We start from the raw sequence: 56,019 nt of genomic DNA on the forward strand, positions 1-56,019 counted from the left end.
GGCGCCATATAGACCCCATCATTCCAAACTGTCAACGCAGTTTCGTAAAAAAGAAGGAATTTTCTTTCCACAGCCAACGATCAAAAAGCAGACCCATTGCGCTTTAGGCAGAGAGCCATCCCATGCGATCCGCCACATCATTCGCAAGAGCGCGCACACGCTTGCCCATATCTTCTATAATGTCAGGACGAGCCTCAGCCGCCATCATGGACAGAGCGATACCGGCCGTTGGGTGGAAAGGCCGGTCACAGATCGCAGCGCCGATGCAGAACATGCCTTCGCGCAACTGGCCGTTATCCAGTGAATAGCCTCTTGCTTTCGCCTCTGCCATCTCGGCCTCCAGTGCCTTGAGCGAAGGCGCGCTGGCCGGCGTGATCAGCTCGGGCCATTCGGGCGGCAGGTGACGGGCCAACTCCTGCGGCGACATCGCTGCCAGCATGGCCTTGCCAGTCGCGGTAAAGACAGCGGGAACCCGCATACCGATGCGGAATGTGATTCCCAATGGCGCGGTCGAGTTGCGGCACGAAAGATAAATGACATCCGGTCCTTCCAGATGCGAAAGCGTCAATGTATGCGCGCCAAGCCCATCGGCATCCGCAACCGCCTCATGAAATGCATCGACAATGTCGCTGCCAGCCATGAACACATTGGCCCAGCGCACTGATTGCGATCCCATGCTGAAGCTTCCGTCACCGTTGAGCTTCAGCAGCTTGAGATGCACCAGCGTTTGGCAAAGTCCGTGCACACTGCTTTTCGGCAAGCCAGTCCGACGGGCCAGATCGGAAAGCTTGAGCCCGTCCGCAGACCCCTTGCCGCCTTCCTGCGTGGATTTCGCGATCTGATCCAGAATTTGCGCCGCACGCATAACTGCCGGCACCAGTTTCTGGGAACTCTCTTCGTCGCTCACCGTTTTCGTCATAGCTTTGCGTTCACCTGATCGACCGCCTGATTAACCGTTTGACTTTGATTATTACGGGCTGTTTAATTCAAAATATCGTAAGCCGTTCAATATACTGAACGAGCTTTCTCTGCAAGACTGGGATGGAACATCAATATGCTCGCTTTGAAAGACCCCTCGCTGCTCAAATCGCAATGCCTTGTTGACGGGCGCTGGATAGACGCCACGGACGGCACCAAGATCGACGTGACCAATCCGGCAGACGGCTCGGTCATCGGCACAGTTCCCTCTCTTTCTGTCGCGACCATCAAGGAAGCTATCGACGCTTCCGCAAAGGCTTTCCCGGCATGGGCCGCCAAGACCGCCAAGGAGCGCACAGCGATCCTGCGTAAATGGTTCGATCTCATCGTTGCCAATGCCGACGATATCGCTCTTATCATGACGTCGGAACAGGGCAAGCCGCTTGCTGAGGCACGCGGCGAAGTTCTCTATGCGGCATCATTCATCGAATGGTTCGCTGAAGAAGCAAAGCGCGTCTATGGAGACACTATCCCTGCCCCGCAGGCGGGACAGCGCCTGACGGTCATCCGCCAGCCGGTCGGCGTCACCGCTGCAATCACACCATGGAACTTCCCGGCAGCGATGATTACCCGCAAGGCAGCCCCTGCTCTTGCGGCCGGTTGCACCATGATCGTGCGCCCCGCCGACCTCACGCCGCTGACGGCACTGGCGCTTGGCGTTCTTGCCGAAAAGGCAGGCATTCCGGCTGGCGTTCTCCAGATCGTTACCGGCAAGGCGCGTGAAATTGGTGCCGAACTGACAAGCAATGATATTGTGCGCAAGCTCTCCTTCACCGGCTCGACGGAAGTCGGACGCCTGCTGATGGCGCAATGCGCCCCGACCATCAAGCGCATCTCGCTGGAACTTGGCGGCAATGCGCCGTTCATCGTGTTCGACGATGCTGATCTGGACGCCGCCGTCGACGGTGCCATGATTTCCAAATACCGCAATGCGGGCCAGACCTGTGTCTGCGCCAACCGCATCTATGTGCAGCGCAGGATCTACGACAAGTTCGCTGAAAAGCTCGCGGCCAAGGTCAAGGAACTCAAGGTCGGCAATGGCACAGAACCGGGTGTCGTCATCGGCCCAATGATCGAACCGAAGGCCATCACCAAGGTCAAGGCACATATTGACGATGCCGTATCCAAGGGCGCGAAGCTCATCACCGGCGGCAAGGAACTGGGCGGCCTGTTCTTCGAACCAGGCGTGCTGACGGGCGTAACGCCTGACATGATCGTAGCCAAGGAAGAAACTTTCGGCCCGCTGGCCCCACTCTTCGCCTTCGACACGGAAGAAGAAGTCATCGCCATGGCCAATGACACGATCTTCGGTCTGGCGGCTTATTTCTATACGGAGAATTTCAGCCGTGCGATCCGTGTCAGCGAAGGACTGGAATACGGCATGGTCGGCCACAATACCGGGCTCATTTCCAACGAAGTCGCGCCCTTTGGCGGCGTGAAGCAGTCAGGCCTCGGTCGCGAGGGCTCCAAATACGGCATCGAGGAATATCTCGAGACCAAATATATCTGCAGCGCCTACAAGCGTTAAAAACCGCTGTTTTCCATACCGTTCCCTGGAAAGCAGTGTCAAAAAAGATGGCGCGCATTGTTCGCGCCATCTTTTTTATTTATAGACGGTGCAACTACTAATATGGCTTCCGCCAAAGATAATCCGGAAAATATATGCTGCGCCGCCTTTACGACTGGACGATTTCGCTTGCCGCAAGAAAATCCGCCGAATGGTGGCTCGCCATCATCGCCTTTGTAGAAAGCTCGGTCTTTCTTGTCCCCGCCGACGTCCTGTTTCTGCCCATGGCACTTGCCCGCCCCGAACGCGCCTGGCGTTATGCCTTCATCGCAACAGTGGCTTCCGTCCTTGGCGGCATTGCGGGCTGGTATCTCGGCTATCATGCCTACGAGCAGATCGCCAAACCGGTACTCGAGATGTACGACAAGCTCGACACGTTCGAGCAATTGCGCGGTACAACCAGCGCCGACACCATTCTATTGATGCTGATCACCTCCGGCCTTGCACATCTGCCGCCGATCAAGGTGGTGACGATCCTGTCCGGTGCAGCTGGCATCAATATCTGGCTCTTCATCGCATCGGCGATCGTTGCGCGCGGTGCGCGTTTCTATTTCCTCGCCTGGCTGCTGCGCCGTTATGGCGAACCGATCCGCGATTTCATCGAAAAGCGTCTTGGCCTGATCGCAAGTCTCGTAGCTGTCGTCCTGATCGCGCTCTTCTTTGCTGTGAAATATCTTCACGCCTGAGCGGTTCGCCCAAACTCGGTCAAAATAAATTGCTTGGAGACAAGCAAGCAGTTTGCCTTAAGAATAAGAGAGCCTTTTCAGGGAATCCCATATGGCGTTTGCACTCAATAATCCGGTCGGCAAAACACAGGCATGGACCGCAGGCATCATGACCATCGGCCTCGCCGCAACTGTCGGCACGGCACTGGGCTTCGAGCATCTGGCTGGCTTCATGCCCTGCAAGCTCTGTCTCGAACAGCGCACGCCTTACTATATCGGCGTTCCGGTTCTGGCTGCAGCTTGGGTCTCCTACGGCCTGAAATGGCCCCCGATCCTGACGCGCGGTCTTATCCTGATCGGCGCACTCTTGATGACCTTCGGGCTGGCGCTTGCCATCTATCATACCGGCGTTGAACTGAAATACTGGCCGGGACCGGTTGATTGCAGTGCCGCGACAATGAAAGTCACGCTGGATGCAGGCAATCTCCTGAGCGACCTCAATTCGACGCGTCCGCCCGCATGCGACAGCGCGCCGGGCCACTTCCTCGGCCTGTCCTTTGCCGGATGGAACGTCGTCGCAAGCCTGCTCTTTGCAGCTATCGGCTACTACGGCGCTTTTGCGAAAAGTGGGAAGTAAAAGCGGGAAACTATAGGGATCAGGGCTCCAGTTCGACATCCCAGTACAGAAAATCGAGCCAGCTATCGTGCAGATGGTTGGGTGGGAAAAGGCGGCCGTTATTGTGCAGGTCCTGCACAGTCGGCATGGCTGGCTTCTGGCGCGGCCACATATGCGCGACGGCAGGCATCATGCCGCCCTTGCGCAGATTGCATGGTGAACAGGCGGCGACCACATTTTCCCACGTCGTCTCGCCGCCATGGCAACGCGGGGTAACGTGATCGAAAGTCAGGTCATGCGGCGAGCCGCAATACTGGCACTCGAAACGATCACGCAAAAAGACGTTGAAGCGCGTGAACGCAGGATAGCGCGGCGGCTTCACATAATCCTTCAGGCAAATCACGCTCGGAACGCGCATGGAGAACGATGGTGAGGAAACGATGTGATCGTATTCCGCCACAATGTTCACGCGTTCGAGAAACACCGCCTTGATCGCATCCTGCCAGGACCAGAGCGACAGGGGATAATAGCTGAGCGGACGGTAATCAGCGTTCAGAACCAGCGCGGGCAAGCCACTGGTCGAGACGGTTCTGGGCGAGACGGCAACAGTCAAGGGCGCACCTCCTTCAGAGCAACTCCGAAAAAGGGCGAAATGGCTCTCCATGCGGAATTGCGCTTTCATCGAAGCGCCGCGCGTCCATTTGGGCGCAACAACGACGCTCCAACCTTCCACGCATCGGTCCAAAAATCGAAATCGATTTTTGAAAAGCCCGATGCGTATTCTCAAATAATTAGAGCACCTTTGTGCGCCCCATAGGGCGCACGGCGCTCTAAGGACGGGACTGCAATCAGCAGAAAATCAAGCTTCCGCGAATCGAAATTCCGTCATCAGCCGATGCGGATAATGTAAGCCCGACGTGACAGGATTGTGAAGCGGAAACGCATTTATGCTTCGGGAAACACGCAAGTTTTACAGCAGCATCTATAAAAGTGGCGCCGCTTCACGCCCCTTGATCGCCGCATAATAAGCCCAGAACAATCGCGCCGCCACGCCGCGCCATGGCGCCCAGTCTTCCGCCAGCTTGCGAAGGGCAACAGCATCAGGCCGGATCTCATGTGCAAAGGCGTGGCCAACAGCCGTCTGCAAGGCCACATCGCCAGCCGGAAACACGTCCGGATGACCGGCAGCAAACAGAAGATAGACCTCCGCCGTCCATGGGCCGATGCCTTTGATGGCCGTCAGTGCCGCGATCGCTTCTTCGGCAGGCAGATCGCAAAGCCCATGCAGGTCGATTGCCCCTTCTGCCAAAGCTTCACTCAAGGCAAACAGCGTTCTCTGCTTGGGACGCGAGAGACCAGCAAAACGCCAAGCCTCCTCCCCGCCCGCAATATAGGTTTCGGGCGTCAGCGGATCGATGGCCTGTTTCAGCCGGGCCCAGATCGCGGTGGCACTGGCCGTCGAAACCTGTTGTGCGACAATGATGGATGCCAGACTTTCAAATCCGGGTTCGGACCGGCGTAGCGGCACCGCATGGGACCGGCTCCGAATATCGGCCAGCCGAATATCGGCGAGAACCAGAGCCTCCAGCCCCGCCTCAATATCGCTCAATGTATCGATCCGCCGCATCGCACAGCCTTTCATTCTCTCGGTGCACAACGTACCAATGGAATCAGATGACATTCAACTGACACCGGCAACTGACATTGAAAACACCATGACCGCACCTGTGTTCCGCTTTGCTCCGAGTCCCAATGGCCAGCTTCACCTTGGCCATGCCTATTCCGCTCTTCTGAACGCAGATATGGCCAAAAAGAGCAACGGGCGCTTCCTGCTGCGCATGGAAGATATCGACACAGCACGCTGTACGCCTGCGCTGGAACAAGGCATTTACGACGATCTCCGCTGGCTTGGCCTGACATGGGAAACCCCTGTGCGCCGCCAGTCGGAACATTTCGGCGAATATCGCAACGCCCTGACCAAACTTGCCGACAAGGGCCTCGTCTATCCGGCATTTCTCAGCCGGGGCGAAGTTCGCGAGCGGATCGGCGAAGCTTTCGCCAAGGGCAAGGACTGGCCTTCCGACCCGGATGGAACACCGCTCTATCCGCAAAGCGAGCGCGATCTGACCGAAAAGGAACAGATGGAGCGTATCGCCTCAGGCATGTCCTATGCCTGGCGGCTCAATATGGAGAAAGCACTCGACATGGCTGGCGAAGCGCTCTTCTGGAACGAAAGCGGCGCGGGGCCGGATGGCGAGACCGGACGCGTGAACGCCGATCCAGCGCAATGGGGCGACGTGGTGATTGCCCGCAAGGACACACCAACCAGCTATCACCTCTCCGTTGTCGTGGACGATGCCTTGCAGGGCATCACCCATGTCGTGCGCGGGCACGATCTGTTTCACGCGACATCCGTGCACCGGCTGCTGCAGAAGCTGCTCGGCCTGCCCGAGCCGCTTTATCACCATCACGATCTGGTGCTGGGCGACGACGGGATGAAACTATCGAAAAGCCGGCAGGATACAGCGCTCGCATCATTGCGCGAACAAGGCTTTACGCCCGACGATATTCGCGCCAAGCTGTCCCTATAAAAGCTATTTTCGCCGCAGCGTCACAGATGATGTGCCCACGCACCGATTGACGAAAGCACACCAAAGCGGTTCAAAGGCAACATGATAGCTAGCACTGAAGAGTGCCGGCGGTAGATTTGTTTATTTTGAAGGAGGCAGAGCCATGGTTTCTCAGAAAGCCGGTAATTACGTTGAGATAGAAGGCTTGCGCGTTGCCCCTGAACTGGTGGAATTTCTGGCCAAGGAAGCTGCTCCCGGAACCGGTGTGGAGCCGGAAAAGTTTTGGAAGGGCTTTGCCGCCATCATCCGCGATCTCGCACCGAAGAACCGCGCCCTCCTTGCCAAGCGTGACGACCTGCAGGCCAAGATCGATGCCTGGTACAAGCAGAACCGCGACAAGGGCTACAGCCAGGCGGATTACCAGCAGTTCCTGAAGGACATCGGCTATCTCCTGCCGGAAGGCGGTGAGTTCTCGGTTTCGACCACCAATGTCGATCCGGAAATCACCCATATCGCTGGCCCGCAGCTTGTCGTTCCGGTGATGAATGCCCGCTACGCGCTCAACGCCGCTAATGCGCGCTGGGGTTCGCTCTATGATGCGCTCTACGGCACCGACGCGATTTCCGATGCCGACGGTGCGGAAAAGGGCAAGGGCTACAATCCGAAGCGTGGCGAAAAGGTCATCGCCTGGGCGAAAAATTTCCTCGATGAAAGCGCACCGCTTACCACCGGCAACTGGGCCAATGTCGCCGGTCTCGCCGTCAAGGACGGTAAACTTGAAATCAAGCTGACCGACGGTTCGGCAGCGGCGCTGAAGGATGCCAACCAGTTCAAGGGTTATAATGGCGACGCAGCCGCCCCGACCAATGTACTGCTGGCGAAGAACAACATGCATGTCGATATCGTCGTCAATGCGGACCATCCGATCGGCAAGACCGATCCGGCCCATATTGCCGATGTGGTTCTGGAATCTGCCGTCAGCACGATTCAAGATTGCGAAGATTCGATTGCTGCCGTCGATGCCGAAGACAAGGTTGCGGTTTATCGCAACTGGCTCGGCCTGATGAACGGCAAGCTGGAAGACACGTTCGAGAAGAACGGCAAGCAGATGACCCGCCGCCTCAATGGCGACCGCAGCTACAAGGCTGCGGACGGTTCCACGCTGTCGCTCAAGGGCCGCTCCCTGATGCTGGTGCGCAATGTCGGCCACCTCATGACCAATCCGGCAATCATTGATGCCGACGGCCATGAAGTGCCGGAAGGTATCATGGATGCAGCCTTCACCAGCCTGATCGCGCTGCACGATATCGGCCCCAATGGTCGCCACATGAATTCGCGCGAAGGCTCGGTCTATATCGTAAAGCCGAAGATGCACGGCCCGGAAGAAGTGGCTTTCGCCAACGAAATCTTCACCCGTACCGAAGAAATGCTCGGCATGAAGCCGAACACGCTTAAAATCGGCATCATGGACGAGGAACGCCGCACCACGGTTAACCTCAAGGAAGCGATCCGCGCCGCCAAGGAACGTGTCGTCTTCATCAATACCGGCTTCCTTGACCGCACCGGCGACGAGATCCATACCTCGATGGAAGCAGGCCCGATGATCCGCAAGGGCGATATGAAGCAGGCCGCTTGGATCGGTGCTTACGAACAGTGGAATGTCGATATCGGTCTCGAATGCGGCCTTTCCGGCCATGCGCAGATTGGCAAGGGCATGTGGGCCATGCCGGACCTGATGGCAGCCATGCTGGAACAGAAAATCGCCCATCCGAAGGCCGGAGCGAATACCGCATGGGTGCCGTCGCCGACCGCTGCCACCCTTCACGCGACCCACTATCATCAGGTGGATGTTGCTGCCGTTCAGGCAAAGCTGAAGAGCCGTCCGCGCGCCAAGCTCGACGACATTCTGTCGGTGCCGGTCGCAACCCGCCCGAACTGGACGCCGGAAGATATCCAGCACGAAATCGACAATAACGCGCAAGGCATTCTGGGCTACGTCGTGCGCTGGGTCGATCAGGGCGTTGGCTGCTCGAAGGTTCCGGACATCAACAATGTCGGCCTGATGGAAGACCGCGCAACGCTGCGCATCTCCGCACAGCACATCGCCAACTGGCTCTATCATGGCGTCGTTTCGGAAGCCCAAGTGATGGAAACCATGAAGCGCATGGCAGCCGTCGTCGACAAGCAGAACGAAGGCGATGCCCTCTACCGCCCGATGGCCGCTGACTTCGACAAGTCGATTGCCTTCCAGGCCGCATGCGATCTGGTCTTCAAGGGCCGCGAGCAGCCGAACGGCTACACCGAGCCAGTCCTGCATCGCCGCCGTTTGGAACTGAAAGCTCAAGGGTGATTCTTTTCACTTGCAAATGATCGGATACGGCGGGAGAAATCCCGCCGTTTTCTTGTTCAATAAGGTTCTGAAATGACCCTCCTCATCCGCCACGCGACGGAAACCGATCTCCCTGCCCTGCTCGCCATCTATAATGATGCAGTTCAGAACACGCTCGCCATCTGGAATGAAACGCTCGTCGATCTGGAAAACCGTCGCGAATGGCTCAAGGGCCGCAATCGCGATGGCTTTCCGGTTCTGGTGGCCGAACGCGAAGGGCAGGTCGTTGGCTATGCGAGCTATGGCCCGTTCCGTCCGTTCGAGGGTTTTCGCCACTCATCCGAACTTTCGATCTATGTGGCGAGTGACGCCCGCGGCGGCGGCATCGGACGCGCGCTCCTGACCGAGCTTGTGGACGAAGCGCGCGAGCGCAAGGTGCATGTGCTGATTGCCGGTATCGAAGCGGGCAATGCCGCTTCCATCGCGCTGCATAAATCGCAGGGCTTTGAGGATTGCGGCACACTGAAACAGGTCGGCCAGAAATTCGGGCGCTGGCTCGATCTTACCTTCATGCAGAAAATTCTCTGATTGAAAAAGGGCCGCTTTCGCGGCCCTTTTTATTAGTTCGGCTGTGGAACCGCAGTCCCGGTCGAAAGCTCCGTCAGACCGATCTCACCTTCAACCTGATCGCTGCGAGCCATCAGGTAAAGACCAAGGCCACAGGTCAGGGCAGCGATGAACACCAGATACCAGGCATGTGCCATCGGATTGACCGCCAGAAGCGACGTCACGATCACCGGCGTCAGACCACCAAAGACCGCATAGGAAACATTGTAGGAAAACGACAGACCCGAGAAGCGAACCGGTGCCGGGAATGCGCGTACCATCACATAAGGCACTGCACCAACCATGCCGACCGAAAGCCCCATCACAGCGTAAAGTGCAAACAGGACCGGCAGGGAAACCGCCGCATAGGTGTAGAACACGAAAGTCGCAACACCGAAGAAAATGCCTGCAACAGCGAAGAAACGTCCGCTGCCAATGCGGTCGACAATCGCGCCTGCGCTCACAGTTCCGAACATCAGGAACAGCGTGCCGAAGCTTGTGGCGGCAAGCGACTGCAAAGGCGTGTAGCCATAAAGTTTCTGCAGGAAAGTTGCGGTCATCAGCGTGGTGACCACGATGCCTGCCGACAAGATCCATGTCAGCAGCACGGAAATGATAACGCCATGCATGTGGTTGCGCAGAACAGTGCCGAGCGGCAGCTTATCCTTGAGCAGATGGCTGTTCTTCATCTCGGTGAAGATCGGCGTTTCAGCCAGCCAGCGGCGCAGATAAACGGCAAACAGGCCGAAGATACCGCCGATGAAGAATGGAATACGCCATGCATAAGCAGCCAGTTCTTCCGGGGTGAAAATCCAGTTGATAGCCGTCGCAATAAGCGAGCCGATCATGATGCCAAGCGTGAGGCCAGAGCACAGGAAACCGCACGCCATGCCGACACGATTGGCAGGCACATGTTCCGCCACGAAGGTCCATGCGCCCGGAACTTCACCGCCAATGGCAGCACCCTGCAACATGCGGAAGACGATCAGCAGGATCGGCGCGCCAACGCCCAGCGTCGCATAGGTTGGCAGGCAGGCCATGGCCAATGTCGAGATCGACATTAGAAACACCGAGAAGGCGAAGACGCGCTTGCGGCCGAACTTGTCACCGAAATGCGCCAGTACAATGCCACCGATGGGCCGCACCAGATAGCTGGCTGCGAAAATACCGAACGTCTGGATCAGCACCAGCCAGTCGGGCATGTCAGGCGGAAAAAACAGATGACCTATGACACTCGCAAAGAACACGAAGATGATGAAATCATAAAACTCCAGCGCACCACCAAGAGCCGAAAGGCCGAGCGTGCGGAAATCCTGCCGGTTAAGCGGACGGGGACTGTTGCTTGCGTGGAGATTCGTCGATGCCATCGATTCGATTCTTTTCTGGTGGTTTACGCAGTGGGGCCGATCTTTTCGGGTGGGTTTTAATGCGCCAATTGTGCATGCACTGCAAGGCTTGACTTCCAGATGTCGAAGCATATTTTAGAACTATTCTAAACTTTGGATTCCTGAAATGCTCAGCCGATTCTTCCGCAACGACCGTCGCCCTTTCGATTCGCTTTCCGAACAGGAAATTCTGGCGCTTGCCATATCCTCCGAAGAAGACGACGCACGCATCTATCTCGCCTATGCCGACGGCTTGCGTGACGAGTTTCCGCAATCGGCGAAAATCTTCGAACAGATGGCGGCAGAAGAACACGGACATCGCGATGCGCTGATCGAACGCCACAAAGCCCGCTTTGGCGACCGGATTCCGCTGATCCGCCGCGAGCATGTCAGCGGCTATTACGATCGCAAGCCGGACTGGCTGGTGCGTCCGCTTGGCATCGACAAGGTGCGTGAAGCTGCATCGGAAATGGAGGAACAGGCCTACCGCTTCTATGTCGAGGCGGCCAAACGCGTCAGCGATGCAGACACCCGCAAATTGCTGGGCGACCTTGCCCAGCAGGAAAAGCAGCATGAAGCCAAGGCCGAGTCGCTGGAACACACACTGACGCCGGACGATGTGCAGGATGAGGAGCGCGCCGCCGAGCGCAAGCAGTTCATCCTCACCTATGTCCAACCCGGGCTTGCTGGCCTGATGGACGGATCAGTTTCAACGCTTGCCCCGATCTTCGCCGCCGCCTTTGCGACCCAGGATACCTGGCAGACCTTTCTGGTCGGCCTGTCCGCCTCGGTCGGCGCCGGTATTTCGATGGGGTTCACCGAAGCCATCCACGATGACGGCAAGCTCTCGGGCCGAGGCTCGCCGATCAAGCGCGGCCTGTCCTGCGGTATCATGACGACGCTGGGCGGCCTTGGTCATACCCTGCCCTACCTGATCAAGGATTTCTGGACCGCCACAAGCATCGCAGCGATTCTGGTCTTCTTCGAACTCTGGGCCATCGCATTCATCCAGAACCGCTATATGGAAACACCGTTCCTCCGCTCTGTGCTTCAGGTGGTTCTGGGCGGTGGCCTCGTGCTGGCGGCAGGTATATTGATCGGGAACGCCTAAACCGTCACAGCATCCTGCGGTCGGGAAATCGGTTCTTCGAAAGTCTCGATCGCAATGCGGCCTTGCCGGGAAACGGTGACAAAACTGTTTGCCGGCACCGCCATCCAGTTGGCGGCTTCACCGTCCAGTGGCTCTGACACCACGCATATGCCGGACGATCCACCAAGTGTCGCGGTATAAAGCGTCGGCGCGAAAGCATCGGTGGCATAGCGGATCGCGTAAAGCTGATTCCCGTCGGAAAACGCCGCGGTCAGCCGCAGAAATGGCGGCACACCGCCGCGAACTGCTTCCTCGACAACCGTTGCCACCATGCGCTTCATGGCCAGCACTGGATCAGTGTCGAGGCCGAATTCCAGCATCAGCAGGAAGATCAGTTCCGAATCGGTTGCGCCATGCTTCTGGCCATAGACGTCGTCGCTCAAATGGCTTTCCAGCCTGCGACGCAGCCGGTCGAAATGACCGATCTGGCCGTTATGCATGAAGCTCCAGCGTCCGGAAACGAAGGGATGGCAGTTGGAACGGCTGGTCAGCCCGCCGGTCGAGGCCCGCACATGCGCAAGGAAAAGGCGCGACTGAATTTGCCGCGCAAGGCTGCGAAGATTCTGGTCGGACCATGCGGGCAGAATATCCCGATAAAGGCCCGGTTCATCGCGATTGCCATACCAGGCAACGCCGAAGCCGTCGCCATTGGTACGTGTTTTGGCTTCATGCGCATCGTGGCTTTGCGCCACGAGCGAATGGCAGGGAGACGATATGATGTCTTCCAGATAGGTTTCAGGTCCGAGATAGGCGGCCCAACGACACATTTGCGATCCGGTGTTTACCGGCCCCGGTTATGCGTCCGCTCATAAAGCTGGCGAACGATTGTGCTCGCCGTCTTCTCGAACAAAAATGGCAAAATTGCATGGATCAGTGCCGCAAAGGCCGCACAAAAAAGCTTGAACGAAAAACGTCCGGCAAAGGCCATATGTTCGAAATAGGTCTCGTCAACCGACTGAGGGTGTTCGGTGAAGAGGCGCGTGATGCGAGTGGTCATTGGAAATACTCCCGTCAATGAGTAAGTTGTTCCCGTTATACGGCGCATATCGCGCCTTTCTGGAAAATCATTCTAGCAAATGCATCTGAGATGAAATCTCAAAATATCCTTGATAATTACTATTTATTGGGACAATTATCCCACTATGAAACCAGTTCTCGACGAAATTGATCGAAAAATCCTGGATCAGCTGCAAATCGATGGGACCCTGTCCGTTGATTCTCTCTCTGAGCGGGTGCACTTATCGCGCAATGCCTGCTGGCGCCGGGTCAAGCGCATGGAGGATGAGGGGATCATCAAGGCGCGCGTCGCTTTGGTCGATGCCGAGATGGCCGGTTGCGGCCTGTCCGTCTTCATTCTCGTACGCACGTCGAGCCACGATCCCGACTGGCTGACGAAATTTCGCGGTGCCATGGGGCGCTTTCCGGAGATCGTCGGAGTTTATCGCATGACCGGCGATCTGGACTACGTGCTGAAGGCGCGTGTTTCCGACGTCAAAGCCTATGACCGGCTTTATCAGCGACTGATTGCCAGCGTTCCCCTGTCAGATGTTTCGGCTTCATTCGTCATGGAAGAGATCAAGGAAACGACCGCCGTGCCGTTGGAGCGGGATTAAATCCCTCGCGGAGGGCAACTCATCGTGTAAAAGCATGATCCTGTGCCGCACTATCATTGCAAAACAGCAAATAGACGGTACACCTTTCATTGGTTTTCACGTATGAGCGTCGCCAATTTAGAGCGCATCCTGAAAAGTGAGAAACGGTTTCAGACAAGATGCGCGATGAAACAATGTTCCGCAAGAAAGGCCCCCTCATGACCGTAGCATCCGCACAAGCGCCAACGCTCGGCATCATCCGCCTCGAACATGCGAAAGGCCTCGAACTCCCGGCCTATGAGACAACGGGTTCGGCTGGCATGGACCTGCGGGCAGCCGTTGCCGAAGATCGCCAGATCGTTCTCCTGCCGGGACGTCGCACGCTGGTGCCGACAGGGCTGATCTTCGAAATTCCCGAAGGTTTTGAAGTGCAGATTCGTCCGCGCTCGGGCCTTGCCTTCAAGAACGGCATCACCTGCCTCAATACGCCCGGCACCATCGATTCCGATTATCGTGGCGAGGTGAAGGTTCTTCTCATCAATCTGGGCGATGACGATTTCCGCATCGAACGCGGTATGCGTATTGCACAGGCTGTTTTCGCACCAGTCGTCCAGCCGAAGATTGAAGAGCGCGCCCAAGTAACCGAGACGGCGCGCGGCGCTGGCGGCTTCGGTTCGACCGGCACGGCATAAGCGAACAAATCGCACGAAAAAGCCCGGCTCAGCCGGGCTTTTTTATTGCCGATTTCTTATTGCGTCAGAGCCGCGCGCTGGCAAAGTACGCCAGTGACCTGAACGTCGGCTTGTCCAATCTTGACCCCGAGCATATCCAGCACCCCGAAAAGCAGGCCATCCACCACCGGGCCCAAAGGCGTTAGCAAGGTGCCTAGGAGCTGGGTAAGCCCACTCAAGGGCAGAGGCAAAGGCAGCAATCCTATCAAAACGACCTCGAGATCAAGCCCCTTTACCAGCCCGACAAAAAGCGACCCCACGAGCTGGTTGGTCCCCACGGTTTTGATCCGTTTGGCGGCAATATCGGCAGGAGTAAAGGTCACAATTTCCTGCTTAGGATTGCCAAGCGGCAATTCAACACGTCCGCGAAGCTCGGCTATGTCCAGAGGTCCCAATTTCACTACGGCGATCGCCGTCTTCTTGACGGTCGGCGTTTTGCTGAAATTCTTCATCAAATCGATATCGGTATCGCCAAGATAGACACCGGCCACGCCCGGTTTAACACCAAGTTTTACCGTGGCACTTCCGGGTCCCTGCGGGCAGCTTATACTTTTGAGTTCGGCTTCACCGCTCGCCACGTCAATAAAGATCGGCACGTGAACATTGGCCAGATAGGAAACAATACCGTTATTGCCGACCTCAAGTTCCAGAAGCAGGCGTATCTGTGCAGTGCGGACCAAAGCACCTACCCCTCCAACAGTGAAGAACGGGGTCTTTTGTGCTGGCTCTCCAACGGCAATGTCCAGTTTAAGCGTAAGTACACCAGGCAAGCTTAGCCCAGGACCAAGCTTGATTTGATTGTTTCCCCCCAACATTGCCGCTGCGGTTATCATCTGCAGCACGTTAGCGGTGATATTGTAGTTATTAGATGATCCGAGCGATGCGTCGGCTATTGATCCAAGGCCTAGCAATTTTCCAACCGGTAGCTTCGTGTTAAGCGCACCGGCGTTCTTCCCGAGAAGGGTCAGAGCAGCCTTTGCTGCTGGATTACTCGTTGTGACCTCCGCCATAACGCTTGCCAGCATCCCGACTGAAACATCCGTGTTTAGCAGCTGGTTATAGGTCCCGGCCGTCAATCCCACCTTTGGAGCCAGCTTGTCCAGAAAGCCGAGCAGATTGATATCGGTTGCCGCGAGTGCATTGTAATCAACAAGCTTCAGATTGAGGGTGGTCCCCAACAAGCCACCGAGAAGTCCGTTCAACACACTCTGATCGGTATTCAGGCTCAATAATCGCGAACCGATCCAAAACGCGGCTTCCGCCTTCGTGGCCGCCATGCCGGTAGCGCCGAGCGCGGGGCGATTGATGAATGCCTGACCAAAATAGAGATTGCCCGGACGTGCCAGCCGGACGCGAACCGCATCGGGACTGGTACCACCGGCGACAAAACGCTTCTCAACCGCACGACTTTTATCGGGGAAATAATTGCCCTTCTCCACCCAGACACGCGTCTTGTTGTCGGTCTTTCCGTTGACGACGGACGGATCGTAAGCGCCGGTCATCAGCACCGGATCAAGACCGTTCGCCCGTAATTGCCGCAGTACCGCATCATTGGCCTGCGAAAGGGAAGCCGCACCGGCAACGGCGGCAAAATCCGCCATGCTCTGCAGCTGGCGCCGCTCCAGAAACAGCGAACTTGTGTCCACGCTGAAAGCCGCCACCGCCAGAAATATGGGGGATACCAGCGCCGCCATTGTCGCCAGATTGCCGCCCCGCGCACGCAGGAAACGCGATACCAGACCCCGCATATCGAATACCCCCACCCTGTGTCAGATTCCGCCAAGCCTTATCGTCGATGCCCTTGTAATGGTCGTGTCTGGAAGCGGCAGCCCCGTCATCAGGTTCCAGATCGGCAGGTTTTGCGCATTGTAGCGGATCGTTACCGTGAACTGGTTCGGATCGGACTGGGCATTGTCGACACTCACCTGCATCTTGGCTGGATCGATCAGTGAATATTTTGCCGCGTTTTTCTGGATGTAGGTTGTCGCCAGCGTCAACCGCTCTGGGGGATCGATACCCGCCAGCGCCGTCCGCGTGGCATCTGCCGCAAGCTGCTGGACGGCATTCGCCACGCCCAGATAAAGACCGAAGGCGATCATACCCATCAGGATCAGAAGAAAAACCGGCGCCAATATTGCAAATTCGACTGCTGCCGTGCCGCTTTTATTTCGCTTGAAAAATAACAATGAAGGTATTCTTCGATGCAGGTTTGAAAACCTGTCCGATATGAATGAAAACCTTTTTCGCCCCATAATAAGGTAAGCCATTTGCCCTCCCGTCAAAGAGCATTGAAACCTTATTCCCACGTCAATTCGAAGCAACATGCATCATGCATGCGCCGACCATCCGCCTTTGCGGACAGGTCACGTTCTAAATTCTTCCATCTACTTTCAGATGTGATTTCCCGATCTTATTTAATCAGGAGATAATTTAAGAACACTTAATTACTTTAAGAATCCTGTTTTATTTTGCGACTTCCAAAAGAATAACTGCAAGTTGTATATTGGTGCCAACTTGGTTCTCTTCATCGCTTGCTTTCGCACCATGACCGGAAGGAACCAGAAGCATCCATCCCTTTGTGTCACCGACAATTATTGCATGACAAATAATTAAGATGAAATCCTGAGCGGAGAAGCATAGATATCCCGTTAGCAATCCATAGTGGGCAAGTATTGTCTCGCTTTGGTTGTATGCGACAGAGAATTGGCGGGACATATTGATAAATCTCCGGAGATCGGAGGTTCTGAAAGTTAGAGGGTTTGACGGTGCTTACATCTTCCGATTCTTCCAAAACCGGGCAGCGAACAGCACCTTCGCAGAAGCGCGCGCGCAGCAAAGCGCGCCGCTGGTGGCTCTGGCTTCCCATCGCGGCAATCGTGGCCAGCGCGGGCTGGTATTTTTACGGCTCCGGTGAAGCTGGGGGCCAGAAGACCAGCTATCTCGCCGAAACGGTCACGCGCGGCGATATCGAAAACGCGATTACCGCCGTCGGCACACTCAGCGCGCTGCGCAGCATCAATGTCGGCGCGCAGGTCTCGGGCCAGCTTAAAAGCGTGAAAGTCGAAGTGGGTGATCAGGTCAAGCAGGGCGAGCTTATCGCCGAAATCGATCCATCGCCCTTTGAGAAGAAGGTGGAAATATCAAGCGCTCAACTCGACAATCTCAAGGCACAGCTTCTCAGCAAGCAAGCTCAGCTTACCCTGAAAAAGGCCAATGCGGCACGCCAACGCTCGCTTCTGGCCACACGCGGCGTATCGCAATCCACCGTTGATCAGGCCGATGCCGATCTCGCCATGGCCGATGCGGATGTGAAGGCGCTCGGCGCGCAAATCCGCCAGCAGGAAGCCCAGCTTGCCAGCGACAAGGTCGATCTCGGCTACACCAAGATTTACAGCCCCATGGAAGGCACAGTCGTCGATCAGGCCGCCAAGGAAGGCGAAACGCTGAATGCCGTGCAAAGCGCGCCGACCATTGTTACCGTGGCCGATCTTAAGGTCATGACGGTGGAAGCGCAGGTTTCGGAAGCCGATATCGGCAGGCTGAAGCCCGGAATGCCGGTCTATTTCACCCTGCTTGGCCAGCCGGAGAAGCGTTTTACCGGCACGCTGCGCCAGATCAAGCCGACGCCTGCGACCGAGAACAATGTCGTGCTCTATTATGCACTGTTCGACGTCCCGAACCCGACCGGCGAGCTGATGATCAACATGAGCACACAGGTCTATTTCATTCTCGATGAGGCGAAGGACGTGTTGATCGTCCCCTCCTCCGCGCTGAACTACAAGCGCGAAGGCCCCCAGAACCAGAGAGGCAAGCCGCAGATTTCGGTCAAGGTCGTGAGCGACAACGGCTCGATCACCGAACGTCAGGTTCAGATCGGCGTGCGCAATCGCGTGCAGACAGAGATCAAGAGCGGCCTTGAGGAAGGCGACAAGGTCGTCGTCACCAGCGCGTCCAGCGGAGCTGAAGCCGCCGCAGGACAGCGTGGCCGCAGGCCCGGCATGCGCCTGTTCTGATGAGCCGTCTCATGACCGAAAATCCCGTAACTGACACGCCCCTCATCAGACTGGATGATATCCGCAAGACCTATCACAATGGCGACCTTGCTGTTGAGGTGTTGCACGGCATCACGCTCGATATTCAGGCTGGAGAGTTCGTCGCGATCATGGGCGCGTCGGGCTCCGGCAAATCGACGCTGATGAACATTCTGGGCTGTCTCGACAGCCCGAGCGGCGGACAATATCTGCTCGACGGCGAGGACGTCTCGACACTGGATGCCGATGCGCTGGCAGCATTGCGTCGCCGAACCTTTGGCTTCGTCTTCCAGAGCTACAACCTCATCTCGACCTCGACCGCGCAGGAAAACGTCGAAGTGCCCGCGATCTATGCAGGCCTGCCCGCATCGGAGCGCCATGCGCGTGCCGCCGAATTGCTCAACTCGCTGAAACTCGGTGACCGCCTCGATCATCGCCCGAACCAGCTTTCAGGCGGCCAGCAGCAGCGCGTTTCCATCGCCCGTGCACTCATGAATGGCGGGCGCATCATTCTTGCCGACGAGCCGACAGGCGCACTCGACAGCCAGAGCGGCGAAGATGTGATGGAACTGCTGCGCTCCATGCACGCGCAGGGTCATACCGTCATCGTCATCACACATGCCCGCGAAGTGGCCGAACGCGCCGACCGGCTGATCGAAATCCGCGACGGCCAGATCCTTTCGGATACGGTAAAACGAGCTATTCCCGATACGCAGGCGCCGTTCCGGTTGCGGGAGAGCCTTGAAGGCAGTTCCGCCCGCATCGCCGATATTTCGGAAGCGGTGAAGATGGCGATGCGCGCCTTGCGGGCCAACATCTTCCGAACGATCCTTACTCTCCTCGGCATCATCATCGGCGTCAGTTCCGTTGTGACGATGCTCGCCATCGGCACCGGTGCGCAGAACTCGATTCTCGACCGCATCAATGCGATGGGCACCGATCTCATTCTGGTACGTCCGTCCATGGCGGGCTTCCGGGGAACAGGCTCGATAGCGACACTGGTCCCCGAAGATGCCACTGCCATTCTGGAACTGCCGAACATCAAAACCGCCGTCCCCGAAGTCACCGGCACCGTGACGCTGCGGCGTGGCAATGTCGATTACCAGTCGCAGGCAAACGGGACTGTCCCTGCCTTTTCCGAAGCCAAATCGTGGAAGGTTGCCACCGGCGACTTCATCAGCCAGAGCGATCTGGACAACTATGCGCCGGTCGCAGTTCTGGGCAAAACGGTCGTCAACACGCTGTTCCCCGATGGCAGCAATCCTATCGGGCAGTATATCCTGATCCAGAAGATTCCGTTTCAGGTCATCGGAACATTGGAACCGAAGGGCGCAGGCTTTGGCGGCTCGGATCAGGACGACGTGGTGATCGTACCGCTCTCCACCGGCAATCTGCGGCTGTTCGGCCAGAAATACGTGCGCACCATCACGGTGCAGGTGAAGGATTCCGACCTCATCAACACGACGCAGGAACAGATTCAGGACCTGCTCGACCAGCGCCACAAGAAGCAGGACACGATGATAACCAACATGTCCTCCATCCGCGAGGATGCGACGGCGATGGGCAATACGATGACGTTGTTTCTGGGTTCCGTCGCTGCAATCTCGCTTCTGGTCGGCGGCATCGGGGTCATGAACATCATGCTGGTGAGCGTGACGGAGCGCACCCGCGAAATCGGCGTGCGGATGGCAACCGGCGCAAGGCGGCGCGATATTCTGCTGCAATTCATCACCGAGGCATTGACCGTATCGGCCATTGGCGGGGCGTTCGGCGTCGTGATCGGACTGGGCGCTGCTGCCGTCGCAGGCTGGGCCGGGCTTTCAGTCGGCTACAGCTTGGGACCCGTCCTGCTGGCCTTCGCCTGTGCTTTCGCCACTGGCCTGATCTTCGGTTTCCTGCCTGCGCGCAAGGCTTCTCGCCTGCTCCCGGCTGTGGCACTGTCTTCTGAATAGAAAAACACTGATTGGAAGGCAGTGCAGCGATGATTCTCCTGAAGCGAGGCCTCTCCGTCGCAGCCATAGCGCTCGCTGCTATAGCTGCGCTGACGCAGCCCGGCCGCACGGAGACCTGCAACCGCCAAACCTTTGAAAGTACAAACTACATCATCTGCGATGCAAAGGCGGACGGCACAAGCTTGCATCTGTTCTGGAAAAATGGCGACGACGAGCCCTATCGCAATTTTTCGAAAATAGCCGACGCTGCCGCAAGCCGCGGTGAGACACTCGTTTTCGCGCTCAATGCCGGAATGTATCAGCCTGATTTTTCGCCGATGGGTCTCTACGTCGAAAATGGCCGTGAGCTTCGCCCGGCAAGCAAGACGACACCTGTTCGTGGGTCCGGGCCCGTACCGAACTTTTACAAGAAGCCGAACGGCATCTTCTACCTCGGCGACAAGGGTGCCGAAATCCTGCCGACAGGCCGTTTTCTGAAACAAAAGATCAAGCCGCAACTGGCCACCCAGTCCGGGCCGATGCTGGTTATCCGCAACCGGATCAATCCGATTTTCATCGTCGGCTCAACCGACAAGACCCGGCGCAGCGGTGTCGGCATTTGCAGTGGCGGCGCGATCCGATTCGCAGTCAGCGAAGACGCGGTCAATTTCCACGATTTCGCAAAATTGTTTCGAGACCATCTCCAATGCCCCAACGCCCTGTTTCTGGATGGCGGTGGCGGCGCTGGCATTTACGTTCCAGCGCTGGGACGGAATGATGTCTCGTGGCACGGCGGTTACGGCCCGATCTTCGGGTTTGTGGAGTAATGTTGAATCGGCAGAAAATGAAAAGGCCGGTCTGATCTCCAGACCGGCCTTTCAGATAATGCATTCTGCATTGCTTACTTGAACAGCAGCGGCAAGGTGATTGGCATACGCGCCTTGGCAATGGCTGCCGGCGGGGCAGGCACAGGCGAAGCTCGACGCGCTGCTTCCAGTGCAAGCTGATCGACCTCCGAATTACCGGACGAACCGGCCAGCTTGACCGAAAGCACGTTGCCAGACGGATCAATCACAAAGTTGATGACCACGCGTCCTTTGGCGTTGCGTGCCTTGCGCTGCATGAAACGCGTGTTACGCGCCATATGCGCATTCATCTTCGCCTGCCATTTGTTGGAGGCGACGCCCGCCGACGCAGAATTCTCGCCACGACGGTTCGCAGCAGCCTTCTCGCCCGCATCTGCATCCATGCGCGGCGCAGCAGCCTGACGGGTTTCTGGCGCCTTCTCGGCCTTCTTGGGCTTGGGCTTCTCGACCTTAGGTTGCTTCGGCTTTTCCGGTTTCGGCTTCTCAACCTTTTTCGGTTCTGGCTTCGGCTCCGGCTTGGGTTCCGGTTTCACTTCCGGCTTTTCGACCGGCAACGGAACAGCCACTTCGGGCTTTTCTGCCTCGACCACATCCGGAATGACTTCTTCCGGTTCCTGAACGGCTTGTGGTTCCGGCTCAGGCTCGGGCGGTTTCACCTCTTCCGGTTCAGGTGGTGTCGGTTCTTCCTGCACCGGTTCTGGCTGCGGGGCCGGTTCCGGCTCTGCCTGTTCCTGCGGTGCTTCAGCCGTTTCCGGCTGGGCTTCTTCCGCAACCTGTTCTTCCATCGGCGCTTCCGGCTCCAGCGCAAGTTCCACCACCATGGCGGCAACCTGCGAACCGTCAGGCTGATCCTGCTCCTGCGCCATATGGATGGCATAGGCACCGGCAGCATGAACGGTCAGGACAAGAATACCCGCACCGAGCCAGCGCCCCGCATCATGCCAGAAGGAATGATGATGAGTGTCAGCCGAAGCCACCTTTACAGGAGGATGGTCGGGCGGAAGTGCGTTCATTGCGCGGCTCCCTGCGCTGCGGGAGTTTGCGAGGCGGGGGCCGGTTGCGCAGGCACACCGGTGGGTGCGGCTCCGCTCTGATCCGCACCGACGGTTTCAAGACCGACCAGCGCAATCTTCAGATAACCGGCTTCACGCAGAAGATTCATCACACGCATCAATTCGCCATAGCCGACATTCTTGTCGGCACGCAGGAAGATACGCGCTTCCTTGTTTTTCTCCGACAGGCTGTCCAGCGCCACACCGAGGCGCTCGCGGGCAACGGTGTCATTGCCGACACTGATGCTGAGATCGTCCTTCAGGGTCACATAAAGCGGCTTGTCGGGACGGGGTGCAGGCGCTGCCGTCGAGGCAGGCAGATCCACCTTCACATCCACAGTCGCCAGAGGCGCTGCCACCATGAAAATGATGAGCAGAACCAACATGACGTCGATGAATGGCGTCACATTGATCTCGTGGTTCAGCTCGAGATCGTCACCGCCGCCTTCGCGAACTTTACCAGCCATGGTGCCTACTCCGCTGCGTGCAGCGTGCCTTCACGCACACCGGCCGTTCTGAAATCCAGATCGCGGCTGACAAGGCGCTCGACCCCTGCCGAAGCATCGGCCAGCAGCGACCGGTAGCCGGTGATGGAACGGGCGAACACATTGTAGATAACCACAGCAGGGATAGCTGCGACGAGACCGATGGCAGTTGCAAGCAAGGCTTCGGCAATACCCGGCGCAACGACGGCGAGGTTCGTCGTCTGCGCCTGGCTGATATTGATGAACGAATTCATGATGCCCCAGACCGTGCCGAACAGACCGACAAACGGCGCAACCGAACCGATGGTCGCAAGAATGCCAGTGCCCTTGGAAAGACGGCGTCCGGCCTTGGCCTCGATACGCGACAGGCGCGAGGAAACACGCTCCTTGAGGCCTTCGCCACCGGCGCGCGCCAGCGCAGGACCCGACAAGCGCACCTCATCTTCTGCAGCACGGACCAGAACTGCACCCGGTCCCTTTGCACCGTCCAACGCATGGACTGCTTCGGCAAGCGTTGCCGAATGACCGATAACTTTCAATGCCTTGGTAGCACGGCGACGCGCACCGGCCAGTTCAAGCGTCTTGGCGACCCAGACCGTCCATGTGGCGAGCGAAGCGATCGCGAGACCAATCATCACGGCCTTCACGACCCAATCCGCAGCCATGAACATGCCCCATGGCGACAGGTCGTGCGGAAGGATCAAACCGTTCTCACTTTCGACAGGTGCAGCAGCAGGCGCAGCTGTCTGGGACTGGATCAGTTCAGGCGAAGGTGCCGTAGCCGGTGTGGTTGCGGCCGGGGCAGACGCTCCCGGTTCGTTCGCAGGCGCCGGAGCAGCGACAGGCGCTGTATTGGCTGGTGCAGAACTGGAAGGCGCCTCTGCGGCGGGGGCGGCCGGGGCATTCGTCGATGGGGTTACGTCCTGGGCCAATGCAGAAGCCGCACCCAGCAAGCCGATGCCCATCGCCGCAGCCATGAAGCCTTTTCGCCAGAAACCAGTCATTTTGATCGCCTTTTGATTGTTCAAATCCGCGAGCACATGACTAAACCCTCATGCAGGCCGTCGCGCCGCTTGTTGGGCCTCTTCTTAACTCCCAATAACATGATGGCGCAAGTCATGTTTTCATTTTAAGGGCATTTTCGTCTTGCAATCCAAGGATTAGCGAACATTTTTCGCCTCTCGGCTTTTTGCCAGTTGCACATTCGTGCCAAATCAGACCTGATATGGTTAACCGCAGCGCTTGAGGATTGGATTTAAGAACAAATTCCGGGTGCTCGGGAGGAAATGCAGTTCCGGCCAAGCCGGAATCCGGAGGACATGCCTATGATGCTCAAGGATATCCAGACACTTGAACATGCGGCCCGTACTGCCATGGCAGGAAATGATGATCCGCTGCCGGTACAACAGCGTTCGCTGAAGCCATCACATGTGGGACTGGCCTTTATCATGCTGGCCGGTGCGGCTTACCTGATACTGGCCTGATGCTTGCTTGAGCCAGAAACTTTCAACTCAAAAGCGTTGTTTGCCCCATTTTTGCCATTGAAAAGACGCGGGTTTCACAATTTTGACGTTTGAATAACACAGATTTTGAGCGGAACGGAAACCGTTTCCCCTCGTTTTTTCTCCTGTAGACGGTGAGATTGCCTCTCGCCTTCGGTTTGCCTTAATTACCGACAGGAGTTTCCATGAAAAGACTTCTCGCCTCCACGGCTCTTGCCGCGCTGATTGCCTTGCCCGCCTTCGCGCAGGGTGGTTCACCGATCTTCTCCGACGAGAAACAGGAAAAGCCGATTGCCAGCGAGAACGGGTATTTCGTGGCGTCCCCCGGCCAGCTTCTGGTGTCAGGCTTCATCGGACAGGCGGTTTATAACGGCCCATCCAACGATGCCGCGAATATCGGGACGGTCAATGACATGATCCTCGGTGCCGATGGCAGTCCGCAGGCGGTGGTGATCGGGGTCGGCGGCTTTCTCGGTGTCGGGGAAAAGAACGTCGCAATCGGCTTCGATCACGTGTCGTGGGTGGTTCGTGAAGACGGTAAGCGCTGGCTGATCGTGGACGCCACCAAGGAACAGCTCGAAAAGGCGCCGGCATTCGACCGCAGCGCAGCTTTCGAAGCAGATGGCGTACCGCGCGCCGAACCGCCAGCCGCCGAAAAGACCATTACCACGCAGAAGGCGGACAGAATCATGCCTGATGGCATGAAGCCGGTTCCCTCCGAGGGACTAAGTGCGGACAAGCTCATCGGAGCCACGGTTTTCGGTGCGGATGAAACGAAGATCGGAACGGTCGGCGATGTCCTGATGACCGCCGACGGGCAGACAGAGGCATTCGTTGTCGACGTGGGCGGTTTCCTTGGCATCAATTCCAAGCCGGTGGCCGTTTCCATCGCCAATCTCGACGTTGCTACCGGCAAGGACGACAAGCTGAACGTCTTCACGCAGTTCACCAAAGAACAGCTGCAGGCACAGTCCGCCTATTCGGACGAAGCCTACAAGAAGGACCCGGAAGGCACGATCCTTCATGGCGAAGCGGAGTAAGGCTTCACGATATTTGCGGAGGCATTATCTGTAGTGCTTCCGCACTTTCCCGCCATTTACCCTGCCATTTACCATGACTTGCAACAACCGGCTGGTCTTGTTGCCGCTGATGGCTTGGCATGCAACCATTAAGCCAGCCGCACGTTATCCAAACGATAACCAGAGACTGAACAGGAGAGCTGATATGGCGCGTGCATCCGCGAAAACGAGCAAGATCGAAGAAAAGATCGAGGAAGCGCTGACCGATGCCAGCACGGAAGACCTGCAGGCCCAGGTCGAGCAGCTGAAGGAAGATATCGCTGCCATTGCGGCAACACTTGCCAATCTCGGTTCGCAGACCGTCCGCGACGCAAAACGCAGTGCGAAGGAAACCTACAAGAGCGCTTATATTCAGGGCGAGGACGCCATCGATGATCTGCGCAACAAGGCACAGGATGTTGAAGCCCAGCTGACGGCAACGGTGCGCGAACGCCCGATTGCCGCACTCGCCACTGCACTCGGCGTCGGCTATCTGCTGGCCCTGCTCTCGCGCCGCTGAGGCGGATCATGCTGAAAGCTCTCATGCCCCTATTGTCTGCGATGGCAGGCGAAGAACTGAAATTCGTCGCGGGTCAAACGAAACGTGCAGCGATTTTCGGTGCGGCCATCGCCGTCTTCGCAATCATCGCGATCACCTTTTTCTGCGTCGCCGCCTTTCTGGCACTGGCGCAGAACTATGGCGGGCCGCTGGCGGCTCTCATTCTCGCTGCATTGTCGCTGATCGCGGCGCTTCTCATTCTCGCAGTCCTGAAAATTCAGGCTGCGTCCGAGGCCAAAAAGCGCAAGCAGAAAATGGAGGCGGACAAATCGGCGATGGTAGCAGCGGCAGCAATCGCGACCGTGCCTGCCATCCTCAAACGGCCCATACTCGCCGCCGCCCTGCCGCTTGCAGGCATTGCTCTGGTCTCGCTGCTTTCTGACAAGAAAAAGCGCCCGCCGCAGAGCTGATAGCTTCAAGCAAACGCAAAAACGTCGGCTTCAAGCCGGCGTTTTGTTTTCCGCCTTCACCGCCAGCTTTATTTGCCAACCGGCATTTCGCCTTCTTCGGCTAGTGGTCTCATGAATCTACTGGATTTTTCGAATTTGACGTTTGAAACGAGATTTGTATCGGACGGATATCAAACGTCAAATTCAATCCACCAGCGACGACAAGCGGACAATCACTCTGGTTCCGACACCATCATCGGTCTTGCAGTAGACGGGCTTTTCGCCGAACTGCATGCAAAGCTGTTCGATCACCAGCGTACCGAGACCGTTCTTCTCGCCGGATTTCTGCTTGTCCTTGTCGAAGCCCACACCGTCATCTTCCACGACCAGCACCGGGATTGCATCTTCACCCGGCTTCAGGCTGATCCGGATATGCCCTTCCGGACGTCCCTTGAAAGCATGCTTGATCGCGTTGGTGACAAGCTCGCCCAGAATGATGCCAATTGTCGTCACATCGCGCGCCTTCAGATCAAGCGGCGCGAAATCGGTCGAAAATTCGATCTTGCGATCCTGACCGATAGCGGTTCGGATATCGTTGATGACGGTTCCGAGAAAATCGTCGACGCGGGCCGATTCCATATCCTCGCCCAGACGCAAGCGCCGATGCGCTGTCGATACCGTCTGGACGCGATCGCGAGCGGCTGCGAGAGCCGCGCGAGCATCCTCGCTGCGCGTCTGCCGCATCTGAAGGCCAAGCAGGGATGAAACGGTGGCCAATGAATTGCCGATGCGATGATTGGTGTCCTGCAGCAGAAGCTCGACCCGCTGGCGCTCCCGCTCGGCGATGCGGCGCTCGTGCTCAAGCTCGGCGGTCCGTTCCTGCACACGCTGTTCCAGCAATTGCTTTTCCGAACGCAGCGCCGTTTGCCCCTCGAACATGGACCGCGCATAACGCTGAACCCGGCTGAACAGCAGAAGCGCCAGCATGGCAGCTGAAGCCAGCGCCACGATAGACGTCGCCGTCATCCAGTAGCGCATGCGGTTGATCCGCTTGTTGCGTTCAAGAAGCTGTTGTTCTTCCGCATCGATGAATTGCGTGACTGTATTGGCAAGCTGATCCATCAGCACCTTGCCCTCATCGCCGCGCACTTTTTCAACCGCTGCCGCCACATCACCCGACTGGGCAAGATTGACCGTCTCGCGCACATCTTCCTGTTCGCGTTCGACCAGCGCGCGGATCTGCTGAACCCGCGCATCCTGCAGCGGGCTCTGATCTGTCAGGGCTTCGAGGTCGGCAAGCGTCTTGTCGACGCTCAGAATCGTATTGCGATACAGATCGAGATAAGTCTCATCCAGCGTCAGAAGATAGCCGCGACGGCTCATCTCGATATTGCTGGCAAGGCGCGCAACCTTGTCGACCTGCTGGCGCAACGCATAATTGCGGGAAATATCGACGACCTGATGATTGACCCCGGACGACAGAAACAACGTCATGATGGCCGACAGCAGCACAAGGCCGAGCGAAACGATAACCGCAACCGGCTTCGATGACGATTGAAGCAGTTTTTGCAACAAGGCTGATGGCAAGAACGCAACCCACAAACAAACGATCACTTTGCCGACAGGAAATATCAGCAGCTGCTAACCTACAAGTGGCAGGATAAAAAGCAATCGTTGTGGGCGAAAACAGGCGAAGGTTTGAGGTTTTAGCGCGATAAGCCCCCCTTTCATGGGAAAGAGGGGCAATTGATCATGCGTTATGCAAAGCTTCTCAAGGTCGCCCGCGATGAATCGGCATCCGGACCGTAGTCGCCTTCGCCTTCGATCTTGAGGATTTCCTGCAAGCGCGTGCGAGCACGGCTGACACGGCTCTTGATCGTGCCGACAGCACAGCCGCAGATTTCCGCAGCTTCCTCATAGGCAAAGCCCGAAGCGCCGATCAGAATGATCGCTTCGCGCTGATCGTCGGGCAATTGCTCTAATGCTGCGCGGAAATCCTGCAGATCAAGCGTGCCATATTGCGAAGGATGCACGGCGAGCTGTTCGCTGAACACGCCATCCGTGTCCTGCACTTCGCGGCCACGCTTGCGCATCTGCGTGTAGAATTCATTGCGCAGGATGGTGAAAAGCCAGGCCTTCATATTGGTCCCCATTTCAAAGGACTCCTGCTTGGCCCATGCTTTCATGATCGTATCTTGTACGAGATCATCTGCCTTGTCGTGCTGGCCAATCAGCGACACCGCAAAGGCGCGCAGGCTCGGCAGCGATGACAGAAGCTCTCGCTTGAACTGTGCATTACTCTCAACCGACGGACCGGGTGCTGTGTTCACGCATACTCTCCTGTTCAGCCTGATCGAGTTTTTGGAGAAGATCGAGGAAGCGATCCGGGATCGTCTCATCCTGTATCGAGGTGTACAGTGCCTTTAGTTTCAATCCGACTTCACAATTTGGTCCTAGTATATCCTTCTGAACGCGACGGGACGACCTGACCCCGGCTCCGTTCATGTGAAGGTTCTCTTTTTCTGCCATATCTTGATCGTTCCGGGCTCAATGCCCTACCCTATTAATCTAAGCCCCTGCTTGTCCGGAAAATGCGCGGCTTACCAAAAAGTTCCCTAATATATCTCCCAATCTCGGAACTTTTTTCAAAGCGCCCCGTTTAGAGTACCATAATGCTGCGCTCAAAGCATGGGCGGGAGGGGTCTAGAACCGTGTCCGCCAATGTGCATTCAATGAACGAAAGCGGCAGTTGAGGAGTTCCAATACCATGACGTTATCGACGCGTATCGCGCCGCACCTTCCCTATCTCCGTCGTTTTTCTCGTGCTCTTACCGGCTCCCAGGCTTCCGGCGACGCTTATGTTGCGGCTGCCCTTGAAGCCCTGATTGCCGATGTGAGCATTTTTCCGGACGCCTCGTCCGACCGGATCGGCCTCTATCGCCTTTTCTGCGATCTTTATAAGACGGCCTCGGTTCGCGTACCGGAACCAGCATCGGAATTTGCATGGGAACAGCAGGCTGCAAGAAATCTTTCGCATATCGCGCCCCTTCCGCGACAGGCATTCCTGCTTGTGGCGGTGGAAGGTTTTTCCGACAAGGAAGCCGCCGAAATTCTCGAACTGGACGATGTTGAACTGAGCCGTGTTCTCTCGGCTGCATCGACCGAGATTTCGCGTCAGGTGGCAACGCGCATCATGATTATCGAGGACGAACCGCTGATCGCGATGGATATCGAGCAGATGGTGGAAAGTCTCGGCCATGAAGTCGTCGGCATTGCGCGCACCAAGGATGAGGCTCTGGCGCTCTACAAACAGGAAAAGCCGCGTATGGTTCTGGCTGATATCCAGCTGGCCGATGGAAGCTCGGGCATCGATGCAGTGAATGAAATTCTGCAGAACGACACGATCCCAGTTATTTTCATCACCGCTTTCCCGGAACGTCTGCTGACCGGCGAGCGCCCGGAACCGACCTTCCTCGTCACCAAGCCGTTCAATCCGGATATGGTGAAGGCGCTGATCAGCCAGGCACTCTTCTTCGAAGAAGCCTCGCAGGTCGCAGCTTAAATTCAAAGGTCATAAACTCCCGAAAGGCGACAGCTTTCGGGAGTTTAATGTTGGCGCTTCAATACACCGCCAAATCACACCGCCTTAGGTCCTGACATGAGTATTTAGAGTTGTGAGCGCCTTAATTTACCCGGAAGCACGGAACCAACCTGGCCTGGATGTCGTTTCTCCTTCACACAATAAAAAGGAGACCGGACATGCTTTATTATGCGCTCGTATTTCTTGTGGTGGCACTCGTAGCAGGTGCGCTCGGTTTCGGCGGCATCGCTGGTGCGTCAGCCGGTATAGCGCAGATTCTGTTCTTCGTGTTCCTTGCTCTGCTCGTTATTTCGCTCATCGCTTCGGCGATCCGCAAGGCGTAACAGATATAAAATCAAAGGCTGTTTTTGACCTTCTGACTCACCAGCCTATATTGCTTCTTAATGAAATTCGCCGCCGCATCACGTCATGCGGCGGTTTATCGGTTCCAGAATTCGGGCCAGTTCAAGGATCACAAGACGATCGCTCGATCGAGACCCGCCGACCAGTCGATGAAATGGATGCCATGGCACGCAAATTTCCGCATAACTTTTCCGGAGCTTTTGCCGCTTTGCCAATGCGCGACCCAAATATTTGTTTCGTCGCATTCTCCTACGCAAAACCGCTTCGCACTTTTGCTGGAAATGCTCTGAATTCGGTTGCGGGATAATCGGGGCAGACATGACCGCTGGCGCAAAAGTTACCCTGCAAGAAACGGAACCTGACGCAGCCCGGCTGCGAGCCTTGCTGAGGGCCGTGCGCAACAGCAATGTCTGCGTTCTCTACCAGACACCCGATCTGATCTATTCCTGGGGGGAAAACATCCCGCTCTACTGGCAGGAAAAGTGGAAAATCGGTGGAAGTGACTGCGATTTCATTTTCTCCGTCACCTTGCACAAACTCGACGGCGCGAAGCGCGCGGCACTGGATACCGGCGAAGCGCAGAATGTGGAGATCGCCATCAATGATGGCGACAAGCTGCGCTGGATCGAATTTCACATCGACTGCGATCGTGATGATAACGGCAATATACTGGGCCTTGTCACCACGGCTATTGAAATCAGCGAACTGAAGCGACGCGAGCAGGTGCTGAAGACCCTCTTGCGTGAAGTCAGCCATCGCTCCAAGAACCTTCTGGCCATCGTGCAAAGCATTGCCAGCCAGACGGCACGCTTCACCGATTCCATCGACGACTTTCTGTTGAAGTTCCGCGGACGCATCCAGTCCCTATCCTATTCACAGGATCTGGTGACCGATTCGAACTGGCGCGGCGCACTGTTTCGCGATCTCGTGCATTCACAGGTCGAAAAATATATCGACGTCAGCGACGAACGCCTGAGCATCGATGGCGACAATCCCTATCTGTTCCCAGGCGCCGCATTGCATGTCGGCCTCGCGCTGCATGAACTGGTGGTCAACGCCACTTCCTTCGGCGGCCTCTCGATCCCTTATGGCCGGGTAAAGATTTCGGCGAAGGTCATCCATGTCGCCAGCGGCGATGACAGGCTGGAATTCCGCTGGGAAGAAACCAATCCGGCAATGCCCGAGGTTTTCGAGCACGATCCGCGCTTCGGCAGCGCGGTGCTGCAACGCATCGTCCCCGCCTCCGTCAATGGTCACGCCGATTATCGTATCGACGGAACCGGGGCCGTTTATTCGCTCGTCATCCCGACCGAACAGTTCGACGCCTGATCAGGCGCTAGCTCCTCAACGGCCACAAAAAAAGCCGCCATGGTCAGACCTGGGCCTGAACCACGGCGGCTTGCTCTGAATTTGCGGAACGCCAGCTGCATAACGTTTGACGGTTAGCGCGGCATTCTCGCCGCTCGCCTCGTGCGGGGAGGTTGAGGCGAACTCTGAAGGCCGCGTTGTGGGGGCGGGGTCACGACCTTCATGCGCGCTTAACGCCGCAGAAGAAACTTGGTTCCGTCAGTTTCGTATTTTTTTGCAATAAAGTTCCAGCCGGTGATGCACAATCTCGTAACCGAGCGATCGGGCGATCTCTTCCTGCAGTTTTTCGATCTTGTCGGAGCGGAATTCCACCACATCGCCGGAATCCATATCGATGATGTGATCATGATGCGCGCCGCTTGCCTGTTCGAAACGCGAAGGCCCTCCGGCGAAGGCGTGCCGGTGGATGGCGCCGCGTTCTTCGAGAAGCTTCATCGTGCGATAAACGGTCGAAAGCGAGATGCTGCTGTCGATCTCGACCGCGCGGCGAAAAATCTCCAGCGCGTCGGGATGATCTTCCGTCTCGGTCAATATGTTCAGGATGATCCGGCGCGGCCGCGTGATGCGGACACCTGCCTGGCGCAGTTCCTGTTCATAATCGGGTTTCTTGTATGATTCACTCATGCCCCGATTATGCACCGTCGCACCGCCAGTTGCAAATTTTTGCAACTGGACCAACCCCAATCTCCCCAACCCATTCCTGTGAATGTACTTTAGTGACTAAGATCCACTAACCGTTCGAATTCGAACCCGACAGCCTTGTCGTTCAGATGGTATTGTCCCCTGCCCACCCGCACGAAAAGCGCGTTGCCTTCCGGTTGGTTGTCTGTGCAGTTTTCGGCAAGGAACGAGAAGTATCTGGAATAAGGCCAGCCTGGAGCAACCCGGCGCACATCTCTAGGCGAGAAAGGTTCGGAAAGAATACCTTTCACCCGGACAGCATTATGGATTTGAGGATAAATATTCGATCCATTTTTCCACATGCATTAACTTTACCACCAGCACGCGCAACATTCATATCCCGCGAACACGGGATAATTGCAGATTTTCCGAATATAACGTCCAGACTTCGCCGCCAAAACGCTCATGTAATCATCTGTGATCTAGCGCTACTTTTTGTCTCCCGTTCTATTGCGAATGCGCTGTATCGGATTGTGAAATACGCTTATCCGGTAACTACGGAGAAATTCATGAAAGCAAAAATCTTATTCTTTGGAATGGCAATTGCAGCTCTCACGTCTTTCGGTGCGATGGCCCAGTCCAACGGCAATATAGCGCCAAACCAAACAAAACTACCGACGCCATACAAGACCGCAAGTCTGCTGATAGTTCCCGGACAGTCTGGCCAATGCTATTACGCCACGGGTACTGACTGCGTAAGCCAATGCGACATGGGCATCTGCAAGAAATGCCGGAATGGCTATTACGCATGTACTAAATTTGATCCGCCTCCCGTCAAGAAGTGATCCCTTGTTTAGAGTTCCGCAACGGCGGAACTCTTCTCCCAAATCCACGAATGAAGGGCATGGAAAAATCAGAAAATGCTCAGATAGATGAGCGGAGACAGACAGAGGAAGAGGCCGATGACCGCAACAAAACTGCGCCAGTAAAACAGGCCCCAAAGGCCGAAGACTATCGCCACAGGCGCAGTATAGATGCTGAATATGACAATATATCCATCATCGCCGACGCCAAAAAGCACGATATAGAAGAATATGAGTGCCGTCGCAGCACCAAAAGCCAGCGACACCACAGCAGAAAAGCACCAGTCCCGCTTGCGCACTAATCGGTGCGTACCCGCTTTATCCAGAGCCATTGCCAGTGATCGTCAGTCAGCTGGTGCAAGTACCGTGAAGAGCGCAGCTCCATCACGATCCAGCTCTTTGACTGCCACCGGATAGATGTCGCCTTCATGTGATCGGAGGCCGACCGCCGATGCCCCCATCGCGTCGGATATTGCATCCTTGCTGCCCCAGAACTTGCCGCGCTTTGTGAGGTCCACGCCGTCATCGGGAATAGCGACGCTATATTCCACCGCACCTTTATCGATACCATCACAGATGAGGTTCGCCGATCCGGTCTTGATTGAAACGCTCATCGTTCCTCCGCGCCTGATTGATCTCTTGTCGGGATCGACCCTAACGCGCATCCGCGAAAGTGTAAAATACTGTCTCCGGAAGAAGTGATGGTACGCCCAAGGGGAATCGAACCCCTGTTTGCGCCGTGAGAGGGCGCCGTCCTGACCGCTAGACGATGGGCGCTTAAGCCATGTCGCTGATATAATCGCCAAAGAGAAAAAGTGCAATCCTCGAAGGGAGAAACAAACAAGGCGGCAATCATGCCGCCCTGATCAGCCTCTATCCGCTTCATAGCAGGGCGCTGAGATGCTAACGCTATCCACGCCCTGAAAATGCTCAGTCGCCGCACGGGCTTAACCAAGTCTCGGTGAGTCAAACTCAACGCGACTTGGTATTATTCGACATTGCCGAGCTTGATGCGCCCGATGATGCGCGATTCGCGATAGTCATAGATGATGAGTTCCGTACCGCCATCCGGCAGCAGGGTTTCCAGCGAAAGTTCATTGCCGGAAAGGCTTTGCGAGAGAAGACGGGTGCCCGGCGTCAGGTTGATCTGCGATTCGATCAGCTTCGGCGGTTCCGGCTTTGCCGGAGCGGACGCAGCCTGTCCGGGGATATCCGAACGGGCTTCTTCCGCTGGCGGGGTTTCCGGCGCGCGATTGATCTTGTAGACAACGGCGACAAGCACGGCCATAAGACCGATCAGCATGACACCGATGGAGACGGCCAGAAGCCGGATCATTTTGCGGCGCACACGTTCCATGGCTGGATCAAGCTGGGGCTCGGCCTGTTCTTCCGGGTAATAGCCCTGCTGATAGTCCTGATAGCCTGAATCCTGATTATTCTGGTATCTCGGATAGTGTGGATCCTGCATTCAACGACTCCGGTTCGAACTTCGCCATGTTATGGCGTGTGCCGCGTGATAGAGCATTTTGCAGCCAAATGGAAACATTTGACGCCGCATAAATGCGGTAAAACCAAGAGATAGAGCTGTTCTGACGATTTCGTTAAAACACGCCCGCTCTCATAGAGGCCCATTCTCTTAAAGGAAAGACACGAGTGAAAGAGCTTACGACCGACTCCGATGCCACAGGCAAGCGTCTCGACCAGTGGCTGGCCGCAGCATTGGGGCCGGAACTCTCGCGCAGCCGCGTTCAGTCCCTGATTGCCGAAGGCCATGTGACCATCGACGGCGCACCCGCCCGTGAAGCCAAGCAAAAGCTGCGCGAAGGCATGACAATCGCCATCGTGCTGCCTGAGCCGGAACCAGCCGAACCCATCGCCGAGAACATACCGCTCGATATTCTTTACGAGGATGATGATCTCATCGTGATCAACAAGCCCGCCGGGCTTGTCGTTCACCCAGGCAACGGCAACTGGACGGGAACACTCGTCAATGCCCTTATATATCATTGTGGCGATAGCTTGTCGGGCATCGGTGGAATTCGCCGCCCCGGCATCGTTCATCGTCTCGACAAGGACACGAGCGGCGTCATGGTCGTGGCCAAGAATGACCGTTCGCATCGGCATTTGAGCGAACAATTTGCCGACCATGGCCGCACCGGCGATCTGGAACGCGCCTATCTCGCACTCGTCTGGGGCATGACAGAGCGCCCGCAGGGCTTCATCGATGCGCATCTTGGACGCTCGCATCGCGACCGCACCAAGCAGGCCGTGGTCAATGAAGAGCGCGAGGATGCCCGACACGCCATCACCCATTATGTGACGGTCGAAAAATTCGCCCCCCTTGAAGATGCAACCGCACTGGCCTCGCTCGTCGAATGCCGCCTTGAGACCGGCCGCACCCACCAGATCCGCGTGCACATGGCGCATATCGGCCATCCGCTTGTCGGCGACATGGACTATGGCAGCGCCTACAAGACCAAGGCCAACAAGCTGCCGGAACCGTTGAAAGAGGCCGTGCGCGGTTTCCACCGGCAGGCACTGCATGCCTGGCTGCTCGCCTTCACCCATCCGGCCACGGAGGAACTGATGCGTTTCGAAGCGCCGGTGCCGGAAGATATGGAGCACCTCCTGGAAAATTTCCGGAAGCATTCTATATAATACTGGCAACTATCGTGGTTGGCCGAAAGGATGGATAGCTGATAAACAACAGGCTGTTTCCATCATCAAGATCGGGGGGCGCGGCTGCAGTGAAAGCCGCTCTCTTGCCGCAAAAAACAATTCATTTCAGACCAAAGCGCATCCCGAAAAGTGGGAACCGGTTTTCGGGACAAGATGCGCGCAAAATAAAAAGACAGGGTATTTTCTGTGTTTCAGGAAATGCAGAAGATGCTCCAGCCACGCAACCTTTGGCCCTGAGCAGCGTTCACATTGTAGTGACAGATTGTTTCATGAGTTAAAGGATCGTGTTTTCGCCAAAATCATGCCTATATATGAGGGCTCGCGAGAGGGAAGTGCAGGAGGCAGCCCCCGCGACAGGTTCGCCAAACGGGAACCTGAAATTATAAAGGAGGGTGCTCTATGGCCCAGATGAATCTCCCAAGCATCACGTCCGGTGACGGTGGCCTTACCCGTTATCTGGAAGAAATTCGTCGCTTTCCCATGCTTGAGCCGCAGGAAGAATACATGCTGGCCAAGCGCTACCACGAACATACCGATCCCAAGGCTGCCCACAGGCTGGTGACAAGCCACCTGCGTCTCGTGGCCAAGATCGCCATGGGCTATCGCGGCTACGGCCTGCCGATTGGTGAAGTAATTTCCGAAGGCAATGTCGGTCTCATGCAGGCCGTGAAGCGTTTTGAACCTGAACGCGGTTTCCGTCTTGCCACCTATGCCATGTGGTGGATCAAGGCCTCGATCCAGGAATATATCCTGCGTTCTTGGAGCCTTGTGAAGATGGGAACGACCGCCAATCAGAAGCGCCTGTTCTTCAATCTGCGCAAGATGAAGAGCAAGATTCAGGCGCTCGATGATGGCGATCTTAACCCGGATCAGGTCAAGCAGATCGCAACCAAGCTCAAGGTCAGCGAAGACGAAGTGGTTTCCATGAACCGCCGTCTGTCCGGTGACGCGTCGCTGAATGCGCCCCTGCGCGCTTCGGAAGGCGAATCCGGCGAATGGCAGGACTGGCTGGTCGATGACAGCAGCAGCCAGGAGCAGGTTCTGATCGAGCAGGACGAGCTGGAAAACCGCCGCTCCATGCTCGAACAGGCGATGGATACGCTGAATGACCGTGAACGCCGCATTTTCGAGGCGCGCCGCCTCTCGGACGACCCGATGACGCTGGAAGACCTTTCCAGCGAGTTCGGTATCAGCCGCGAACGCGTGCGCCAGATCGAAGTGCGTGCGTTTGAAAAGGTGCAGGCCGCGGTGAAGGCCGCTGCCTACAAGCAGCAGAAGGCGCTGAACCATGTCGAGGAAGCGCACGCCTAAAGTCACAAGGCACCAAACCGACGCTGACAAGTTCTTTCTGCCGCAGACGGACAACCGTTCTGCGGCAGAATTATTTGGGCGTTACTGAGCCCCCTCGCCTTTGGCGAGTTCAAATCCTTCATCTATCCAGCCTGTCAGCCCGCCCGCCATGATCTTGACCGGCCGGTCGAGATTGGCGAGCCGCAAGGCGCCACGCGCCGCGCCATTGCAATGCGGTCCTGCACAATAGGTGACGAAAATCGTTTCCTGCGACCATTCCGCCATCTTGGACTCGATAATCTTGCCGTGCGGCAGATTGATTGCGCCCGGAATATGCGCCTCTGCAAAATGCACAGGGCTACGCACGTCGAGAAGCACGAAATCGGCTCCTTTGGACAAGGCATCGTGCACGTCCCAGCAATCCGTCTCGAATGTGAATTCGGCTGCGAAATGATCCCGCGCCAATGCGCTTGGCGCTGGCGGGATGGCAGTTACGGCTGATTTCCTGTCAGTCTTTGTCACACTATCCATGGGCGATCTCCTTTGTCTTCGGAAAGATTGTCGCCCATAATCCAATTCACTTGCAATTGGCGTGATTGACAATGTACGTAAAGATAATGACAAACCAAATACCAGACCTTAAAGGCCCACTCGTCGTAGCGCTTCTCTATGACCGGCTTTGCACCTTTGAATTCGGTATAGTCGCCGAAATCTTTGGCCTGCCCCGCCCTGAAATGGGACCGGGATGGTATCGCTTCGCCAGTTGCCCGATTGAAGACGGCCCGTTGCGTGCACATGGCGGGTTCGTCATCACGCCCGATGGCGGTCCCGATCTCATTGACGAGGCCGACATCATCATTATTCCGGGCTGGAAAGGTGCGGACATTCCGGTGCCGGAAGCCATCAGCGAAAGGCTGCGACACGCCCACCAGCGCGGAGCGCGCCTCGCCTCCATCTGTTCAGGGGCTTTCGTCCTGGCTGCGACGGGACTGCTCGACGGTGGCACCGCCACCACGCACTGGCGCTATGCCGACGCGCTGCGTAACAAACACCCCGCAATAGATGTCGATGATGCGTCGCTCTATCGCGAACATGATCGCATCTTCACTTCGGCCGGCAGCGCAGCCGGAATAGACCTCCTCATCGAAATCGTTCGACAGGATTTCGGAGCCACCGCCGCAAATTCCGTTGCCCGACGGCTGGTCATGCCTGCTCATCGCACGGGCGGCCAGGCACAGTTTCTCGAGCGTCCAGTCACAAGGCGCGAAGGCACCGCAATCAGCCCGGTTCTGGACAGGATGCGCGCCAATCTTGCCACGGAATGGACAATCGAGCGCATGGCGGCTGCGTGCCGGATGAGCCCACGCACATTCCTGCGGCGCTTTACTGAGGCAACCGGCGCCACGCCCGGCGACTGGCTCACCATGGAGCGTATTGCGGCTGCCAGGGAATTGCTCTCTCAGGGACAGGCGAGCATTGACGATGTTGCTGCTTCAGTCGGCTTTGGAAGCGCCCACACGCTTCGCCATCATTTCCGTCAGAAGATCGGGATCAGTCCGGCGGAATATCGCAGGCGGTTCCTCGCGGAAACTGTCATCCAAGCAATATAAAACCGTCAAATCACTGTAATGGATTGGCTTTAGGGACGAGGGTGTGTTTCACCCTGGAGCGGGCCAGTTGAAACGGATTCGTCGGAACCGCTCCAGCCTTTTGTTTTTACGCATGTCTTGTTCCGAAACCGGTTCCCACTTTCGGGAGACATGCTTCAGCCCGAAGGTCATCCCATGAAAAAGCTCCTGCTCGCCGCAGCTCTTGCGCTTACCGCTGCCACCGCCGCATCTGCTTCCGAATATGTCTCCTTCCTCGATTATCCGCAGAAGGAACAGGACGGGACGGAGTTCTTCACAGCCATCGAAATCCCGCAAGGCAGCTTCACCAAATATGAAATCGATGACAAGACCGGTCACATCGTCGTCGATCGCTACCAGTCCATGCCTGTGATTTATCCGGCCAATTACGGCTCGATCACCAGCACGCTTGCTGGCGACGGCGATCCGCTCGACGCGCTCATCTATACGCGTGAACCGATTGTTCCCGGCGCGATCATCAAGGTTCGTCCCATCGGCGTCCTGAAGATGATCGATGGTGGCGACCAGGACGACAAGATCGTCGCCGTCCCGACCAAGGACATCGATCCGACCTATGACAACATCAAGGAAATCACCGATCTGCCGAAGATCGAACAGCAGCGTCTCGAAGCTTTCTTCCGCGTCTACAAGCAGTTGCCGGAAGGCCGTAAGGTCGTTGAACTGGGCGGCTTCGACAGCGCCGAAGCAGCCCGAAACGAAATCGCCAAGGCCATCAAGGCTTTCGCTGAAAAGAAGTAACCGGCACCATCCCGGCTCGCGTCAAAATAAAAAAGGCCGCTTAAAGCGGCCTTTTTCTGTTTCGATATGTAAGACTAGTTCGTGCCGAGCACGTCGTTGAACGCCTTCTCGCCCGGCACGCCCTTTTCAAGGCTGATAAGGGCGCGGCGACCGTTGCGATAGGAGATCGGAATATCGATCCACTGCAGGCGGCGCATCAGTGAAAGATTGGTGTCCTGCGCCGTGCGGGCGTCGTTCAGCCACACGATAAAGAAGTTGTCGCCGATCTTCGACGGCACGGCGATCAGCGGATTGCCTGCCGCCTGTTCCGTGTCCTTGAAGGTAATGCGCTGTACATTGTCCACGACGCCGCCGGTAAACCCTTCTGGCACGGTGAAGACCAGCTCGATCAGATGGCTCGCCGGGATGGACTGATCCGTATTCTTGCGGATGGTCATCTTCAGCTCGACCTTGCTGGTCGGCATTGTAACGGTCGCGCGGACTGCCGGTTCAGCGGGTTGACCGTCTTCCGGGCTTTCCTCGATCGTCGACCAGACCACATTGCCACGCTCGACCGAATCCGAACCGGCGCCACCGCGTTCTTCATAAAGAAGCGCCTGCTGGCCGACGGCAACGGTCTGGTTCTGTCCGGGCTGCGCACCGGTCTGTGTATTGGTTTCAGCAGGTGCAGGCGTGGAAGCAGCGGTCGACGTACCCTCGCCGATACCGTTTGCAGCACCGGCAGATCCACTATCGGTTTCGCTGCCATCAGGCATCAGCCGCTGCGTCATTTTAGGTTCGCCTGCAGGCTGCTGCGGCTGTTCCGGTGTCTGCTCGCCACCCGTTGTCGCCGTGTTGGTGTCGGCTGGCGGAGTCGTCGAATCTTCGGGATGCGTCCCGGTATCGGAACCGGTCGCAGGCGCATCGCTGCGTCCAAGGCTCGACGCCAGTTCCTGAATCTTGCCCTTGTTGGCCCAGACCGCATAGCCAGCACCGCCGAGAACCAGAACGGCGACCAGAGCTGCAATCAGCCCCTTATAGGAACGCTGCTCCTTCTTGGAGGTGCGTTCGATATATTCGCTGCGGCGGGCCTGCGCCTTTTCCTTGGCGCGGTCCAGTTTCCAGTCGTCGCTGCGCTCGGCTGCAAAGGCCGGTGCGTCATCAACTTCACTGGAGAAATTGTCGCGACGCTCATCGCGCGGTGCACTGGAGAATGCGGGTTCGTCATCATCTTCATGCGACGGTACGCGCTCTGCTGCGTCCTGATTCGCCTCCTGCAGGAAATCTTCCAGCGCATCATCGACCGGCTCTTCCGGCGCGGTAGCGGCTGGCGGTGCATAAAAAGCTTCGACCTCGGCAATGGCATCTTCGAGAATATTACGCTGGCGGACAGCGACAGCCTGCGAGGCATTTGCCGTAACAAGCTTTTGCTCGATCGTTGCGCGCGCTTTCGCGTAAACGCGCTGGCGCAATTCGGGCGACTTGTCCGCCTGCGCATCGATCGTCTTTTTCAGTACCGCTACAAAATCCGCCATTCCGTCTTACCCGGTTTCCGCCCGTCCAGATGAACAATAAGCACAGGATGCAATAAATGTCCCAATAATCACAATAATCAAGGGAAAGCAAAGTCTCTGGCTACGATTTAGCGAAGACTTTCAAAATGATGCGGTGAAATAGTGGCAAAATTCACCCTGATGCGAAGCTTTGTACGGCCGATTGCGTTCTTTGTACAACGGTCGAAAAAAAATCGGAGCAGCTTCCGGAAAAGCTGCTCCGAACATATCGCTCATTGACTGCAAACAATCAGTCGTGGAACGGATCGGTGACGAGGATCGTGTCCTCGCGTTCCGGGCTGGTGGAGAGCATCGCCACCGGCGCGCCGATCAGTTCTTCGATGTGACGGACATATTTGACAGCCTGCGCCGGAAGATCATTCCACGAACGCGCACCTGCGGTCGTTTCCGACCAGCCCGGCAAGGTTTCATAGATCGGCTTCACCCGCGCCTGCGCGCCCATGGAGGACGGCAGATAGTCGATGCGCTTGCCATCGAGTTCATAGGCGACGCAAATCTTGATTTCATCCAGACCATCGAGAACATCGAGCTTGGTGAGCGCAATGCCGGTGATGCCGGAAGTACGAACCGTCTGGCGCACGATGACGGCATCGAACCAGCCGCAGCGGCGCTTGCGACCCGTCACCACGCCGAATTCATGGCCCTTGGTGCCGAGGAATTCGCCGATCTCGTCGTTCAGTTCGGTCGGGAACGGACCTTCGCCAACGCGGGTCGTGTAAGCCTTGGTGATGCCGAGCACATAACCGATGGCCGTCGGGCCGAGGCCCGAACCGGCGGCAGCCTGACCGGCAACCGTGTTGGAGGACGTCACGAACGGATACGTGCCGTGGTCGTTGTCGAGCAGTGCGCCCTGCGCGCCTTCGAACAGGATGCGATCGCCCGCCTTGCGACGTTCGTCGAGAACGCGCCAGACCTGATCGATATAGGGCAGAATCTGATCGGCAACCGAGGTCAGTTCGGTCAAAATGGTTTCAACCGCGATTTCCTCAAGGCCCATGCCGCGACGCAGCAGATTGTGGTGGGCGAGCAGGCGTTCGACTTTCGGCTGCAGCGTCTCCGGCTCGGCCAGATCGATGACGCGGATGGCGCGACGGCCAACCTTGTCTTCGTAGGCTGGGCCGATGCCGCGCTTGGTCGTCCCGATCTTGAGACCCGAATTGGAGCCTTCGCGCATGGCGTCGAGATCGCGATGGATGGAAAGGATGAGCGGAGCATTTTCAGCAATACGCAGCACATCCGGGTTGATGTCGATACCCTGCGCACGCAGTTTCTCGGTTTCAGCAACGAAATGATGCGGATCGACAACGACACCGTTGCCAATGACGCTCAGCTTGCCGCGCACAAGGCCGGATGGCAGCAGCGAAAGCTTGTAGCTGACGCCGTCGATAACAAGCGTATGACCTGCGTTATGACCACCCTGGTAGCGCACGATGACATCGGCGCGTTCGGACAGCCAGTCAACGATCTTACCCTTGCCCTCATCGCCCCATTGCGATCCGACGACAACCACATTTGCCATTGAAGAAACTCCTTGGCTTCTATTTGAAAATCCAAGGATCGAAGCGGCCCGGTCATCGCCAGTTGAGGCTACAGGGTGCTGATCCCTCGTCTCTATACAGATTGAAACGGGATTGCGCGACTCTTTCGTGCAATAAATTCGCGATTTTTAGTGCGCGGAACTAGGTCGGTAGAGATTCAGTCTCTGGGGAGGCGAAAATGGTGATCTTTGAGAACCGGCGCGCAACGTACTATGAGTACGTGAGCACCGGAAGCGCAAAAGAGCGCCATTTGCAGACCGCCAGAGACTGAATATCACCGAACCTAGCCGGCGCGGACCATATAGAGCGCATCATCCGAATAGCTCTTGAGCTTTTCCTCAAGTGCCGGAAGATCGCGGACGACAAAGCCCTTCTTTTCCCAGAAGCCTTGCGAGCCGTTGACTGCAACGAGCGACATGGTGACGAAGCCGTCGCGTTCGGCTTGCGTGGCCATCAGTTCCACGACACGTGTGGCAGCGCCGCTGGAACGGGCGTCGGGCAGAAGCGCGATATCGTGGATATAGTAGGTGTTGGTATCATCCGGCAGTTCGCCCAGAACGGCGTTGAGAGCCGGAACCGTATCGAGCTTCCACGGATGGCTGATGCCATAACCAAGGATTTCGGTATCACGGGCGAGCACGAAGCAGCCCGCCGGATAGAGTTTGAAGCGGTCCCGGAAGACCGCCTCATCTTCAAAGAAGTCGAGATGGACAACATTAGCAACCGCAGTCACGCCCGCAATATCCTGCTCGTGCATGCGCCGCCATTCCGGCTGTACCATCTCTTCAACCATTTTCTCAAACTTCTCCGACGTTGAACTCAAGCGGTGTTGCCGCCTTGATTGCCTCTTGAGCCGTCAGTTCGTCAAGTGCTGCCTGTGGAATCTGTTCATCCACATAGAGCATGGCGATCGCATCGCCACCCGGATGGTCACGTCCGAGCGAGAAGTTTGCGATGTTGATATTATGCTTGCCGCAGATCGTGCCAAGCAGGCCGATCATGCCCGGAACGTCCTTGTTGGTGACGTAAAGCATGTGCGGGCCAACCTCGGCATCGAGATTGATTCCCTTGATCTGGATGAAACGCGCCTTGCCGTCCGAGAAGCAGGTTCCGGCGATGGAGCGCTCACGCAAGGTGGTCTTTACCGTCAGCTTGATATAGCCGTCGAAGATACCGGACTTGTCGCGCTTGACTTCCGAAACGATGATGCCGCGTTCCTTCACCATGATCGGTGCGGAAACCATGTTGACGTCGGCAACCTGCGGACGGATGAGACCGGCCAGAGCCGCACTCAACAATGCGCGTGTGTTCATCGTGGCGGTGGAACCGTCGAACAGCACTTCCACTTCCTGGATCGGCTCATCCGTGACCTGACCGACGAAAGCGCCAAGCACATCGGCAAGTTTTACGAACGGCTTGAGGCGCGGCGCTTCTTCCGCCGTGATCGACGGCATGTTGATCGCGTTGGAAACGGCGCCCTTCACGAGATAGTCCGACATCTGTTCGGCCACCTGAAGCGCAACATTTTCCTGCGCTTCCGAGGTCGATGCACCGAGATGCGGCGTGCAGACGACATTGGGCAGCGAGAAAAGTTCGTTTTCCGTCGCCGGTTCCGTTTCGTAAACATCTATACCGGCACCGGCCACATGGCCGGATTTCAGCGCCGCCACCAGATCCTTTTCCACGATCAGGCCGCCGCGGGCGCAATTGACGATACGCACACCCGGCTTTGTCTTGGCAAGATTTTCCGCATTGATGATATTGCGGGTCTTGTCGGTCAATGGCGTGTGCAGCGTGATGAAATCGGCGCGGGCAAGCAGCTCGTCAAGCTCGACCTTTTCAACGCCCAGTTCCTGCGCACGAGATTCGGACAGGAACGGATCGAAAGCCACCACATGCATCTTCAGGCCGATGGCCCGGGTCGCGACAATCGAACCGATATTGCCGCAACCGACGACACCCAGCGTCTTGCCGGTGATTTCCACGCCCATGAAGCGGTTCTTTTCCCACTTGCCTGCGCGGGTGGAGGTGTCTGCCTCCGGCAATTGCCGCGCCACGGCGAACATCAGCGCAATGGCATGTTCGGCAGTGGTGATCGAGTTGCCGAACGGCGTATTCATGACAATGATACCGCGGCGCGAAGCCGCCGGAATATCGACATTGTCCACGCCGATACCGGCGCGACCAACGACCTTGAGCTTCTTGGCAGCTGCAATCAGCTTTTCCGTGACCTTGGTGGCCGAACGGATCGCCAGACCATCATAATCGCCGATGACTTCGAGAAGCTTTTCCTTGTCCTTGCCGAGATCAGGCAGGTAATCGACTTCCACGCCGCGATCCTTGAAAATCTGGACGGCAGTGGGCGAAAGCTTATCGGATACGAGAACGCGAGGTGCCATGGAGGCCTCCTTCAAACATTTTCAGACCAAACATTTCCTGTAAACACAGACCGATCTGCTTCAGGAAATGCTATGAATAATGGGGGATGCGGACCGTGGCCGCCCCAACGCGGACCACGGCGTCATGCACGAAATGCTCAGGCAGCAGCTTTCAGCGCAGCCTTCTGCGTTGCAAAAGCCCAATCCAGCCAATGCGTCAGCGCTTCCAGATCGGAAGTTTCCACCGTGGCACCGGCCCAGATGCGCAGACCCGAAGGTGCATCGCGATAAGCGCCAATGTCATAGGCAACGCCCTCCTTGTCGAGCGCAGTGACGATGCCCTTGGCAAAAGCGGCCTGCTCGTCGGCAGACAAGGCCGTTACTTCCGGATCGACAATCGTAAGGCAGACGGAAGTGTTCGAACGCGTTTCCGGCTTCACGGCCAGATTGGCAATCCACGGCGTCTTTGCGACAAAGCCGTCGAGAACTGCAAAATTCGCATCGGCGCGCGCAACCAGCGCATCGAGACCACCGAGCGATTTCGCCCATTTCAGCGCATCGAGGTAGTCTTCCACGCAGAGCATGGACGGCGTGTTGATGGTTTCGCCGACGAAGATGCCTTCGATCAGCTTGCCGCCCTTGGTCATGCGGAAAATCTTCGGCAATGGCCAAGCAGGCTTGTAGCTTTCCAGACGTTCGACAGCACGCGGGCTGAGGATCAGGATACCATGTGCACCCTCGCCACCCAGAACCTTCTGCCAGGAGAAGGTCACGACATCGAGTTTCGGGAAGTCGAGACGCTGCGCGAAAGCGGCAGATGTTGCATCGCAGAAGGTCAGGCCCTTGCGGTCAGCCGGAATGAAATCGCCATTCGGGACGCGCGCGCCGGACGTGGTACCGTTCCAGGTGAAGACCACATCGCGGTCGAAATCGACCTGCGAAAAATCGACAATCTCACCATAAGGCGCTTCGAAGGTGCGAACATCTTCAAGCTTGAGCTGTTTGGTCACATCCGTGACCCAGCCCGAACCGAAGCTTTCCCACGCGACCATATCGACGCCGCGTGCGCCGAGCATGGACCACAGCGCCATCTCGACAGCGCCGGTGTCGGAAGCAGGCACGATACCGATACGGTAATCGGCAGGCACCTGCAGCACTTCGCGGGTAAGATCGATGGCCTCTTTGAGCTTTGTCTTGCCGATTTTCGCACGGTGCGAACGGCCAAGCGCCGCATCGACCAGCGCATTCAGCGACCAGCCGGGACGTTTTGCACAGGGACCGGATGAAAAATTAGGATTAGCCGGGCGAACTGCCGGCTTCGCAATCGTCGTCATGTTGTTTCTATCCTCTCAGATAGCACGCGTCTCGTTGGGGAGACGTGGCCCACTTACTGGGATAGCTGAAAGCGCATTTTTCATCAATACGCCTTTCTGGGAATATTTTTACCCAACCCGCCCGAATCGCTTCGGGCGGGTAGAATTTCGTTATCGCGTCGCTGTCTTCGTTTCAGACGGCTCTTCTTCCATGCGCGCATAATAGCTCGCAATCAGCGCACCGGAGATATTGTGCCAGACACTGAAAACAGCGCTCGGCACAGCCGCCAGCGGCGAGAAATGCGCATTGGCGAGCGCCGCTCCAAGACCACTGTTCTGCATCCCGACTTCGATGCTGATCGCCTTGCGCTTGGCAAGCGACAGACCCGCGAAACGCGCTGCGAAATAGCCTAGAACCAGACCGAAGCTGTTATGCAAAACGACAACCGCGAAGATCAGCAGGCCAGACTGGGCGATAGCAGCCTTGTTGACAGCCACGACGGCGGAAACGATGAGCACAATGCCGATGACTGACACGAGCGGCAACATGGGCACAGCCGCCTTGACCAAACCCGGCACCAGCTTTTGCAGGATGAAACCCAGCGCCAGAGGCAGGAGAATCACCTTCACGATGCTGATGAACATGCTCATCGCATCGACCGGCAGATATTGGCTGGCGAAGAACCAGACCAGGAAAGGCGTCACGAGAGGCGCCAGCAAGGTCGTGACGCTCGTGCAGGCAACACTTAATGCCACGTCGCCCTTCGACAGATAGGTCATGACGTTGCTGGCCGTTCCACCGGGGCAGCAACCGACCAGAATAACGCCTGCAGCCACTTCCGGTGACATCGGGATGATGCGCGTCAGCAACACGGCGAGAAGCGGCATGATGATGAACTGGGCCAGCACACCGATGGCGACCTCGAAAGGTCGTTTGGCGACTTCGGCAAAATCCTTGCCGGAAATGGTCAGGCCCATCCCGAACATGATGATGCCGAGCAGAACCACGATCCATGGCGCAAATACGCTGAACGTAGACGGCAGAACAAAGCCGAGAATGGCAAAGACAATGACCCAGATGGCAAAAGTCCGGCCTACGAAATCTGAAAATGCTGCAATTGCTTTCATAACCCTCCCCTTTTCAGGAAACGCGCTCGACGCGTTCTTTCACCTGTAAGGATTCGGGTCGCATATGAAAACGAAAAATTCGACGCAACTAAAACAATAAACTGCAAAGCGGGCCGAAAGGCCCGCTGCAATTATAGCAGGGCGCTAAGATGCTAACACATCACACCCTGAAAATGCTCAATTACCGCACGGGCTTAGCCAAGTCTCGATGAGCCAAACTCAATGAGACTTGGTATTACCAGGTCGTGAAGCGCACACCGGCGCGCAGCTGATGGGACTGAATATCCTTATCGCTGAGCGTGAGGCCTGCAGCACTTGCAATATCAGCACCCTCGATGACCCCATAACGATAGCCGATATCAAGCTTGATGTTGGATGCCACGTCGATGCCCACACCCGCCATCAGCGCCCAGGCGAGACGATAATCATCGTCGGTCTTGTAGTTACCATAGGCCGTATCAATGGAATAGCGCACATTGGCGAAGCCAAGGCCTGCACCCAGATAAGGTGTGAAGCCGTAATAATTGCCGAGATCGACATAGGCGTTGGCCATCATGTCCCAGCTACGAACATCGACGTCCAGGTCGTCGAAGCTCTGCTTGGAATAGCCAAGCGTCACGTCGCCGCGCAGATTATCCGTGAACTGATAACCGACACCGACGGACGGCACGACATTCTTGTCCAGATCATAGCTTTGCGATGCGCTCCAGAAAGATGTCTCTGTCTGAACCTTGACCTTGGAGGAGAGATTGTAGCCGATATCGCCGCGCAGATACCAACCGGACCCGACCTCGACCGGCTGCTGCACCGGAGCGCCCGGTTCGTAGCTGATCATATCGAGATCGGCGGCAAAAGACTGCGATGCGACGCATAATCCGGCCAGCAAAGCAGCCGACGAACAGAAAGCACGCCATTGCATAGACATGATGATATCCCCGCTTATGAATGTATCATCATGTATGAATGAACATGGTTAAGATCGCATAAATATAGGGATATGTTTACTGTACTTCTAAACAAATAAGGCCCGGATGACCGGGCCTTATTTTCATCGCGCGATTTGCAATTACTTGTAAACGGGACCGTCTACGATGGTCGAAACCTGCTGCGGAGCATAGGCCGGGCCTGCACCGCCGAACATATAGCGCAAGCCAACGCGCACATCATGCACGTTCATGCCGTTGTCGTATCCGTCACCGATCCACTGATTGCCTTCAAACATCTTGCCGCCATTGATATGGCGATAACGATAGCCCGCATCGAGCTTGAGGTTCTGTGTGAGATCGACCGACGCACCGGCCATGAGCGCGTAGGTAAAGCGCCAGTTGGCAGCGCCTTCCTGCGTACCACCATAGCGAACATCGTCGAGATCGCCCCACTTCACCCGCGTGCCACCAATGCCAGCGCCGACATAAGGCGTGAAGCCGGCAAAATTGCCGAGATCGACATAGGCATTGGCCAGAATGGAGAGAGCCGAGAAGCGACCGCGTTCGTCGGAAGCGCAGTTGATGTCACCGTTACAGGCCGAACCATAAGTGTGGCCATCAAACTTGGCGCGGGTCATGTAGTCGACCGTCAGATCGGTACGGAAATAATCCGTCACCTGATAACCGACACCGCCGCCCACGAGGAACGACCCCTTGAGATCGCCATAAAGCGTGTTGCTGCCGAAGGTCGGCGAGCCGCCGCCGCAGGTCGCGCAATTATCGATGGTCGCGTAATCAGCGTCCTTGAACTTGGCCTTGGAGTAACCGATATCGCCGCGCAAATACCAGCCACCAACGGCGGGCGGAGCGACAACGACTTCCGGAACTTCTGGAACTGGTTCCAGAATGTCCGCAGCAAGTGCGACAGGCGCCGCAGCCATCAGGGCAACCGATGCCGCCACACCGGCAAAAAGAGCTTTCGTAAAACTTTTCATATGTCTGCCCCATCGGAGAATCGCGCCGCTGAAAGCGACGGGTACGGATGTTTGAGGGGAGACTATTCGGCAAAAGTTAAATACAACTTAACCTTGTTTTTTTACCAAGTTCATTAACACTCGCTAATGTATAAAATGCATTCCAAACGCAAAAGGCGCGGGACAAAACCCGCGCCTTTGCTCGCATTATCTTTAAAGTCATCAGGCCGCAGCGCTGCCCTCGGACGAGATCACGTCGATGATATCGTTGACGACCTTTTCCACCAGACCACGATCATCACCTTCTGCCATGACGCGGATAAGTGGCTCCGTGCCGGATGGGCGGATAACCAGACGGCCCTGAACGCCAAGACGCTCGGTAGCTTCGTCAATTGCGCTCTTCACGCGCTTGTTCTCCAGCGGCTTGCCGCCCGAGGTACGAACGTTCTTCAAAAGCTGCGGCACAGGATCAAATTTGCGGCAGATTTCACTGATCGGCTTGCCCTGCTCCTGCGCGACAGCAAGGATCTGCAATGCCGAAATGAGACCATCGCCCGTCGTCGCATAATCGGACAGAACAATATGGCCGGACTGCTCGCCACCGACATTGAAGCCATGTTCGCGCATATGTTCGACCACATAGCGGTCGCCCACCTTGGTGCGGGCCAGCGTCAGATGACGGTCGGCAAGGAAACGCTCCAGTCCAAGGTTGGACATGACGGTTGCCACGATGCCGCCGCCTTCGAGACGATCGCTTGCAGCCCAGCTTTCAGCGATCACGGCCATCAGCTGGTCGCCATCGATGACGGTGCCGTTTTCATCGACCAACAGCACACGGTCCGCATCGCCGTCCAGCGCGATGCCGACATCGGCGCGCACTTCATGAACCTTCTTCATCAGGCCGATCGGATGCGTCGAACCGCAATCCTCGTTGATGTTGATGCCGTTTGGCTCGTTGTTGATGGTGATGACTTCCGCACCCAGCTCCCACAGGGCAGCAGGGGCAACCTTGTAACCAGCGCCATTCGCACAATCGACAACAATGCGCAGGCCGTTCAGGTCGATATTGCGCGGCAGTGTACGCTTCGCGAATTCGATATAGCGATAGATGTCCCCATCGACGCGCTTGGCGCGGCCAACATCACCGTGGCTGGCCAGATAAGGGGTCAGATCACCATCGATCATCGCCTCGATCTTCAGCTCGATCTCGTCAGAAAGCTTGAATCCATCCGGACCAAAAAGCTTGATGCCATTGTCATAGAATGGATTGTGTGATGCGGAAATCATGACGCCAATATCGGCACGCAGCGAGCGGCAGAGCATTGCAACGGCAGGCGTCGGGATCGGGCCAAGCAGGAAAACATCCATACCGGCAGCGGTAAAACCGGCCACCAGCGCGTTTTCGAGCATATAGCCCGAACGGCGCGTATCCTTGCCGATCACAACGCGCGAAGTCTGGCCCTTGCGGCGGAAGATGTGACCGACAGCCATACCGACTTTCATGGCAACTTCCGGTGTCATCGGGAAGCTGTTTGCCTGTCCGCGAATGCCATCGGTTCCAAAATATTTCCGTGTCATCTGTTTCGCCTTGCGCTGAGCCATGAACCGCTCTCTATGTCTTCAAATATATGCCGCCTGAATTGATCGGCGAGCAATGGCTGCCGGTTGCCGGACAGCAGATTTTCGCTGTTCTTAACGCGAAAACACCCACAAATGCAATTTCGCCTTTTGCGGCAGGTTTAACGTTCCCACGTCCTAAGTCGTAATCTGACGCAATATGATGCGCCGAAATCCTTAATGAGCCTTTGCGGTAAGCCCAAACAAAGCCAGATAACAAGAAAGCCGGGACAAGCCCGGCTTTCTTGATTTCGCTTTCAGACAGCTTATTGCGGCTGCGGCTCCATACCCGGTTCGTTGCCAGGCTCGCTGCCCTTGCGCTTGCGCGGGCTTCCAGCCTTCGGCACACCCGAACCACGCGACGGCGTATCGTTGCCCTGATCGCGCGACGGCTTATTGCCCGCAATCAGTTCCTTGATCTCGTCGCCGGAGAGCGTTTCATATTCGAGCAGACCCTCGGCAAGCGCGATCCAGTCCTTCTTCTTCTTGGTCAGGATGCGGGTCGCCTCGGCATACGCCTCGTCGATCAGGCGACGCACTTCGGCATCGATGATCTGCGCGGTTTCTTCCGAAATATTCTGCGTGCGGGACACCGAATGGCCAAGGAAGACTTCTTCCTGATTGTCGCCATAGGCCACACGGCCAAGCTTGTCGGAATAGCCCCACTGGGTCACCATCGAGCGGGCAAGCTTGGTGGCCTGCTGAATATCGGAGGAAGCACCGGAAGTGATGTTTTCCTTGCCGAACTTCAGCTCTTCGGCCACACGACCGCCCATCATGATGGCAAGACGCGATACCATCCAGGTATAGGTGGCCGAATAACGGTCGCCTTCCGGAAGCTGCATCACCATGCCGAGCGCACGACCGCGCGGAATGATCGTTGCCTTGTGGACCGGATCAGCCTTCGGCACGTTGATCGCAACGATGGCATGACCGGCTTCATGATAGGCCGTATTGGCCTTTTCTTCCTGCGTCATGGCGGAGCGGCGTTCCGCACCCATCATGATCTTGTCCTTGGCGTCTTCGAATTCCTGCATGGTCACAAGACGCTTGTTGCGGCGCGCAGCCATGAGGGCAGCTTCGTTGACGAGGTTGGCGAGATCGGCGCCGGAGAAGCCCGGCGTGCCACGTGCGACAACCCTGAGATCGACATTGGGTGCAAGCGGTACATTGCGCACATGCACTTTGAGAATCTGTTCGCGACCGACGATATCCGGGTTCGGAACCACAACTTGACGGTCGAAACGACCCGGACGCAAGAGCGCGGGATCGAGAACGTCGGGACGGTTGGTCGCCGCGATCAGGATGATCGATTCGTTGGCTTCAAAACCGTCCATCTCCACCAGAAGCTGGTTGAGGGTCTGTTCGCGTTCATCATTGCCGCCGCCAAGACCCGCGCCGCGATGACGACCGACGGCATCGATTTCGTCGATGAAGATGATGCAAGGCGCATTCTTCTTGGCCTGTTCGAACATGTCGCGGACACGGCTTGCGCCGACGCCGACGAACATTTCAACGAAGTCCGAACCGGAAATGGTGAAGAACGGCACATTGGCTTCGCCTGCTACGGAGCGCGCCAGAAGCGTCTTACCGGTGCCGGGAGGGCCCACGAGCAGCACGCCACGCGGAATCTTGCCGCCGAGACGCTGGAACTTCTGCGGATCGCGCAGGAATTCGACGATTTCTTCAAGATCCTGCTTGGCTTCGTCAACGCCAGCCACATCCTGGAAAGTCACGCGGCCATGTGCTTCCGTCAGAAGCTTGGCCTTGGACTTACCGAAGCCCATCGCACCGCGCGAGCCACCCTGCATCTGGCGCATGAAGAAAATCCATACGCCGAGGATCAGGATCATCGGAAGCCACGACAGGAGAATGCCGATCAGCGAGCTGGAACCGTCGGTTTCAGGGCGCGCAGTAATCGCGACATCCTTGCTTTCAAGGCGCGAAACAAGACCTGTATCGCCCGGCGAATAGGTCTGGAAGGTCGAGCCATTATCAGCAAACGTACCGCTGATCCGCTGGCCGGTAATCGTGACCGATTTCACGCGACCGTTGGAAACGTCGTCAATAAACTGCGAATAGGAAACTTCACGGGAATTGGAGCGCTGACCTGGGCTTTGGAACAGGTTGAACAGCGCGATCAAAAGAAGAGCAATGATCGCCCAAAGGGCGAAGTTGCGATAGTTCGGATTCATATCGGGTCCAATCGATACCACGGCCATTCCGCGGGCACGGAACGATGTTTCGGTCTAACATAGGATCGAAGGATGGCCTTGCCAAGGCGCGTTCGACCCCGCATCCTCGATTCTTCTCACTCTGGTTTACAAAAATTAGGACATTTCCGCGCAGATACGTCCGATGCGGGCTTCCACAGCCCTTGCAAGATCGAAATCATGCCCCGGCAACACGTGATCGAAGATCGCAAAATGCCGTTCGATATGAATGTCTTGCTGAAATTCTCCATCCTGCAGAAACAGCAAGGCGAACAGCCTGCCTTCCCTATAAAGAGCAGGTGAAACCAGCAAGGCCTCACGTTTTCGAGATTCGATTTCGATATTCTGCGACTTCAGGAAGTCGGCAAGTTCCTGCCGTCCCGGTGCAGCGAGCTCAAAATCCATCATGCCTTCGTTCAAGAAACGGAATCGCCCGTCCCAGACAATTGGCTTGCCCGGCTCCAGATGGAGCTTTGGCAGATTGCGTTTTTCACGAAGAAACCGATGCGGTGAGCCACTGTCGCCGCGCTCGATGAGGGCGCCGAATACGGTCAGGCGATGAGTGTCATCATCTCCAGACAGAACCCGTTCAATACGCGACCGCTCGCTATCGCCCGGCAGGAAACGGCGTCCGCCAGCGATGGCCGCAAGCAATCCTGAGAACAACCGCCTCGCATTGCCGGGAAGCGCGGCGTAAAGCTGCGGATCGACGAGCAAGGCACCGTTCGCATCAGCGCGCAGGCTCGCCGGGTTGCCCAGCGCAGCAATCAAGGCGGCATTGTCCCGCTCGCGCGCAGCACCAGCCTCGGCGATCTGGTCGAGAACCGTCTGCCTGTCAGCCTCGGCGGCAATGCCATGACGAATTCTCGGTCGTTCATATTCGGTGTTGGCATTGCTGGGATCATCCACCCAATTGATACCCCTGCCCCGCAATTCATCGCGCAGTGTCTGCCGGGAAACGGAAAGCAGAGGACGATCAAGTTCAACCGAGCCTTCGAGCCCAAGACCGTCCAGCAACGAGCGCAACGACATGGCCGCAAGCCCGCGCGCCTCGGCGTGGGCGCTACGCTCCTTGCGCATCAGAAAGGTCTCGATCTGGTCGTCCTGCGTATGGCCGGTGACAATGAAGGCTCCGCCAACATCCCGCGCGGCCTGCACCAGCAGCCGATAGCGCGCCGTCCGCGCAGCAGCGGCAAGCCCACTTGTGGGCTTGGCCTCGTCCCAGACGAGAATGCGGTGTTCAATCCCGTATTGCCGGCAAAGCAGCCCGACATTTTCGGCTTCGGCCTTCGATTCGGCGCGCAGTTGATGATCCACCGTCACAGCAATCAGCCGGGGTGGGTTCTGGAGCATGGCCATATAATCCCGGACGAGGAAAAGCAGGCCGAGAGAATCGCTGCCGCCCGAAACGGCGGCTATGACGGCCTTGGCCTGCTCAAATCCGAATGGCTCGAATAATTTGGAAATATTGCTTGGGCTAAGCCCCACGAAATAACTCCGCAATCAGCACTTTGCGCGGCTGCGCTCATCGGCAACGCGCTTCAATATCGCGGGCGCTGCCTTGGGGTAACGTTCTGGAATCTGCGCGAAGGTCGCGCAGGCGACATCGCGATTGTCCATCTTTTCAAGCGTCATGCCGAGCTTGAACATGTTTTCCGGCGCGCGTTTCGAATCGGGATAATCGCGCTGCGTATCAATGAATACCGTCGCCGCTTCCGGATAACGGCCCTGACCGTAAAGCGATTCTCCGAGCCAGAAGCGTGCTTCCGCCGTATTGGGATCAGCCGGATAACGCTTCACATGCTCGCGGAAGCCGGTTTCGGCTGCCTTGTAATCGCCCGACATCAGATACTGATAGGAAGCCTGATAGAGCGAACTGGGATTATCGTCCGTCGGAAGGGATGCAACCGTATCGCCTGCAGCATTTCCTCCCGAGGTGGCGCCGGGTGCCGCACCCGGCTGTGCCGTGCGCGGTGTGGCATCAAGCGTTTCGCCGATTACATTGCCATTGGCGTCGAACCGGATGGAACCCAGCGACTGCGGCGGCTCGCCACGTTCCGGTCCACCCTGTGCGGGTGCGTTCGAACCAATAGCCATGGAATCGGCGCCAGAAGACTGGTTGGCCGCAGTCTGCGAAGAAGCGTTGTATCCACCGTTCTGCGGGGCGCTTCCGGAAACCCCGCCAACGAGGTTTCCGTTATTGCCCTGACTGGCCCCTTGGCTGGAACCGGCATCGGCGAGCGACGTGTCGCCGCCAGCCTGCTGCACTTCCGCATCGGCGCGCTTGCCGGTTTCCAGAAACTGGAAGCGGCCTTCGTTTGCTTCCTGCATCTTCTGCATCTGGTCCTGCATTTCGAGGATCTGAAAGTTCATGGCTTCCGCACGCGCACCCAGCGCATCTGCTATCGCAGCGGGGTTGCCCATGCCCTGCGCGCAGAGATCGGCTCCCGGCGATGCTGCAGCGGGAGCCGCTTGAGCTGCACCACTGGAAGCAGGCGAGGTTACGCCATTCTTCTTTTCCAGTTCTTCAAACCGGAATTCATTGTCTTCCTGCGTCTTTTGCAGCTGATTGTCGGTGAAAGAAATCTGGGCGTCCACGTCCTCGACCTTTCCGGTCAGGTTGCGCACCAGTTCCTGCTGCAGGCCGGGACTTTGATAGCCGCCGCCCTGACCGCCGCCGCTGCCATTATCACGCATGGCGTCATCGAGAATTGCTGTCGAACCGATGCTGACATGATTCTGGGCGCCGCCACGGCCCTTCTCCAAGGCCTGAAAACGCGCTTCGTTGTCGCGCTGGATTTTCAGCATCTTGTCGCGAAGCTGCAAGATGCGCGCATAGGACTGGGCGTTTTGATGTGCCAGATTGCAGACCTGCTGCGAAAACTGATCGCCGCCGGGAACACCTGCCTGCGCGAGCTGAATCCCCCCTTGCGAAGAAACAGATGCCGCCAGAACCGGAGCACTCACCAAAAGCGGCAGCATGGCAATTGCCAGCGTCACTTTCCTCATTGGTTTCCTCATTCCCTTTTGCCCCTGCTAATTCATCCATCCGATTCACCCATCCAATTCGGGGCGAACACGATGATCGAGTGTCGCGCCTGAACAGACGCTGAACATGATTGCCGCACGATCAGCTCCGCTTTTAGAGCATTTCCCGCAAAAGTGC

General features: G+C 56.9%; 57 protein-coding genes and 1 tRNA gene. 24 read left to right on the forward strand and 34 right to left on the reverse strand.

Annotated features, from left to right (window positions below; translation table 11 throughout):
• Positions 1-103 precede the first annotated feature (103 nt).
• Entirely contained in the window at positions 104-919 is an 816-nt protein-coding gene (locus KWJ32_RS18485; protein ID WP_012091380.1) for an IclR family transcriptional regulator, read from the reverse strand.
• Between the two features lie 135 nt (positions 920-1,054).
• Here KWJ32_RS18485 and KWJ32_RS18490 point away from each other — a divergent pair, with 135 nt between their 5' ends.
• The 3 genes from KWJ32_RS18490 to KWJ32_RS18500 all read left to right on the forward strand — a co-directional run bounded on the left by KWJ32_RS18490 (position 1,055) and on the right by KWJ32_RS18500 (position 3,847).
• Positions 1,055-2,506 (forward strand): NAD-dependent succinate-semialdehyde dehydrogenase, encoded by a 1,452-nt coding sequence (locus tag KWJ32_RS18490; protein ID WP_012091379.1) that lies wholly within the window; start codon positions 1,055-1,057, stop codon positions 2,504-2,506.
• Between the two features lie 134 nt (positions 2,507-2,640).
• Positions 2,641-3,231, forward strand: a complete 591-nt coding sequence (locus KWJ32_RS18495; protein ID WP_151610304.1) for a YqaA family protein — start codon at positions 2,641-2,643, stop codon at positions 3,229-3,231.
• 91 nt (positions 3,232-3,322) lie between these two features.
• Entirely contained in the window at positions 3,323-3,847 is a 525-nt protein-coding gene (locus KWJ32_RS18500) for a disulfide bond formation protein B (RefSeq protein WP_012091378.1), read from the forward strand.
• A 19-nt stretch (positions 3,848-3,866) separates the two neighbouring features.
• Here KWJ32_RS18500 and KWJ32_RS18505 read toward each other — a convergent pair whose 3' ends face one another.
• Together KWJ32_RS18505 and KWJ32_RS18510 are read right to left on the reverse strand one after the other, a co-directional pair.
• A complete protein-coding gene (locus KWJ32_RS18505; RefSeq protein WP_010661320.1) occupies positions 3,867-4,439 on the reverse strand; it encodes an HNH endonuclease in 573 nt (190 codons plus the stop codon).
• Positions 4,440-4,808: 369 nt separating this feature from the next.
• Positions 4,809-5,453: a DNA-3-methyladenine glycosylase gene (locus KWJ32_RS18510; RefSeq protein ID WP_040129102.1), complete on the reverse strand. Its 645-nt coding sequence runs from the start codon at positions 5,451-5,453 to the stop codon at positions 4,809-4,811.
• 88 nt (positions 5,454-5,541) lie between these two features.
• Between KWJ32_RS18510 and gluQRS the strand changes: the two genes are divergently transcribed.
• The 3 genes from gluQRS to KWJ32_RS18525 all read left to right on the forward strand — a co-directional run bounded on the left by gluQRS (position 5,542) and on the right by KWJ32_RS18525 (position 9,313).
• Positions 5,542-6,417: a tRNA glutamyl-Q(34) synthetase GluQRS gene (gene gluQRS / locus KWJ32_RS18515; protein WP_012091376.1), complete on the forward strand. Its 876-nt coding sequence runs from the start codon at positions 5,542-5,544 to the stop codon at positions 6,415-6,417.
• 142 nt (positions 6,418-6,559) lie between these two features.
• Positions 6,560-8,746, forward strand: coding sequence for a malate synthase G (locus tag KWJ32_RS18520; protein ID WP_094514159.1), 2,187 nt, complete (start codon positions 6,560-6,562; stop codon positions 8,744-8,746).
• Positions 8,747-8,818: 72 nt separating this feature from the next.
• Positions 8,819-9,313 (forward strand): GNAT family N-acetyltransferase, encoded by a 495-nt coding sequence (locus tag KWJ32_RS18525; protein ID WP_012091374.1) that lies wholly within the window; start codon positions 8,819-8,821, stop codon positions 9,311-9,313.
• A gap of 32 nt (positions 9,314-9,345) precedes the next feature.
• On the opposite strand, the gene KWJ32_RS18530 is transcribed toward KWJ32_RS18525, so the two are convergent.
• The gene (locus tag KWJ32_RS18530) at positions 9,346-10,698 is read right to left on the reverse strand and encodes an MFS transporter (RefSeq protein ID WP_256886167.1); all 1,353 of its coding nucleotides are present in this window, start codon (positions 10,696-10,698) and stop codon (positions 9,346-9,348) included.
• Positions 10,699-10,843: 145 nt separating this feature from the next.
• Between KWJ32_RS18530 and mbfA the strand changes: the two genes are divergently transcribed.
• Positions 10,844-11,827 carry an iron exporter MbfA gene (gene mbfA / locus KWJ32_RS18535; protein ID WP_010661326.1) on the forward strand — a complete coding sequence of 328 codons (984 nt, stop codon included), beginning with the start codon at positions 10,844-10,846 and terminating at the stop codon, positions 11,825-11,827.
• Here the strand turns inward: mbfA and KWJ32_RS18540 are convergent.
• A complete protein-coding gene (locus KWJ32_RS18540; RefSeq protein WP_010661327.1) occupies positions 11,824-12,633 on the reverse strand; it encodes a class II glutamine amidotransferase in 810 nt (269 codons plus the stop codon). The two genes, mbfA and KWJ32_RS18540, sit on opposite strands and share 4 nt — an antisense overlap.
• Before the next feature lie 14 nt (positions 12,634-12,647).
• The gene (locus KWJ32_RS18545) at positions 12,648-12,863 is read right to left on the reverse strand and encodes a DUF6356 family protein (protein ID WP_006473246.1); all 216 of its coding nucleotides are present in this window, start codon (positions 12,861-12,863) and stop codon (positions 12,648-12,650) included.
• Between the two features lie 145 nt (positions 12,864-13,008).
• Here KWJ32_RS18545 and KWJ32_RS18550 point away from each other — a divergent pair, with 145 nt between their 5' ends.
• Positions 13,009-13,479, forward strand: coding sequence for an Lrp/AsnC family transcriptional regulator (locus KWJ32_RS18550; RefSeq protein WP_012091371.1), 471 nt, complete (start codon positions 13,009-13,011; stop codon positions 13,477-13,479).
• A 197-nt stretch (positions 13,480-13,676) separates the two neighbouring features.
• Positions 13,677-14,150, forward strand: coding sequence for a dUTP diphosphatase (dut, locus tag KWJ32_RS18555; protein ID WP_010661329.1), 474 nt, complete (start codon positions 13,677-13,679; stop codon positions 14,148-14,150).
• Between the two features lie 56 nt (positions 14,151-14,206).
• On the opposite strand, the gene KWJ32_RS18560 is transcribed toward dut, so the two are convergent.
• From KWJ32_RS18560 to KWJ32_RS18570, 3 genes are all read right to left on the reverse strand, one after another.
• Entirely contained in the window at positions 14,207-15,937 is a 1,731-nt protein-coding gene (locus tag KWJ32_RS18560; RefSeq protein ID WP_012091369.1) for a TadG family pilus assembly protein, read from the reverse strand.
• A 21-nt stretch (positions 15,938-15,958) separates the two neighbouring features.
• Positions 15,959-16,375, reverse strand: a complete 417-nt coding sequence (locus tag KWJ32_RS18565; protein ID WP_010661331.1) for a TadE/TadG family type IV pilus assembly protein — start codon at positions 16,373-16,375, stop codon at positions 15,959-15,961.
• A 277-nt stretch (positions 16,376-16,652) separates the two neighbouring features.
• Positions 16,653-16,904, reverse strand: a complete 252-nt coding sequence (locus KWJ32_RS18570) for a hypothetical protein (RefSeq protein ID WP_040129100.1) — start codon at positions 16,902-16,904, stop codon at positions 16,653-16,655.
• A 50-nt stretch (positions 16,905-16,954) separates the two neighbouring features.
• On the opposite strand from KWJ32_RS18570, the gene KWJ32_RS18575 reads away from it, so the two are divergent.
• Genes KWJ32_RS18575 through KWJ32_RS18585 form a run of 3 tightly spaced genes read left to right on the forward strand, consistent with a single transcriptional unit; the run spans position 16,955 to position 20,978 of the window.
• Positions 16,955-18,202, forward strand: a complete 1,248-nt coding sequence (locus tag KWJ32_RS18575) for an efflux RND transporter periplasmic adaptor subunit (RefSeq protein ID WP_012091367.1) — start codon at positions 16,955-16,957, stop codon at positions 18,200-18,202.
• On the forward strand, positions 18,202-20,172 hold the full coding sequence (locus KWJ32_RS18580; RefSeq protein WP_040129099.1) for a MacB family efflux pump subunit: 1,971 nt from the start codon (positions 18,202-18,204) through the stop codon (positions 20,170-20,172). The genes KWJ32_RS18575 and KWJ32_RS18580 overlap by 1 nt, the downstream gene beginning before the upstream one ends.
• Positions 20,173-20,201: 29 nt before the next feature.
• Positions 20,202-20,978, forward strand: coding sequence for a phosphodiester glycosidase family protein (locus tag KWJ32_RS18585; protein ID WP_012091365.1), 777 nt, complete (start codon positions 20,202-20,204; stop codon positions 20,976-20,978).
• Positions 20,979-21,052: 74 nt separating this feature from the next.
• On the opposite strand, the gene KWJ32_RS18590 is transcribed toward KWJ32_RS18585, so the two are convergent.
• From KWJ32_RS18590 to exbB, 3 genes are read right to left on the reverse strand one after another with little or no spacing between them, the layout of a single operon-like run.
• Positions 21,053-22,030 carry an energy transducer TonB gene (locus tag KWJ32_RS18590; RefSeq protein ID WP_012091364.1) on the reverse strand — a complete coding sequence of 326 codons (978 nt, stop codon included), beginning with the start codon at positions 22,028-22,030 and terminating at the stop codon, positions 21,053-21,055.
• Positions 22,027-22,536: a TonB system transport protein ExbD gene (gene exbD, locus KWJ32_RS18595; protein ID WP_012091363.1), complete on the reverse strand. Its 510-nt coding sequence runs from the start codon at positions 22,534-22,536 to the stop codon at positions 22,027-22,029. Before exbD ends, KWJ32_RS18590 begins: the two co-directional genes overlap by 4 nt.
• A gap of 5 nt (positions 22,537-22,541) precedes the next feature.
• Positions 22,542-23,594: a tonB-system energizer ExbB gene (gene exbB, locus KWJ32_RS18600; protein WP_010661339.1), complete on the reverse strand. Its 1,053-nt coding sequence runs from the start codon at positions 23,592-23,594 to the stop codon at positions 22,542-22,544.
• Positions 23,595-23,879: 285 nt separating this feature from the next.
• Between exbB and KWJ32_RS18605 the strand changes: the two genes are divergently transcribed.
• The 4 genes from KWJ32_RS18605 to KWJ32_RS18620 all read left to right on the forward strand — a co-directional run bounded on the left by KWJ32_RS18605 (position 23,880) and on the right by KWJ32_RS18620 (position 26,083).
• Positions 23,880-24,038, forward strand: a complete 159-nt coding sequence (locus KWJ32_RS18605; protein ID WP_167375580.1) for a hypothetical protein — start codon at positions 23,880-23,882, stop codon at positions 24,036-24,038.
• Positions 24,039-24,241: 203 nt separating this feature from the next.
• Positions 24,242-25,096, forward strand: coding sequence for a PRC-barrel domain-containing protein (locus tag KWJ32_RS18610; RefSeq protein WP_010661341.1), 855 nt, complete (start codon positions 24,242-24,244; stop codon positions 25,094-25,096).
• A 184-nt stretch (positions 25,097-25,280) separates the two neighbouring features.
• Positions 25,281-25,634 (forward strand): DUF883 family protein, encoded by a 354-nt coding sequence (locus KWJ32_RS18615; protein WP_010661342.1) that lies wholly within the window; start codon positions 25,281-25,283, stop codon positions 25,632-25,634.
• Positions 25,635-25,642: 8 nt separating this feature from the next.
• A complete protein-coding gene (locus KWJ32_RS18620) occupies positions 25,643-26,083 on the forward strand; it encodes a hypothetical protein (protein ID WP_010661343.1) in 441 nt (146 codons plus the stop codon).
• A 183-nt stretch (positions 26,084-26,266) separates the two neighbouring features.
• On the opposite strand, the gene KWJ32_RS18625 is transcribed toward KWJ32_RS18620, so the two are convergent.
• From KWJ32_RS18625 to KWJ32_RS18635, 3 genes are all read right to left on the reverse strand, one after another.
• Positions 26,267-27,649: a CHASE3 domain-containing protein gene (locus KWJ32_RS18625; protein WP_012091359.1), complete on the reverse strand. Its 1,383-nt coding sequence runs from the start codon at positions 27,647-27,649 to the stop codon at positions 26,267-26,269.
• A 170-nt stretch (positions 27,650-27,819) separates the two neighbouring features.
• On the reverse strand, positions 27,820-28,392 hold the full coding sequence (locus KWJ32_RS18630; protein ID WP_010661345.1) for an RNA polymerase sigma factor: 573 nt from the start codon (positions 28,390-28,392) through the stop codon (positions 27,820-27,822).
• Positions 28,364-28,591: a NepR family anti-sigma factor gene (locus tag KWJ32_RS18635; RefSeq protein ID WP_012091358.1), complete on the reverse strand. Its 228-nt coding sequence runs from the start codon at positions 28,589-28,591 to the stop codon at positions 28,364-28,366. Before KWJ32_RS18635 ends, KWJ32_RS18630 begins: the two co-directional genes overlap by 29 nt.
• Positions 28,592-28,829: 238 nt before the next feature.
• Here KWJ32_RS18635 and KWJ32_RS18640 point away from each other — a divergent pair, with 238 nt between their 5' ends.
• From KWJ32_RS18640 to KWJ32_RS18650, 3 genes are all read left to right on the forward strand, one after another.
• Positions 28,830-29,624: a response regulator gene (locus KWJ32_RS18640; RefSeq protein WP_010661347.1), complete on the forward strand. Its 795-nt coding sequence runs from the start codon at positions 28,830-28,832 to the stop codon at positions 29,622-29,624.
• A gap of 197 nt (positions 29,625-29,821) precedes the next feature.
• Positions 29,822-29,986, forward strand: a complete 165-nt coding sequence (locus tag KWJ32_RS18645) for a DUF1328 domain-containing protein (RefSeq protein WP_006473348.1) — start codon at positions 29,822-29,824, stop codon at positions 29,984-29,986.
• Between the two features lie 337 nt (positions 29,987-30,323).
• On the forward strand, positions 30,324-31,334 hold the full coding sequence (locus KWJ32_RS18650; protein WP_012091357.1) for a PAS domain-containing sensor histidine kinase: 1,011 nt from the start codon (positions 30,324-30,326) through the stop codon (positions 31,332-31,334).
• 237 nt (positions 31,335-31,571) lie between these two features.
• On the opposite strand, the gene KWJ32_RS18655 is transcribed toward KWJ32_RS18650, so the two are convergent.
• Both KWJ32_RS18655 and KWJ32_RS18660 read right to left on the reverse strand, forming a co-directional pair.
• Entirely contained in the window at positions 31,572-31,997 is a 426-nt protein-coding gene (locus tag KWJ32_RS18655; protein ID WP_010661349.1) for a Fur family transcriptional regulator, read from the reverse strand.
• Positions 31,998-32,086: 89 nt separating this feature from the next.
• Complete coding sequence (locus tag KWJ32_RS18660) at positions 32,087-32,356, reverse strand: hypothetical protein (protein ID WP_012091356.1); 270 nt, start codon at positions 32,354-32,356, stop codon at positions 32,087-32,089.
• Positions 32,357-32,563: 207 nt separating this feature from the next.
• Here KWJ32_RS18660 and KWJ32_RS18665 point away from each other — a divergent pair, with 207 nt between their 5' ends.
• On the forward strand, positions 32,564-32,839 hold the full coding sequence (locus KWJ32_RS18665) for a hypothetical protein (protein ID WP_012091355.1): 276 nt from the start codon (positions 32,564-32,566) through the stop codon (positions 32,837-32,839).
• A gap of 68 nt (positions 32,840-32,907) precedes the next feature.
• Here KWJ32_RS18665 and KWJ32_RS18670 read toward each other — a convergent pair whose 3' ends face one another.
• From KWJ32_RS18670 to KWJ32_RS18685, 4 genes are all read right to left on the reverse strand, one after another.
• Positions 32,908-33,189: a hypothetical protein gene (locus KWJ32_RS18670; protein WP_012091354.1), complete on the reverse strand. Its 282-nt coding sequence runs from the start codon at positions 33,187-33,189 to the stop codon at positions 32,908-32,910.
• A gap of 12 nt (positions 33,190-33,201) precedes the next feature.
• Positions 33,202-33,471: a hypothetical protein gene (locus KWJ32_RS18675; RefSeq protein WP_040129098.1), complete on the reverse strand. Its 270-nt coding sequence runs from the start codon at positions 33,469-33,471 to the stop codon at positions 33,202-33,204.
• An 88-nt stretch (positions 33,472-33,559) separates the two neighbouring features.
• A tRNA-Glu gene (locus KWJ32_RS18680) sits at positions 33,560-33,634 on the reverse strand.
• 211 nt (positions 33,635-33,845) lie between these two features.
• Positions 33,846-34,325 carry a hypothetical protein gene (locus KWJ32_RS18685; protein WP_012091352.1) on the reverse strand — a complete coding sequence of 160 codons (480 nt, stop codon included), beginning with the start codon at positions 34,323-34,325 and terminating at the stop codon, positions 33,846-33,848.
• A gap of 185 nt (positions 34,326-34,510) precedes the next feature.
• Here KWJ32_RS18685 and KWJ32_RS18690 point away from each other — a divergent pair, with 185 nt between their 5' ends.
• Entirely contained in the window at positions 34,511-35,515 is a 1,005-nt protein-coding gene (locus KWJ32_RS18690; protein ID WP_012091351.1) for an RluA family pseudouridine synthase, read from the forward strand.
• A 420-nt stretch (positions 35,516-35,935) separates the two neighbouring features.
• On the forward strand, positions 35,936-36,847 hold the full coding sequence (rpoH, locus tag KWJ32_RS18695; protein WP_010661355.1) for an RNA polymerase sigma factor RpoH: 912 nt from the start codon (positions 35,936-35,938) through the stop codon (positions 36,845-36,847).
• Positions 36,848-36,928: 81 nt separating this feature from the next.
• On the opposite strand, the gene KWJ32_RS18700 is transcribed toward rpoH, so the two are convergent.
• The gene (locus KWJ32_RS18700; protein ID WP_012091350.1) at positions 36,929-37,357 is read right to left on the reverse strand and encodes a rhodanese-like domain-containing protein; all 429 of its coding nucleotides are present in this window, start codon (positions 37,355-37,357) and stop codon (positions 36,929-36,931) included.
• A gap of 86 nt (positions 37,358-37,443) precedes the next feature.
• Here KWJ32_RS18700 and ftrA point away from each other — a divergent pair, with 86 nt between their 5' ends.
• Together ftrA and KWJ32_RS18710 are read left to right on the forward strand one after the other, a co-directional pair.
• On the forward strand, positions 37,444-38,436 hold the full coding sequence (gene ftrA, locus KWJ32_RS18705) for a transcriptional regulator FtrA (RefSeq protein WP_040129097.1): 993 nt from the start codon (positions 37,444-37,446) through the stop codon (positions 38,434-38,436).
• A 174-nt stretch (positions 38,437-38,610) separates the two neighbouring features.
• On the forward strand, positions 38,611-39,213 hold the full coding sequence (locus tag KWJ32_RS18710; protein ID WP_012091348.1) for an inorganic diphosphatase: 603 nt from the start codon (positions 38,611-38,613) through the stop codon (positions 39,211-39,213).
• 74 nt (positions 39,214-39,287) lie between these two features.
• Here the strand turns inward: KWJ32_RS18710 and KWJ32_RS18715 are convergent, their stop codons facing one another.
• From KWJ32_RS18715 to ybgF, 12 genes are all read right to left on the reverse strand, one after another.
• Entirely contained in the window at positions 39,288-40,727 is a 1,440-nt protein-coding gene (locus KWJ32_RS18715) for a transcriptional regulator (protein ID WP_151610305.1), read from the reverse strand.
• 268 nt (positions 40,728-40,995) lie between these two features.
• Positions 40,996-42,285, reverse strand: a complete 1,290-nt coding sequence (locus KWJ32_RS18720) for an adenylosuccinate synthase (protein WP_010661360.1) — start codon at positions 42,283-42,285, stop codon at positions 40,996-40,998.
• Between the two features lie 302 nt (positions 42,286-42,587).
• Positions 42,588-43,097 (reverse strand): GNAT family N-acetyltransferase, encoded by a 510-nt coding sequence (locus KWJ32_RS18725; protein ID WP_010661361.1) that lies wholly within the window; start codon positions 43,095-43,097, stop codon positions 42,588-42,590.
• Between the two features lie 4 nt (positions 43,098-43,101).
• Entirely contained in the window at positions 43,102-44,703 is a 1,602-nt protein-coding gene (serA, locus tag KWJ32_RS18730; protein WP_010661362.1) for a phosphoglycerate dehydrogenase, read from the reverse strand.
• Positions 44,704-44,840: 137 nt separating this feature from the next.
• Positions 44,841-46,016, reverse strand: a complete 1,176-nt coding sequence (locus KWJ32_RS18735; RefSeq protein WP_012091346.1) for a phosphoserine transaminase — start codon at positions 46,014-46,016, stop codon at positions 44,841-44,843.
• Positions 46,017-46,166: 150 nt separating this feature from the next.
• Positions 46,167-47,123 carry a bile acid:sodium symporter family protein gene (locus KWJ32_RS18740; protein WP_029929556.1) on the reverse strand — a complete coding sequence of 319 codons (957 nt, stop codon included), beginning with the start codon at positions 47,121-47,123 and terminating at the stop codon, positions 46,167-46,169.
• A 235-nt stretch (positions 47,124-47,358) separates the two neighbouring features.
• Positions 47,359-48,048, reverse strand: a complete 690-nt coding sequence (locus KWJ32_RS18745; RefSeq protein ID WP_029929554.1) for an outer membrane protein — start codon at positions 48,046-48,048, stop codon at positions 47,359-47,361.
• Positions 48,049-48,189: 141 nt separating this feature from the next.
• Positions 48,190-49,044, reverse strand: a complete 855-nt coding sequence (locus KWJ32_RS18750) for an outer membrane protein (protein WP_012091343.1) — start codon at positions 49,042-49,044, stop codon at positions 48,190-48,192.
• Positions 49,045-49,245: 201 nt separating this feature from the next.
• The gene (gene glmM / locus KWJ32_RS18755; RefSeq protein WP_010661367.1) at positions 49,246-50,601 is read right to left on the reverse strand and encodes a phosphoglucosamine mutase; all 1,356 of its coding nucleotides are present in this window, start codon (positions 50,599-50,601) and stop codon (positions 49,246-49,248) included.
• Positions 50,602-50,906: 305 nt separating this feature from the next.
• Entirely contained in the window at positions 50,907-52,835 is a 1,929-nt protein-coding gene (ftsH, locus tag KWJ32_RS18760; protein ID WP_010661368.1) for an ATP-dependent zinc metalloprotease FtsH, read from the reverse strand.
• 135 nt (positions 52,836-52,970) lie between these two features.
• The gene (gene tilS / locus KWJ32_RS18765; RefSeq protein WP_012091340.1) at positions 52,971-54,341 is read right to left on the reverse strand and encodes a tRNA lysidine(34) synthetase TilS; all 1,371 of its coding nucleotides are present in this window, start codon (positions 54,339-54,341) and stop codon (positions 52,971-52,973) included.
• Between the two features lie 15 nt (positions 54,342-54,356).
• Entirely contained in the window at positions 54,357-55,874 is a 1,518-nt protein-coding gene (ybgF, locus tag KWJ32_RS18770; protein WP_151610306.1) for a tol-pal system protein YbgF, read from the reverse strand.
• Positions 55,875-56,019 lie beyond the last annotated feature (145 nt).

The sequence above is a fragment of the Ochrobactrum sp. BTU2 genome (genome assembly GCF_024539785.1).
In the GTDB taxonomy this organism is placed as follows: Bacteria; Pseudomonadota; Alphaproteobacteria; order Rhizobiales; family Rhizobiaceae; genus Brucella; species Brucella anthropi.

What these genes read in the sequence shown, in the direction of transcription:
- rpoH (WP_010661355.1), top strand. Translation starts at nt 35,936, where the DNA reads ATGGCCCAGATGAATCTCCCAAGCATCACGTCCGGTGACGGTGGCCTT.
- KWJ32_RS18700 (WP_012091350.1), bottom strand. Translation starts at nt 37,357, where the DNA reads ATGGATAGTGTGACAAAGACTGACAGGAAATCAGCCGTAACTGCCATC.
- ybgF (WP_151610306.1), bottom strand. Translation starts at nt 55,874, where the DNA reads ATGAGGAAACCAATGAGGAAAGTGACGCTGGCAATTGCCATGCTGCCG.
- KWJ32_RS18720 (WP_010661360.1), bottom strand. Translation starts at nt 42,285, where the DNA reads ATGGCAAATGTGGTTGTCGTCGGATCGCAATGGGGCGATGAGGGCAAG.
- KWJ32_RS18640 (WP_010661347.1), top strand. Translation starts at nt 28,830, where the DNA reads ATGACGTTATCGACGCGTATCGCGCCGCACCTTCCCTATCTCCGTCGT.
- KWJ32_RS18530 (WP_256886167.1), bottom strand. Translation starts at nt 10,698, where the DNA reads ATGGCATCGACGAATCTCCACGCAAGCAACAGTCCCCGTCCGCTTAAC.
- KWJ32_RS18745 (WP_029929554.1), bottom strand. Translation starts at nt 48,048, where the DNA reads ATGTCTATGCAATGGCGTGCTTTCTGTTCGTCGGCTGCTTTGCTGGCC.
- KWJ32_RS18685 (WP_012091352.1), bottom strand. Translation starts at nt 34,325, where the DNA reads ATGCAGGATCCACACTATCCGAGATACCAGAATAATCAGGATTCAGGC.
- KWJ32_RS18635 (WP_012091358.1), bottom strand. Translation starts at nt 28,591, where the DNA reads ATGGCAGAAAAAGAGAACCTTCACATGAACGGAGCCGGGGTCAGGTCG.
- KWJ32_RS18715 (WP_151610305.1), bottom strand. Translation starts at nt 40,727, where the DNA reads ATGGCGGATTTTGTAGCGGTACTGAAAAAGACGATCGATGCGCAGGCG.
- ftrA (WP_040129097.1), top strand. Translation starts at nt 37,444, where the DNA reads ATGACAAACCAAATACCAGACCTTAAAGGCCCACTCGTCGTAGCGCTT.
- KWJ32_RS18545 (WP_006473246.1), bottom strand. Translation starts at nt 12,863, where the DNA reads ATGACCACTCGCATCACGCGCCTCTTCACCGAACACCCTCAGTCGGTT.
- KWJ32_RS18710 (WP_012091348.1), top strand. Translation starts at nt 38,611, where the DNA reads ATGAAAAAGCTCCTGCTCGCCGCAGCTCTTGCGCTTACCGCTGCCACC.
- glmM (WP_010661367.1), bottom strand. Translation starts at nt 50,601, where the DNA reads ATGACACGGAAATATTTTGGAACCGATGGCATTCGCGGACAGGCAAAC.
- KWJ32_RS18590 (WP_012091364.1), bottom strand. Translation starts at nt 22,030, where the DNA reads ATGAACGCACTTCCGCCCGACCATCCTCCTGTAAAGGTGGCTTCGGCT.
- KWJ32_RS18645 (WP_006473348.1), top strand. Translation starts at nt 29,822, where the DNA reads ATGCTTTATTATGCGCTCGTATTTCTTGTGGTGGCACTCGTAGCAGGT.
- KWJ32_RS18735 (WP_012091346.1), bottom strand. Translation starts at nt 46,016, where the DNA reads ATGACGACGATTGCGAAGCCGGCAGTTCGCCCGGCTAATCCTAATTTT.
- KWJ32_RS18540 (WP_010661327.1), bottom strand. Translation starts at nt 12,633, where the DNA reads ATGTGTCGTTGGGCCGCCTATCTCGGACCTGAAACCTATCTGGAAGAC.
- KWJ32_RS18560 (WP_012091369.1), bottom strand. Translation starts at nt 15,937, where the DNA reads ATGCGGGGTCTGGTATCGCGTTTCCTGCGTGCGCGGGGCGGCAATCTG.
- KWJ32_RS18650 (WP_012091357.1), top strand. Translation starts at nt 30,324, where the DNA reads ATGACCGCTGGCGCAAAAGTTACCCTGCAAGAAACGGAACCTGACGCA.
- gluQRS (WP_012091376.1), top strand. Translation starts at nt 5,542, where the DNA reads ATGACCGCACCTGTGTTCCGCTTTGCTCCGAGTCCCAATGGCCAGCTT.
- KWJ32_RS18750 (WP_012091343.1), bottom strand. Translation starts at nt 49,044, where the DNA reads ATGAAAAGTTTTACGAAAGCTCTTTTTGCCGGTGTGGCGGCATCGGTT.
- KWJ32_RS18550 (WP_012091371.1), top strand. Translation starts at nt 13,009, where the DNA reads ATGAAACCAGTTCTCGACGAAATTGATCGAAAAATCCTGGATCAGCTG.
- KWJ32_RS18605 (WP_167375580.1), top strand. Translation starts at nt 23,880, where the DNA reads ATGATGCTCAAGGATATCCAGACACTTGAACATGCGGCCCGTACTGCC.
- KWJ32_RS18585 (WP_012091365.1), top strand. Translation starts at nt 20,202, where the DNA reads ATGATTCTCCTGAAGCGAGGCCTCTCCGTCGCAGCCATAGCGCTCGCT.
- mbfA (WP_010661326.1), top strand. Translation starts at nt 10,844, where the DNA reads ATGCTCAGCCGATTCTTCCGCAACGACCGTCGCCCTTTCGATTCGCTT.
- KWJ32_RS18665 (WP_012091355.1), top strand. Translation starts at nt 32,564, where the DNA reads ATGAAAGCAAAAATCTTATTCTTTGGAATGGCAATTGCAGCTCTCACG.
- KWJ32_RS18670 (WP_012091354.1), bottom strand. Translation starts at nt 33,189, where the DNA reads ATGGCTCTGGATAAAGCGGGTACGCACCGATTAGTGCGCAAGCGGGAC.
- KWJ32_RS18520 (WP_094514159.1), top strand. Translation starts at nt 6,560, where the DNA reads ATGGTTTCTCAGAAAGCCGGTAATTACGTTGAGATAGAAGGCTTGCGC.
- KWJ32_RS18500 (WP_012091378.1), top strand. Translation starts at nt 3,323, where the DNA reads ATGGCGTTTGCACTCAATAATCCGGTCGGCAAAACACAGGCATGGACC.
- KWJ32_RS18740 (WP_029929556.1), bottom strand. Translation starts at nt 47,123, where the DNA reads ATGAAAGCAATTGCAGCATTTTCAGATTTCGTAGGCCGGACTTTTGCC.
- KWJ32_RS18610 (WP_010661341.1), top strand. Translation starts at nt 24,242, where the DNA reads ATGAAAAGACTTCTCGCCTCCACGGCTCTTGCCGCGCTGATTGCCTTG.
- dut (WP_010661329.1), top strand. Translation starts at nt 13,677, where the DNA reads ATGACCGTAGCATCCGCACAAGCGCCAACGCTCGGCATCATCCGCCTC.
- KWJ32_RS18580 (WP_040129099.1), top strand. Translation starts at nt 18,202, where the DNA reads ATGAGCCGTCTCATGACCGAAAATCCCGTAACTGACACGCCCCTCATC.
- KWJ32_RS18660 (WP_012091356.1), bottom strand. Translation starts at nt 32,356, where the DNA reads ATGTGGAAAAATGGATCGAATATTTATCCTCAAATCCATAATGCTGTC.
- KWJ32_RS18510 (WP_040129102.1), bottom strand. Translation starts at nt 5,453, where the DNA reads ATGCGGCGGATCGATACATTGAGCGATATTGAGGCGGGGCTGGAGGCT.
- KWJ32_RS18620 (WP_010661343.1), top strand. Translation starts at nt 25,643, where the DNA reads ATGCTGAAAGCTCTCATGCCCCTATTGTCTGCGATGGCAGGCGAAGAA.
- KWJ32_RS18725 (WP_010661361.1), bottom strand. Translation starts at nt 43,097, where the DNA reads ATGGTTGAAGAGATGGTACAGCCGGAATGGCGGCGCATGCACGAGCAG.
- KWJ32_RS18525 (WP_012091374.1), top strand. Translation starts at nt 8,819, where the DNA reads ATGACCCTCCTCATCCGCCACGCGACGGAAACCGATCTCCCTGCCCTG.
- serA (WP_010661362.1), bottom strand. Translation starts at nt 44,703, where the DNA reads ATGGCACCTCGCGTTCTCGTATCCGATAAGCTTTCGCCCACTGCCGTC.
- KWJ32_RS18490 (WP_012091379.1), top strand. Translation starts at nt 1,055, where the DNA reads ATGCTCGCTTTGAAAGACCCCTCGCTGCTCAAATCGCAATGCCTTGTT.
- KWJ32_RS18485 (WP_012091380.1), bottom strand. Translation starts at nt 919, where the DNA reads ATGACGAAAACGGTGAGCGACGAAGAGAGTTCCCAGAAACTGGTGCCG.
- exbD (WP_012091363.1), bottom strand. Translation starts at nt 22,536, where the DNA reads ATGGCTGGTAAAGTTCGCGAAGGCGGCGGTGACGATCTCGAGCTGAAC.
- KWJ32_RS18615 (WP_010661342.1), top strand. Translation starts at nt 25,281, where the DNA reads ATGGCGCGTGCATCCGCGAAAACGAGCAAGATCGAAGAAAAGATCGAG.
- KWJ32_RS18495 (WP_151610304.1), top strand. Translation starts at nt 2,641, where the DNA reads ATGCTGCGCCGCCTTTACGACTGGACGATTTCGCTTGCCGCAAGAAAA.
- ftsH (WP_010661368.1), bottom strand. Translation starts at nt 52,835, where the DNA reads ATGAATCCGAACTATCGCAACTTCGCCCTTTGGGCGATCATTGCTCTT.
- KWJ32_RS18655 (WP_010661349.1), bottom strand. Translation starts at nt 31,997, where the DNA reads ATGAGTGAATCATACAAGAAACCCGATTATGAACAGGAACTGCGCCAG.
- KWJ32_RS18570 (WP_040129100.1), bottom strand. Translation starts at nt 16,904, where the DNA reads ATGTCCCGCCAATTCTCTGTCGCATACAACCAAAGCGAGACAATACTT.
- KWJ32_RS18675 (WP_040129098.1), bottom strand. Translation starts at nt 33,471, where the DNA reads ATGAGCGTTTCAATCAAGACCGGATCGGCGAACCTCATCTGTGATGGT.